Source organism: Okeania sp. SIO2F5, assembly GCF_010692685.1.
Taxonomy (GTDB): Bacteria; Cyanobacteriota; Cyanobacteriia; order Cyanobacteriales; family Microcoleaceae; genus Okeania; species Okeania hirsuta.
Map to the genome: position 1 here is coordinate 1 of NZ_JAAHGU010000047.1, position 44,759 is coordinate 44,759.

Here is a 44,759-nt window from a genome sequence, read left to right on the forward strand (position 1 = left end):
TATAACACTGAGTTTACCGTGAAAATTAACTATCTTAAGCATTTGCGATCACCTCCGGTTAAGCGTACGCTATCGCTTCCTAAAAGATAGTTATAGTAAGTGTTCGACTATTTCCGGAGATGTCTATTGATGATGAACCCTAAGACAGGAAAATTTTTCCTACTATTGTCTATTGCCTATTGCCTGTTCCCTGTTGTCTGTTCCCTACTATAGTATCATGTTAGGTTGAAACTTATAAATAACTTAGCGAGGAGTCAGTCCTCAGCAGTAGGGGGAGGAAAGAAGAAAAGTAAAGATAATTGGCGTCGGTAAATTACAGGATGAAATTTGTAGGGGCAATCCCCCAATGATTAACCGGGGTCGGTTACAGAGCGCTACCCCAAAATATAAATCATCCCATCAATTACCAACGCCAGATAATTTTAGTATTTATTCGGTACTGTCAGTTCTTAAATTTTATTTATAACTGATTATCCGAACATGATATAATATCAAAAATAATCATGTCTGATAGAAAAATAGTTACACTCTTAACTGATTTTGGATTAAAAGATGTTTATGTCGGTGTGATGAAAGGTGTAATTTATCAAATTAATCCGACAGTAACGCTAATAGACCTCACCCATGAAATTCCTGCTCAAAATTTATTTGCAGCAAGATTTTGTTTAAAAAATGCTTATCCCTATTTTCCCACAGGAACAGTTCACATAGCTGTTGTCGATCCAGGTGTAGGAAGTGCCAGAAGAGCGATCGCCATTCAATTATCAACAGGTTTTTTTGTCGGACCCGATAACGGTATTTTTAGTGGTGTGTTGGAAAACCTAGAAACACAAGAAATAAAAGTTGTGGAATTGACTAATTCTGACTATTGGCGCACAAATGCACCCAGTACAACTTTCCATGGTAGAGACATATTTGCTCCTGTTGGCGCTCATATTGCTAGAGGGGTTTCATTAGAAAATTTGGGAGAAAAAATTAACCCAGAAAGTTTAATAAAATTACCGTTAAATAAAATTACTCTCACAGAGTCAGGTATTGAAGGTTCAGTTCAATATATTGACTATTTTGGCAATATAATTACTAATATTCCCAGCAGTTATATTCAGGGTAAAACCTGGTTAGTTGTGATTCAAAAAAATGACAATCTTTCATCCTATAAAACTATAGTCAGTGGCAATACTTATAGTGACTGTCAACCAGGGGAAGTAATTGCAATTGTTGGTTCTCACGATTTTGTCGAAATCGCTGCTAATGCTAGTAGCGCTCAATCTCAGCTTAATTTGAAGTATGGAGATAAAGTTCAAATTACTCAACTCTAACTCAGCATTGTTTTTTCAGTAGACATCTCTAAGTAGGGTTTGCAGCAAAAAGTCTTATGGGTGAGGGTAGGAGTCAACCCACCCCTAACCCCTCCCAGGAGGGGAGGGGGAGGACCGAGTCAGGAGAAATGGGAATTATAGAGGAGGTAGGAGTAAGAATTGTCCCTTGATTTCTCTACCATAATCGTCCCAAAATACTAGCTTTTTGAGCTTTTTCCACCGAAAAGCTAACACTTTTTTAGACCTAAAAATGCTATAACCTTTATCTGTCAATGCTTTTAGATTTAATCAGCAAGCCCTAAGTAATAAAAAATAAAATCAATTATTGCACATAAATCATCAATTTTCCCCCCTCTACTGCCTACTCCCTACTGCCTACTCCCTACTCCCTCTTTTCAGTAACTAAAAACTTGTAGGGATAGAATACTCATGTTCCTAGTTTTGGCAAGTTAACCAAATACTCTGCACGAATATTCCATCCCTACAAAATTTAATCCCACTCAACAGAGGTGTTAGAGTAATAATCTTAAGTTATACCTTACGATAAGGTACCATACCAAGATTGATATTACCTAGATTAACTCGTGTTGATGTACCTTGAGCGTTTATACCCCGTGCTAAATCTAAATAAAGAGAAGGATTGCCTGCTGTAGGTTTCTTTTCTTGGGGAGTAAAGCGACGTAATTCATTTTGGTAAATTATTTGAGGGAAACCAAGAATACTCCGATAGTAGAAACCATAACGAGGTGTCTTTAGGTTAAAAGGAGTTTCTCCTCCATCTCTTTGGGGTATAACCCGACGACGCTGGTAAGGTACAGTATCAAAGCCAAAGTTGTCGAGGTATTCCTCGCTATTAACCAACTCATCAATGAAACCTTCGATACCTTTAGTCGCTACAACGATAGACCAAGCAATCTTTTCCTTTTCGCTGTAAACATCACGACCTAAAACACGTTGAACACATAACTCAACAAAGCGATAGTTGCTATTTGTATCGTAGTTGTTACGACGGAATGGATCGGAAATGACCAAACCACGAATAAAATCTCGAACTGTAAGTTGACCATTTTTGAGTTGAGATTCTAGGAAGATTTGGCGATCTCTCTTAAGAATCTGATGTTCGCTATAAATTTGACGATAAGCTGCCCAGATTAACTCATCCCATCCTGACCCAGAGGGCAAAGATTCGGCTGAATAAATCATTGGTTGGTCATCACCGGGGATTTCATAACCCGCAACTCGTGAGTTTTGACTGATAGGTTTGTATTCTAATAATGGAATCGCCACGTGAGAATCTCCTTAAAATTATTAAATTTGATTTATCAAGTGTGGCCAGAGCACACTAAACCTTGCTGCGATTCAAAAAATTGCATCAATAGCCAACCTTTAGATTAAGGGATTGAGGCAATCCAAGTCTCACTTTTATTAACTTACGCAACAATCTGTAACAATTTTGATAGCTATTTGCTAACTTTGGGCATATTGTTATCTATCTACCAGCCAAAAGCAGAATAAAACTGTGCAGTATTCTGTGACGTTTCTATTTCACAATCTGAGTTGTTTTCCTCTACTCGAACTTCTGTACAAAATGTAGAAGTATTAAATCCACCAAACCGCTTCACTGCACTGGTTCGCATTCTCAGATTAGGGCTAGGAAACCAGAATCTTTCAATAGAACTCATAGTTTCATATTCTGTAATTAGATTTAGTCCATCTTCATCATCCATCTCAAACAGTCCCACTACTGGGACAATTTCTGCATAGCCTCGTTCTCGCAACATTCTGCCTTTTCTAGGATTTTCTGGATCTGGAACAATCGCAAATACAGTTGAACCTTTGTGATTTTCATCATCTTTATCCCAGGCCATGGAACCATCCCAAGTAACAAAAGCGCCTCCAGCAGCCAAACTTGGGTCAATTTCGTGCATTTTACAGATTTCTACTACTTTCGGATCTCCAGCACCCAAGCTAGTTACTTGAATATCTGAACTACCCATTTCTGCTTGTCTAAAGGCCAGATGATGGGTTGTTCGTTGCGATCGCCATTTACCAGCACTCTTTTGAAAAAATTCCATTGCATCCATTTGCCCTTCTCCATCTTTAGAATTTTTAGGATATTAGTTCTAGCCTAATCATCATAATACTTCTAGCTTTTATTAATTTAATGTTAACTTTTGTCGAATAAATTAGTTTCAAAATGTACATTATGGACAGTATGTCAAGTAAATGTTACGATAATTTACATAAGAGTCAATAAATCAACTTAACTGTGGCCTTAATATATAGGCCAATATCTATTATCTAGATAAACAAGGAGTAAACTATGGAAATGTCTAACAGCTTAACTATGGAGCAACAGTTCAAATTACAAGTTCTACGGGAGCAAGTGAAAGGTTTAAGTCGGGAAGAAGCTCAAGAGTATTTAGTTGAAGTGTTGCGACAGACTATGGTTAAGGAGAATTTGTTTAAAAACTGGATGAAGGGCAAAATTTAACCGATGTTTCTCCATAAAGACAAGAATATATCGGTATTAAAAACTAACCCCACCCATCTACTAGATATGGGCGGGGTTTATACTTTTAATATCATGTTCGGTAGAACCGTTATAATATAGCGCTGTGCGCAGGCAACAGGCGACAGGGTGAATAAAAAACCTATAATATAAGACTTTTAGCTATTGGACAGTTATTGCAATTTGTTTGTAACCCACATTCCGCACTTCAATTTGTAACATGAAAATTAGTATAAAATCCGTAGCTTGCTTAAGTATTTATACTATATAAATTATCTTCATTTACCTTTATCAGGAGTCAAATTCTCAGTTAAATATTAAGCATAAATACTTACTGAATTGTTGATTTTTATTGACCACTATAATTTTCTTCTGACTTTTGACTTTTGACTTTTGACTTTTGACTTACCTTCTTCTACTGCATAATATTTTGCAAAGACTTTAACCCCTTCTTGATTCTTCGAGAAACAGTAACAGCACTAATCCCCATCCGCTCGGCGGTTTCCTTCTGAGTCAAATCACAGAGAAAAACAAACTCCAAAACCTTACGAGTACCCTCTTCTAGTTTGGCCAGCCCTTGCTGTAAACGAATTTGGTCTTCTTGAGCTAACTGAAAACTACGATACTGACTATCTGGAACTAATTCTCCTAAACAAGTGGTTCCATTTATTTCATCTTGAACTGGAGCATCCAAACTCAGAGGAGCACGGTTACGACAAGCTAATTGAATTTCCTGCCACTGTTCCAAAGAAATATCCAATGCAGAGGCCACCTCTAAATCTGTAGGTTTTCGTCTTAACTTCACTCGGAGGTCTTGTATAACTTTTGTGGCCTGCCGATCCATAGCTAGCCAATTTCTGGGAATTCGTACAGAAGGACTTTTATCTCTTAGATAATGCTGAATTTCACCCCGGATATAAGGAGTAGCAAAAGAACTAAAGGCTAGTCCCTTCGATATATCAAATCTCTCAATTGCTCTAATTAATCCAATACAGCCTACTTGGAGTAAATCATCGTAGGTTTCGGTACACCTATTCAACCAATGGTAAACTTCCTTTCTTACAAGTCCAACATTAAGTTGAACTAATTGGTTGCGGAGATTATGAGAAGGGGACTGTTGATATTGGCGTAACAGTTCCAGGTTTTCACTTTTTAGTTCTTGAGCGATAGTGGTAGACATAGGTACATTACGATTCCGATAGAAACCTACTGATGGTAAATCACATACGCACTATTTTTACACATCTTCTACTAATAATTGTACAAATATACAATAATGGGTGTGACTTTTGGAAGCTAGAACTGTGATATTAGACACAATTTATTAATGAGAGTTTGAGTTATAGTCTAAGTCTTTTTATCTACTATAGTTGTTTAAATATTTTTCTAAGAAAATCTAAATATAATCACAATAGAGGAGTTTTTAGCCCCTCTATGTATACTTTTTTTTATGGTCGCTACGCTCCGTTATGTGTTTAGTTTTAAGTTTTAGGTCTGAGGAAGCAGATTTTTTAACTGCACTGCACTATTGCAGAGCAAACATTGTTGAAAACTCTACTCTCATGTGTGGTGAAAAGAAGCTTGTCGGGGTTGAATTCCCAATAAGATTGAACCTAAAACCTAAAACCTACTACCTACCACCTACCACCTTCTTCAATAAAAAGGCAATTTTTAAGTTATAGGAAATGACCACTTATCTTCACAAACTTTCGATTTTAATAGGGTAGGGTCTTTAATCAAACAAATTGAACGAGCAATTTAATTTCAGACCCAATATTTAGCTTAAGAAGCTGTGTCTACCCTACCGTAAAAAGTACCACCAACTTTAACTTCTACAGCCTCTTTTGCACCTAAGTCTGTATCAGAAGGCTGAATTGCTTCAAAGATACCAGCAATTTCACCAGTTTCGCTGTCTACTTTAGAAATTCTCAGGGAAATTTCACCAGCTTTGAGACTGGTATCTGCAAACTTGACATTAGCTTTACTAAACTCTGTATCATCTGCACGATTTGGTAAAGCTACTGCATTATCATATCCTGAAGTAACACCACGACCCTTTGGATCTAGGAAGCTAGAACCTCGATAGGAAGGAACATTATAGATACCCTCAAAATCGATAGAGGTATTAATAGCAGAAACACCAGGCTGACTTTTAGCAATAAGTCCTTTGACTGTAAATAGAAAAGGTACTTCCTCACCACCTGGTAAGAGAACAGTTATAGGCTGAAAATCAATACCATACTGCTCTTTAAATGTCAATGCATTATCTTCCTCGAAGATCAGATCCCCTGTTACTTGGTCTAAGCTAGAAGTATATCGTGTCAATTTTCTTCCTTCTACAAATTCTGCTTTCTGGCGTTTGTTAGTAGGTTCTTCCTTGACAAAATATTCAGTTGGCTGTATACACAAATCTGTCAAAATATAAGAGCTATCGCGGTCAAGGGCAATGGAACCACGAGCTGTTTCTGGTAACTCAGGACAGTTGTTAGCCAAACCAGTATTGACAATGTCATCATAAGTAAGTGTTTGACTGCTATCTAGACCTTCTGAGCAAGCGGTCAAAAAACTCAAACACACAGCTAATAGTGCAGCAATTAAAGTGCGATACCTCATTGTTAACCTCAAGATTTAATATTCAACAATCAACATTGCTACTGCGTTTTGTGTTTACGCAGTATAAATAATCCGATTTTTGATTTTTTATTTTATCGGAAGAAAGTTAGGGCAATAGAGTCATAGTTGTACTTCACCTTCCCAAGTGGCTTTTGTCAGAGCAAATTTTCCATACTCTGTTAGCATTGATAGGTGTTTAAACTCATGTACATAAGTCTATTCCCTGAAAAAGGACTGTAATTCAAAGCTGATTTATCTTTGTATTTATCCAAAATAGTATTTTACATTGCTTGTTACTTTATTCCTAAGTCAGTTATATAAATTAAAATTACATAAGTAAATATACTTAAGCTAAGATATCGCTGTAACTAATTTCAATTAATTTAGTGGTGTTGCTGATTTAAGGTATAGCGCTGTGCGCAGCTCATCTGGCAACAGGCAACAGGCAACAGGGGGAATAAATTGCTGATCATATAAGACTTTTAGCTATTTGGCCCATCTTGCAATTTGTAAATATACCAGCGCTCATTGCTATATGATTTGTATTTTTTGGCGATTGCTAAACTATATTAATGAGAAATATTTGAGATTCTTCAGTTTTTATTTTCATACCTTGATTCAGCAACGCCAATTTAGTTTTAGTTGATTAAAAAGTTAGGATTAAGAGAAAAACATAAAATTAATATCTAGAACAGGCAATATACAGCAGATTCCATCAGGGGTGAGGTACGCCCATAGCAGGCAAGATCCCGCACTACAAACATTCCCTCGTTAATATCTGTATTTCATATACAACCGAATCTGCTATATTTTTGAATTATCCATACGAGGAAAAATTAATTTAGAGCCTGGTATTTATATGAATAGGTAAAAACTGATTAAAATAATTTTTTGATGTTAATTGATAATTATGGATACAAATACAGACAATCAGTCAACACAATTACACAATGATTTACAATCATTGACACATTTACTAAGAGCTTTAGCAAAAAATCATCACGACGATCCAATAGCAATGTTGGCTATGCTGCGAACTCTGGAAGGTTTACATCAAGAACTTAGAGAAGGCTTATTTCAACAAGCATTACCAGATAATCGTCAAGCACTCTACAATTTACTTAAAGATATTGAGGCAAAGGGAGGTTGGCCTTATATTCCCAGGTTAAGACTACGCTATATTTTAGAAAATTGGTCTGATGAAGATTTATAAAATTTCTTGCTCTGATGTAGACTCAGGTAAAGCTTGACTAATATCATCTACAAAGTCTTCTTCTGTAATTATTGAAGCTGGAACATTGACTAATACTGCTAATAATCTACCATTATCAATAGTAATTAATGTATCTCTGAAATTTAAACCAGTTCCCTGTTCAAAAGTTAAATCGCCAAAAGTTAAGTCACCATCTAAGGCGAAGAAATCTTCCAAAGGACTAAAATCATTAATCACATCAATATTACCTAATTCTCCAGGTAGGACAAATATATCGGAACCTTCGCCCCCGGTTAAGGTATCTTCTCCAGCATCTCCAAATAATATATCGTTGCCTCGATCGCCTAACAAGGAGTCATTACCATCACTACCTTGAAGTGTATCATCATCCTTTCCACCAAATAATGTATCGTCACCAATACCACCAATAACTAAATCATTATTCGCGTCACCAAAGAGGGAGTCGTTTTCTTGTTCTCCAAAAATTGTATCATTACCCTTTCCACCGCGAAGGTTGTCCAAATTGTCTCCACCAAAAATTCGATCATTACCTCTATTACCATTAATAAAATCACTGCCATTAATTCCAAATAGAGTATCATCACCTGCTTCTCCAAATAGAGTATCATCACCACTACCTCCATCTAGAGAGTCATTACCATCACCACCAAAAAGAGAATCATTACCTATACTGCCATTTCCAATATCATCTCCACTATCTCCAAATATTGCGTCATCGTCAATATTTCCAAAGAGACTATCATTACCTTGACTACCTCTTAATGTATCGTTACCATCTCCTCCAGTAACTAAATCAATTCCTTCATTACCAATTACGGAGTCATCTCCAGTCTGTCCAAATAACGAGTCGTTGCCTTCTTCTCCTGCTAAAAAATCATTTCCCGGACCACCTTCAATACTATCATCTCCAAGACCGCCTAATGCTGAGTCGCGGCCATCTTCTCCTTGTAATAAATCATTATCTTCACCACCAATTAAAGAGTCCGATCCAATGCCACCAATAACTTCATCTTCTCCTTCTCCACCATCTTGAGTATCATCTCCTGCTTCACCAAAAATGGTATCATTTCCACCAAACCCTTCCATTAGGTCAGGTTCTGGAGAACCTATTAAGAGGTTATCGTTGTTATCTCCTGATATATTGGCCATACTTTGGATACTCCTATGTTACTAATAATTTGATTGTTGAGTAAAGTCAGGTTTAAGTAGGTAGGTGGGAAATTTTACAAGTAGGTAATTGCGACTGGAACAGAGTGGAAGGAAGCAATTTCAATGGTTTTGACTTCGTTACATAATGAGGTTTATTCGTACCTACCTACTTATAGAACAACGCAAAAATGTTCTAAATTTTAGGATGGCATTTTTTTCATATTTTGCATTGAATTTTGGCAATGAATGTCCCCCTCTATCCTTACAAGTTACTTGTGACTGAAAACTCAACTATTTTGTTTCCTATTTCTGTCAGCATTCAGTATGTTTTGTGAATTCAAATCCACATTAGTTGAATAGTTAAAGTTGGCGAATATTTTCTAAGTTTGACTGTGAGTTGTAGTTCAAAGTATTAGTACTAATTCCTGCTTGACTTAGTTATAAATTTTAGGGATGATAGCCGAATACTTTCCTAACACTTAATTGTTAATTTTATAAGGTTATGGAATACAGAAATATTAGTTATGTAAACTTGTTCGGGGAAACTTTTAAAATTATTACTGCTATATATTTACCGAAAAATTGTGGTCTAAAGCCTCCCTTTTTAAGGGTATAAAAAGCGGTCTATCTTCGGAGTTTCCCTGAGAATGGGATGGCGAGGAAACCTGCGCCATATCAAATCGACCAAGAGAAAGATAATATTCCTTATATCAAGTCTCCTTATTGCAAGAGGTACTGAAGTCTGAAGTTCCGACCTTATGAGGTTAACTGAAGTCCGTAGCTTCAACCTTATGAGGCTAACTGATAACTGATAACTGAAATTACCTCTCTTGATTATAGATTTACCAAGAAATTGTGCTCTAAAACCTCCTGCCCTTTTAAACTGATAACTGATAACTGAAATTACCTCTCTTGATTATAGATTTACCAAGAAATTGTGCTCTAAAACCTCCTGCCCTTTTAAGGGGATAAAAAAAGAATATTCTTTATATCAAACCTCCTTATTGCAGAGGTACTGATAACTGATAACTGAAATGACCTACTTTTTTATTGGCAGTAATTATAAATTTTTTCTCAGAATCTAGCACAATAGATTATTGGCTAGATAGACTTCTGATAGTATTTGTTAATCCCTGGGTATTTGCAATTCGTTATTTTTATATTTGGCGATATCTGAAGGGAAATAAAATTACATTAATAGAAGCATTTACTAGAGGCATAAAAAAGTCGTTTCCTATATTAATTTTGCCCTTGCTTGTATTTGCTCCTATTACATTTAAGCCAATTAAATTAATGTCAAGTCAATATTTTTTAATCTTACTTCTTTTACCAATGATTTATCTTGGAATACGTCTTAGTTTTTATTGGCATACTGTTTAATTGACGGTGTTTCACCTGTAAATGGAATTAGGTATAGTTGGAAATTGACTAATGGGTATTTCTGGTTAATTACTCGAGTTAACTTGATTTTATTTGCCATTGGCTTTTTGATAATATTTCCATTAACAATTATCGCAGCTTATGTAATTAAATTAGAAATGGTAAAAGATCTACTAAGTCTTCTTATCCAATATGTTTTAATTCCGATATTTTGGAGTATTATTTCAGTTGTAATTTATGCATAATTAAAGAGAATAAAAGCCTGAATATTTACTATTCAGTAATTAGCAGTCAGCTTTTCGTGTGCAATGGTACTAAACAGTAATCAAACATTGAAGAAAGAAGAAGGAAGAAGGAAGAAGGAAGAAGGAAGAAGGAAGAAAAAATGGATGGGGACTCAAACCCCAACCAATTGTCAACACCGTGTAGACGGTGGGGTATTAAACCCAAAATAAAAAGATAAAAGTGAATCAAGAGTGTTGGAATAATTTATTGTTTTTTATCGGTTGTCCTGAATAGTAATTGTAAAGATACATATTTTTTAATTTCTTACCACACTCCCCTACTCCCCACACTATCTCTACTATTACTATGCACCACCACCTTTTTATCTAATACCCATAACCTCACTCTTTTCTTGCCGGACCTTGACTTTTTTGAGAGCGACTATTTAAACTAATGGCTAAATGTTTACCCTGAATATTTATAGCGTTTCTCAGACTAATGAGGTACACCTATCTTTTATCTTTACTTCTATTCTATTCTATTCCCTATTCCCTATTCGCTAAAACAAATCAATTTTGTACCTCACCAATATGGGAATTACTATATGAGATATTTAATAACAATTAAGAATAATCAAAATCCTTTTATATTTTGACTCTTGTAGGTCCCCTTACCGACTGCTTCCCTACCTGAGTCTTGATTACTACTAAAATCTTATATCATCTCCGGTTGAATAGTTATAATTAAAGCTCGTAGTAGGGCTAAAACCCTAAGTATAGATATAGATATTTTATGGGGTAGAGCAAAACTACAAACAAAAATTTTTAAACTTATATCAGTCATAATACTTGATGTTTTTCTACACTTTAACCCTAAGTTGAGCCAAACTATTAAATAATTTTTTGACTTTAACTAAATCTTTATCTCCAGGGGCTATTTCTACTCCACTAGATAAGTCTATACCACAGAATTTATGATTAGATTCAATGATTAATTGTTGAATTGGTACTGTGACATTTTCTGGTGTTAAACCACCTGCTAAAAACCAAGGAAAATTAGGGTAAAAATCTTTAAGAATTTTCCAATCTAAAGTTTGACCAGTGCCTCCTAATTTATCTGGATGATAAGCATCTAGGAGTAAAGTATCAACATAATTATCGTAACTATTTACTATTGTTAAATCTTGAAGAGATTTGATTCTAAATGCTTTAATTATTTCTATATTATCTGGTATTGATTGACGTAGCTGATGACAAAATTCTGGAGATTCGTCTCCATGTAGTTGTATGCTAGTCAATTGGGTCTGAATAATTATTTCCGATAAAAAATCAATTTCTGGGTTAACAAATACCCCGATTTTATCAATATTTTTTGGTAGTTGAACAACGATATTTCTGATTTTTTCTGCGGTAATATACCGAGGCGATGTTGGAACACAGATAAATCCTAAAGCTGTTGCTCCCATTTGAGCGATCGCTTGTCCTTGCTCTAGTTTTGTAATCCCACAAATTTTTACGCGCATTTATTTTACCTGCTAAGAGCTTAATTGTACATCTTTGTATTAAAACTTAAAGTTATTGTTAATTATTAAAACAAATTATAGCTTCTTACTAAAATTTATTGATAATTTGCAAAACATAAATTGATTCAATCAAACATTTAAGTCAAATAGCCAAATTTCTGTGATTTAAGGAGATAAAAACTTGATTTACTCTGGCTTAATTTTAGCAGCACAATCTCAACCCCTCTCTGCAGAGTGGTCTCCAAAAGTAGCAATTGTCATGATAACTTGCAACCTAGTGGCAATTGTAATTGGTTACTATGCTATTTCCAAGAACAATCGTGGACAAGGGCCTGATTTACCAGTATCATTACCAGCCATTTTTACTGGGTTTGGCATACCAGAATTGTTAGCTACTACTAGCTTTGGTCATATTTTGGGGGCAGGAATAATTTTAGGACTTGGTAGTGCTGGTATGCTATAGACATAACCTGATTTTAGTTACAAGTATAGGGGGTATTCTTTTCGCACAGAAGAGATACCCCCATCTTTGATTTTCTAATAAAAGAAGGAAGAAGGAAGAAGAAAGAAGAAAGAAGGACTGAAAGATCGAAAAAGTGGATGGAGATAGTCAAGCACTTGGTACTTCGTGTCTGATAACCTCAAGCAATTTTAAATACCATGTAGACGGCAGGGTATTATACTAATTTGATAAATATTTGCTACATTTTATTGAGTGGGGGAGTAGGGGAGTAGGGGAGAAGTAAAAACAAGAATAATTAACAATAACTAGCTAATAATTATCGAAAAAGTTATTCAGTCTGTGTTAATTACTTAATAAGTGAAGCACCACTTATACCATTTCTCAAAAACTTTTCTACATTTTATTGAGTGGGGTAGTAGGGGAGTAGGGGAGAAGTAAAAACAAGAATAATTAACAATAACTAGCTAATAATTATCAAAAAAGTTATTCAGTCTGTGTTAATTACTTAATAAGTGAAGTGCTGCCTAAGTATAGCAATAATGCATGAGAATTAGTATTAAATATATAGTAATTGCATTTGAGTTGCGTAAAAAAACCTGGTCGCTTTTAGGCAACAGTTCATTAATTGATAATGGATAATTGTAAGTATTCAGCTATTAGCAGTTAGCCAGCAGTCAGCTATCAGCAATTAGTAATGAATAATTACTTCTAAGGTGTAATAACAATTTGATAAATGTTTGTTACAAATGGTAGGGACGTTGCATGCAACGTCCCTACGAAAGAAGGAAGAGGGAATAACGAAGAAGGGATAAATATTTAAAAAAATGGAAAAACGACATAAATAAATATCTAAAATGAACTAGACTAGCTATTTTTAAGCATATCCGATACAGGTCTACCTTTTTTGTAACATTCTTTTTTCAAATTGGTATAATCAGGGTACTTTGGGGGTAACTTTTTATTCTTTCTCAATTTCAAAGGTTGCTTTTACGCGGACTCAAAATTAATAACTTAATAGCTGATAGCTAATAGCTGACGGCTGAATGCTTACGGATAATTACCTCTGGTTAAAACCGTTACGGATATTGAATATAAGGAAATATCCTAGCACTAGATAAATTATATATAGTAGAACAAGTCAAAGTTTAAATAAATAAATAAATAATCAAACAAAACTTCATGCAGGCAGATTTGCGAATTGGTAATTTATTTGGTATCCCTTTATTTTTGGATTCTTCGTGGTTCGTCATTTTACTGTGGATAACATATATTAATAGGCAAGACTATCAAGAGTGGGGATTATTTTTAGCTTTTGGAGCTGGATTAGTAATTGCTCTACTAATGTTTTTTTCTGTCTTATTACATGAATTAGCTCATAGTTTAGTTGCTATTTCTCAAGGGATGAAAGTTAATTATATCAGGTTATTTTTGTTTGGTGGAATTGCTGGAATAGATCGAGAATATCGAACTCCTGGAGAAGCTTTTCAAGTGGCTATCGCTGGACCTTTAGTGAGTTTAGTTTTGTTTTTTTTATTGGGTTTAACTAGCCTTTTTTTTTCCACATCAAGCTTGGTTGGTGAACTAATAAATCGGGTAGCAGAAATTAATTTAATTTTAGCTATTTTTAATCTGATGCCTGGTTTACCTTTAGATGGTGGACAAGTATTAAAAGCTGCTATTTGGAAAATAACTGGTAGTCGTTTTGTTGGGGTAAGATGGGCGGCTAAAAGTGGTCAAGGTTTAGGATGGTTCGGAATTGTTTTGGGGTCGATTTTAGTTTTAGTAACTCAGAGTTATGGTGGTTTTTTGCTGGCTTTAATTGGTTGGTTTGCTATGCGTAATGCCAAATTTTATCGCCGGATAATTGATTTAGAAGAAGCGTTAATTAAAATTAAATCTGTAGAAGCAATGACGCGAGATTTTCGTGTGGTAGATGCAAATTTGACTTTGAGTCAATTCTCAGATAAATATTTTTTGAAAAGTTCTAAATTTTCCATTTATTTTGCTGCTAGCGAGGGTCGTTATCTTGGTTTAGTTTCTTCTGATGCTATTAATTTTATTGAAAGGAGTTATTGGGATACTCAAACTTTAAGGATGATTATATGTCCGCTAAATCAGATAGTTACTGTTTCGGAGAAAGCTAGTTTAGTGGAAGTTATTAACTGTATGGAATTTCATCAGCAAAAACATATAACTGTTCTTTCTCCTGCTGGAGCAGTAGCAGGTATAATAGACCGGAGTGATATTGTCCGGGCAATCAATAGATACTTAAAATTGAATATTTCAGAGGCAGAAATTAAGCGTATTAAAACAGAAGGTTGTTATCCTCCAGGAATGAAATTAGTAGCGATCGCTAAAGCTACTTATTTATCAAATTTAAAGTAATTTTTAAGAAGGAGTCAGGAGTCAGGAGTTAGGAGTTAGGAGTTAGGAACTAGGAGGAATAGTTCTTCTGTATTTATTGAGCTGAAGCTTGGTTTTTAGTCAAATAAACATGATGTGCAAAGTCTTTCAATCACTCAAATAATTTGAAGAAGAAGTCAGGAGTCAGGAGTTAGGAATTAGAAACTAGGAGAAATAGTTCTTCTGTATTTATTGAGCTGAAGCTTAATTTTTAGTCAAATAAACATGATGTGCAAAGTCTTTCAATCACTCAAATAATTTGAAGAAGAAGTCAGGAGTCAGGAGTTAGGAATTAGAAACTAGGAGAAATAGTTCTTCTATATTTATTGAGCTGAAGCTTAATTTTTAGTCAAATAAACATGATGTACAAAGTCTTTCAATCACTCAAATAATTTGAAGAAGGAGTCAGGAGTCAGGAAGGTTTAATAGCAAGAAAAAAAACTTAAATTTCCTATATATATTCATGCTTGGGTTTACACAAACGCGCCCCAAGGGAAATGATATTATACCATTTTGAAAAAAGAATATAGCGTTTATCAAATTAGTGATATAAAGTTTTTTTTCTTTTTTTCTATCCCATGTTTCTCGAATTACTACTCCCTACTCCCTACTCCTTAATCCCTAAAACAAACGAATTTTGTACCTCACCAATATGAGAATTGCTATACTACTAATAATAAGGGCGATAAAAAGACTTTACAGAAGATGTTCCTGTGACAAAAAAAGAGAATTTCCCACCTCACTAAAAACTGGTGTTTAAGCCATTTATTCTAACTCCTGACTCCTGACTTCTGACTTCTAAAAATGTCCCTTGGGCAAAAAAAGAGAATTTCCCACCTCACTAAAAACTGGTGTTTAAGCCATTTATTCTAACTCCTGACTCCTGACTCGGTCCTCCTGACTCCTTCTTCAAAATTACTTTTTTCCTAATAACCAATAGGAGACCATTTTACCGATAAATTGTGGGTATGCGCCTCCCCTTTTAAGGGGAAAAAATAAAAAAAATTTTCCTTTTAGTAAATCCTCTCCTTGAAAAGAAGAGGTAATTATTAATTATTAATTATTAATTATTAATTAAAGTACAGTTATTTACTTTTGTTGTACTACTTAAGAGAGATCATAATCTAGATAGACTAAAAAATCAACTATTTGAGTTTACTAATTTATCTGGTAGTCCTGCATAGTAATGGTAAAGATATATATTTTTTAATTTCTCCTACACTCCCCACATTCCCCTCCTGGGAGGGGTTAGGCGTGGGTTCCCACACTCCCAAAACTCTCTCTAGCATTACTATACACCACCACCATTCATCTATGGAGTTTCCTTATTTTTCAAAGCCTTACCAATATACATAATTGACATATCATCATTAATATTAATTTGAAAAGAGCCAGTTTTTCGATATAACTGATAGTTAATAAAATTTGTTTTCCAGGCTTGAATTAACTTCCGAATAAATATTTGTAACGACTTATCAAACTTGAGATTTTTTCTTAAAATATTCAACTCTCCCAAGACAAAACCTATTTCTCCAAACAAATCAAAACCTTTCATTTCAATTTCAACAAAACCCAAAGATAACATCAACTCTTTCAACTCTTCTGGCAGAATAAATTTATCCCAATCATGAACCCCCTGGGGAATTAATCGTAATAAATTTTCCATCAACCAAATCATCATAAATCGAGATTGAAAATTACGATTTATCGTGTCATATAAAAAAATACCACCAGGTTTCAACACTCTATATATTTCTGAAACAACTTGACGATAATCAGAAACGTGTTCCAAAACATCCACACAAATAACAACATCAAAAGTATTATTTTCATAAGGCAAACTTTCAGCAATCCCAATTTTATAGTTAATATCCAGACTATTTTCACCGCTATGTTTTTGAGCAACTTCTATACATTTTGCCGACGAGTCAATACCATAAATTATTGCACCTCTCTTGGCCATAAATTCACAAGAAAAACCACCCCCACAACCCACATCCAAAACCTTTAATCCTTGCCAATGAGGAACATATCTATCGAAAAATTTAAACCTTGGTTGATTAAGATAATAAAGTGCATAAATTTTGGCATTTTTATCCCACCATTGATTAGCACTTAAGTCATAAAACTCTAGGTCATTTTTTTTCATTGTTATTAGGCATATTCAGAAAATAGGGATTAGGGGAAAATTTTTGATTTATATAGTGCGATAATTAATTTGATTTTTTATGATCGGAGATGTCTCTTATATTTATTCATTGGCGTTGCACAGTGACGAATGATTTGATATTTTTGATTGAATTGGATTGTGGATTAATCAATTGCTAGAATGATTAATTAATGGTTATTTTTAGTCAAAATCTAAACCAATTTTTGGCAATATCATTCCATAATGTGCAACCCCTATTCATTAATTTTCAGAAAGAATTAATAAAAATTAGGAAAGCGATCGCTACACCTCTTCATATCAATAATATATCTAACTTAACCTCGCCGTACATTCTAGAATTAACCTTTGATTTTCAATAGCATAAGGCTGAACTTCTAAAGCCTTTTTAAAAGCTAAAATAGCTTCTCGATATTTTCCCAATGCAGCATAACATAATCCTAAACCATGCAAAGCACCAAAATGAAAAGGAATAATTTTCACTACCATCTCACAATCTTTTATCGCCTTTCTATACTCTCCTAAAGTGTAATAAAGAACCGCTCTTCGATTCCAAGCTTCTGCAAAATCAGGTAAATCTTCAACTAATTTATTCAAAACTGCTTCTGCCTTAGCAACTTCTCCAACTTGCAGCAAATTTTCTGAGCTTCTAATTGCTTCTAAAGCAGCAACACCTTTTTGTTCAAACCAAATCCGCCATAACTCACCCGTAGCTTTATTTCTAATTAATTCATCAGGATTTTTCAAGTCTTCTAGTAATTCTCTAATTGATGATTTATCCATAATCTTAATAATCTTAATAATTGCTAATTGGCAAGGTTATCAAACAGTTTAATTCCTTGATGGAATAGCTATGAATGTAGAACTCGTATATGGAATTACTAATACCGTTTCACTAAAGTCAAAAGTCAAAAGCGAGTGCTAATTGGCGAGGTTTCCTCAGAATGTAAGACGCACTCAAGACAGTCAGAAGTCAAAAGTAAGATTTTAAGTACTTAAAATCTCTACTCTACAGTGATTTAAGCTGATTATTTGACTTCATCAGTTACCAACTATTTGTGACATTTTTTAAGTGAAATAGTATAACTACTAAATCTTATCATAATTTATATACTTGCTATAATCTGACTTTTGATTGTACTGTTAGTTTACTTGATGTAGGTATTTCACCTATTAGTGGTTAGCCTTCAGCTTTTTAATGGGCGTTGGATAATTGCGGGAAGGAAGTAATAGCTAACCACTAAATACTTACTACTTGTTCTATTATAGACAATTAAACGCCTTTTTCCTTCTTACTTCTTCCTTCTTACTTAATTTATGCTCAATATTTCTATCATTATTCCTACCTTTAATGAAGCAGCTTATTTATCTCGTACCCTCAATAATCTTTCTGTACTTACTCCTCCAGCAAAAGAAATATTAGTAGTAGATAGTTACAGCGAAGATGAGACAGTTTCTATTGCTCTCTCCTTTGGAGTTTCTGTCATTTATTCCCCTCAACGTGGACGTTCTATTCAAATGAATTTAGGTGCCCAAAAAGCAACAGGAGAAATTCTATGCTTTATTCACGCCGATACTATAGTACCAGATGACTTAATTTCTATAATTTACCAAACTTTGGCAAATCCAAATATTGTTTGTGGTGGATTTATTTCTATTATGTGTAATTCCAAAACTACTCGCTGGAGTATTGCCTTACATAATTATCTGAAAACTTTTTATGCTCCCCTAATTTTTCGCCCCTATTTATTCTTGAAAGGTTTGCGGATTTTGTTTGGAGACCAAGTAATTTTCTGTCGTCGTACAGATTTCTGGAAAGTTGATGGTTTTGATATTAATCAACCAATTATGGAAGATGCTGACTTATGTCTCAAGTTAGTTAAACATGGACGAATTTATTTAGTAAATCGCTTCGTATATACTAGCGATCGCCGTGTAGCTAAGTGGGGAATTTTCAAAGCAAATTTTATCTATTTATTTATTGGTTTTTTATGGGGTTTTGGTGTCTCACCAACTTTTCTGAAACGTTTCTATCAAGATATTCGTTAAGAGACTGTTTATCAAAAAATACCGACCACATTACTGCGATCGGCTCCTTTGACTCTTTATTCTTCTTTGGTATTTGCTTTTAATTCCGCCTTCATCAACTCCAAAGCTTCAATCTCTTTAGCACATTTGACTATTTGTTCGTTGTACCAAGTCAAACAATTTTCAGCTTCTCTTTTCCTATCTTCCCAGGAGTTGATTAGGCGATCGAGAATTTTCCCAATTGTTCCACAGAAGAAAAGTTTAATTGAATCTCCCCTCTTCCAATTTTCTCCAGTAGAGCTGACCGACTCAAGCCCAGTTTTTTCGCTTGTTCCATCAACCCCTGTGCTGCTTCCGGTGTCACGCTGACTGAAAGTCCCATCTTGTACTGTCCGTGTTCCTTATGTTTGCTTTTCGGCATTCTCGTTTTCCATGATTTTCTTTTCTATATAGAATAGGACGATCTATATAAAATATTCTATATTTAATCTTGACAAACTTATAATTTTCTATATAGAATACTCTTGCAAACAAAAAACTGGCTTATGTAGAATTTTTGACATAAAAAAATACCGACCACATTGCTGCGATCGGCTTCTTTGACTCTTTATTCTTCTTCGTTTGGGTCTTCCTCTTTGGCAGATTCGAGGAGATGAACCAACTCAACTTCTAAAGAGCGCATCTCCTCAAATACTTTAGATTTATGGGTATGATTTTCGATTAGCCGCTGTTCTAATCTTTTGCCATGTTCCTCTACATATTCTAGGTGTATAGACTGAAGAGTTCTTAAGCGGTCAAGAATTCCCCCAACAGTTGTTTTTGAGACCGTAATTCGGCCTCCTTTGTCCATAGCTCTATTAACTCGCTTTGACTGATTCCTAAAGCTGCTGATATTTGCTTCAAACGCTTCTTGGTTGTAGGGGTTACGGTTAAATGAATGCTGGCCTTCTTTTCCTGATGGATTGATTTTCTCGGCATTATATTTACTGCTTTTTTTCATTTTACATTCGTGAATAAATTTTACTCAAAACTCTTGACGTTTTTATTATACGAACGTATTATATAAATAATTAAGTAACGAACGTTATATTTTCAGGAGGTGAAGTCTAACTAAAGCAGTCCAAACAGTTAAAACCTAATGCTTAACTGACATAGCCTTTAAATTTCTCAGTGACTATCTAATGGATATCTTTTGGGGTGAGGCAATAATGCTGCATAACTTCACCCCTTTCTTAGTAAAAACACTTTTTCTTACTTTTTTATGATTGGAAACTTATACGACCACAAATTCGAGACTCCTTTCAATGACCAAGAACTTCCTAACTGGGCAGATGGATATCTAGATAAATTTTGCGATTTATTTTGGGACAACACCTGGAAAGAAGGCGATGAAGCGATCGCTTCTCTGGAAATAGATATGCTGGCCGACAGATATGCCTATATCAAAGAGGGCATGGCTTTGAGGGCTTTTCAAATTTATAAATTGTATAAAAATTTGGGGTATAAAACCTTCAAAGAGTATTGCCTTAAAGGCTTGAAAAAATCGGTCTATTACGTCAAACGAGTCATTAAAGCTGCTCAAATATCTTGGTCATTGATGCTGGAAGGATTTACCGAATTGCCAGACAACGTATCTCAAGCCCAAAAATTAGCCAGTTCTGCCAGTCAAGTTAGTGAGGAAGTTGATGAGACAGTGAGCTGTTGGCAAGAGGTTCTGGGTAAGGCAAAGCAAGAATCCAAACCCATTACAGCAAATTACATAGAAACTACTATTACTGGGGAAACTATACCGCCCCTCGCTACAGCAAAACTACCCAGAGACGTTTGGGATAAGTTAAAAGCTCAGGCCAAACAACAGGGAGTCAAGCCTGAAAAATTATTAGAAGATATTGTGGGGAATTATTTGGACCCAAAACAAGACTCTGACCCAGAGACTGAAGTAGAATCCGAGCCAGATTCTATAGACAAATCAAAAATCTCTATCTCTAAAACACCTAAGATTAAAGCCTGGGAAAAAGATTTACAGGATTTAGTCCAGGAAAAATATACTAACGAGGTTAACTACGACACAACCACAAACAGTTCCGCAATACCGGAAATTTTTCAATCAGATAGGGATATCTCCTCTGCCAGTAGAGGCCAAGTATGGCGACCTCCGACTTAAGGCCACTGGGAAAAAAACTTACTCTGATCATACTTATAAGAAATTGCCAATAATTCAGGCGTTCGCGGAGCGTGGCGTCAGCCATATTGCTCAATCGGAAAAGTCTCAACCAAAATCAAAACCACAGGCGATGGTTAATGTTGCTTCGGCCTTGGCCAAGTTAGAAAAAAGTTCCAGCACTTAAGACTTAATTTAGCGATCAGGTTATTTTCCCGGAGCGATCACCACATAATTAAAATTTAAGGATTAGTTAAACACAGAAAAAGCAAAAATAGCCAATAATCATGGAATTTCTTAACTTAGTAGAAGCAGAAAAACTAGCACCTTGGCGATCGCCCTTAGCCAGAGCTTTACATAGAAACCGAAGTCTAACTTATGCCCGTTATGTCCAATTAGCAACAGTCACTGCTGAAGGCCAACCCAAAAATCGTACCATCGTATTCCGAGGTTTTTTAGAAGAAACCAATCAGCTAAAATTCATCACTGACAGTCGTAGCAATAAAGTAGAACAAATCGAAAAAAATCCCTGGGCCGAAATCTGTTGGTACTTTCCCAAAACTAGAGAACAATTTCGCCTCACTGGGAAACTCTACCTAATCAAAGCAAATAATCCTGATCCTAAACTTGCTCAAGTCAGAGAAACAACATGGCAAGAAATTTCAGACAATGCTAGACAGCAATTTACTTGGCCTAATCCTGGAGAAAGTAAAGTAGAAATCGGTGCCTTTGAATTGTCCCCACCAAATCCTGCCTATCCCCTATCAAACTTTTATCTATTATTACTAAATCCAACAAAAGTCGAGCATCTAGAACTCAAAGGAGAGCCACAAAATCGTTGGCTTTATCAAATTGATAACTCTAAAACTTGGTCTACTCAAGATATAAATCCTTAAATTCCTTAGCCATAAAAAAATCTTGAATTGCTTAGTCTTGGGGATGACAGCTAGCATAATTAGCAGAAGATGCAGCGTCAGACTTAAGCACAATACACTGTGATAATTTACCTTGTAAATTTTCCACCTGTTGTTCAAGAGAATCAATTCGATCAACCAAAGCACGAATAACCTCAGCCTCAGAGTCAGGCAAACTACCATGCTCTAAAGGATTTACCTTAACTCCAGAACGATATACAACTCTCCCAGGCACTCCCACAACAGTACAGTCAGAAGGAACATCCCTAAGTACTACCGATCCTGCACCAATACGAACATTATTACCAATATTAATATTACCAAGAACCTTGGCACCCCCACCAATAACCACATTCTCACCTAAAGTAGGATGCCGTTTGCCAGTTTCTTTGCCAGTACCACCCAGAGTTACTCCTTGGTAAATTAGGCAATAGTTTCCGACAATAGCAGTCTCTCCAATAACTACACCCATACCATGGTCAATAAAAACTCCTTGGCCCACAACAGCTCCTGGATGAATTTCAATCCCAGTCAAAAAACGGCCTATGTGGGAAATTAAACGAGGCAGGAAAGGAATTTTCAGACTGTACAAACCATGAGCTAGGCGATGAAATATTAAAGCCTGAAGACCAGGGTAGCAAGTAAGAACTTCCAACCAGTTACGAGCTGCAGGGTCTCTATCAAAGATAATTCGGAAGTCAGTTAGAAGGGTATTAAACACGAGAATTTACCATCTTTGCTTGAGCAGATCATTTAACATTATACTTAAGGGTGAATCAAATAAGTTGTTCAATTTTTTTCGGAAAATACTATGTCGTTATTCTTGATAACTGTGGTATTGTTCTTCAGTTGGTTATTCACTTCTATCTTTGTCTTGGAACCAATGGACTTCATGCAATGGCTACATATTCCTCGATGGTTATTTCTGTCAATAATATTGTTAGTTGTTTCTTGGTGTTTAGGAGATTAATTATCGTTATTTATTGATGACTTTATTCTGATTATGGAATTGCATATTAGATATCAAGGATTTTCACTACATTTTGCTTTTGATGAAGCTCTAATATCCAGTCTCATTAATTAGATGTCATAAAAATGCTTTTCTCTATTCTCTTGATAATTTCTCAAAATTATTCCTATTTTTTACTCTGTTATCCATGCTCCGGTATCCCTAACAATTTTTTTATTTGTAGGTATTTAAAAAAGAGGCATGATATAGCAATTAGATTCAACTCTTCATATTTTTTCTGTTATTATACCTCTTCCAATTTTCAAACTAAAAATCAAATAAATGACAATATACTTCGTAAACATTCAGCTATTAGCAGTCAGTGCTTCCCTGCGGGATGCTACGCAAACAGCAATTAGTAATGAATAATTACTTCTCAGATTTAGGAAGGGGACTTTGGCAGTAACTTTGTATTCTTTCTGAATTTCAACGGTTGCTTTTACCTTCTCCAAAATTAATAGCTGATAACTAACGCAGTTCCAACCATAGGAGACTAGCTAATAGCTGACGGCTATTTGCGCAACATTCCACAGGAAATGCTTACTATACTTCTTAATAAAAGTCAAAATTTGCTTTTTTCATTAGACATATCCGAAAAAGAAAAAAATACCGAAAAAAGCCACAAAAAAAAGGGTGCATCTCATATTTGCAAAAATACTTTTTTTCCTATATATTCCCTATTCCCTATTCTATGTTGCCTGTTCCCTAAAAGCAATAAATTTTTGGCTTTATTCTTGCATTGAGATGCACCCAAAAAAAAGGAATTAATTTAAGAATAAAAGAAGAAAAATTCAAAATTAGCCAAAGATAGTAGTTGAACATCTAACAAGATTGTTAAAAGTTTTCAGAGTAGTTCAATAAAGATTCAGATTAAGAGGGAAAAAAATGAGCAAATAGTGAAGACAATATGTGGCTTAGTGAGACTGAACAAAGGAGGGTTAATCAGATAATCAAAAAAGTTGTAAACAAGAAATAAAAAAATCAAATATAAGGGGATACGCGACCCCTCCTAAAATTAAATGACAAGCTAGAAGTCCGAGATTTAAACCCAAGCTTTTAGCGCGCTGAAAACTGAGTGCTATTTGCAGAGCATTCCGGTACAAAAAATGCTGATAGCTAGTTAACTTTGATTACTTTGTTCTGCACTTTGAATTTTTATTTAAACTGCTGTAAAGTCTATCTAATTATCGTTTAACGACTAAAAGACAATTAATCTATTAGTCTATCTAATCATAAATCAATAAATCATGGTGCACGAATTTTCCTTTGCTTTTGGACTACGAAAAATAGAAGATAATAACCTCTCATCTCAAAAACATCAGTCACGCTCAATCTACCGAGCAATTGTGTTAATGCTATTAACCACAACCATAGTCGGTTTACAAGTTAGTCGTCTGGTTCAACTACAATTAATTCAAGGTCAACAGAATAGAGACCGAGCAGAAAACAACCGCATTAGGCCAATTTCCGTCCCATCCAATCGAGGACTAATCCTAGACCGTAATGACAAAGTCTTTGCATCTAATCGTCCCATCCGTTCCATCTATTTATGGCCAAAAGAACAATCCAAAGAGCAATGGAAAATTACTGCAGCAAAACTCAGCACCATAATTGATATACCCGCCGAAAAAATCATTCAAAAAGTAGAGCAGGCTATAAATTCAGGAGAAAAGAATGTAAATATTAGCCATGAAGTGAATCGTGATACTTTTGTAACCTTACAGGAAAGAGCTGCGGAATTTTCCGGTGTAGAAGTGAGGTCGGAATCAACTCGTTATTATCCTCATGGACAATTAGCATCTCATATAATTGGATACCTTGGCGAAGCTACATCAGAAGAACTAAAAGCTAACCCAGAATATCAAATGAGAATGATGGTTGGTAGATTAGGGGTTGAAGCAAGTGCTAATAATTTACTTGGAGGAAAATGGGGTAAGCGTTTGATAGAAGTCAATGCCCAAAATCAGGAAATAGGTAGTCTCGGAGAAATTAAACCTCAAGCAGGAAAGACAGTAAATTTAACTCTTGATATAGACCTTCAGAAAAAAGCAGAAAAAGCTCTAGGTTTTCGTAAGGGAGCAGTAGTTGCTCTAGATGTGAATACGGGGGAAATTTTAGCAATGGCCAGTTATCCCAGATTTAACCCCAATGTGTTTACGAAACCTATGTCTCAAGCCAAATGGCAAAATATTCATAGTCAGGAGCAATCATTTTTAAATCGGTCTCTCCAAGGTTATCCTCCAGGCAGTACTTTTAAAATAGTGACTTCTTCAGCGGCCATGGGGTCTGGAAAATTTTCACCATATTCTCTTGTTTATACCTCTGACTCAATTTATGTTGGAGGTATTAGTTTTAATGAACATAGTGGAGGATATGGTTCAATTGGTTTTAGAAGCGCATTAGCCTATAGTAGTAATACCTTCTTTTATAGAATAGGTATGGCTATTGGACCTCAAGAAATAATTAAATGGGCACATCAGCTTGGTTTGGGTGGTGAAAATTTAAACCTTTTGGGCATACCCGCAACATACAATGGTTTAATTCCTACTGAAGAAGATAAACGTAGGATTTATAATGATGATTGGTATTTGGGTGATACAGTAACTATGGCAATTGGCCAGGGTCTGGTTTTGGTGACACCATTAGAGTTGGCAGTAGCAGTAGCAGCGATCGCTAATGGTGGTAAACAGATTAAGCCTCACTTGTTAGCAAATGAAACGAATAGTCCAAAAATGAAGCCTACTCCCACAGGGTTGAAACCTGAACAGATAAAGATTATTAGAGAAGGGATGATTGATGCAGTTTATTATGGTACAGCACAATCTCTTAATGACGGTACTATTCCTCTGACAGGAGGGAAAACGGGAACCTCAGAAGTAATTGGACAAAGGTCTCACTCTTTATATGTTGGTTTTGGGCCAGCTTATCAGTCAAAAATTGCGATCGCTGTCATTGTGGAGAATGGAGGTTATGGTTCTGTTTCTGCTGCTCCTGTTGCCAAACAGGTTTTTCAAACTTATTTCAGCAAGTATAATGAAGATCAATCAAACTAGATTGTAACTTGGGATTTTATATTTTTGATTGAAGGAAGAAGAAAGAAGAAAGAAGAAAGAAGAAAGAAGAAAGAAGAAAGAAGAAAGAAGGAAGAAGCAAAAATCTTACGTTGTCTGAACAAGAAGTGTTCCTTTGACAAAAAAGAGAATTAATGACTTAAAAACTGGTATTGAAGTCATTAATTATGACTCCTGACTTCTAATACCATGTCCGGTAGCATCGGTATTGTAAGCGTGAAGGTAAGGAAGACCGAAGTTGGAAGAGGGAAGAAGACTTAAAAGCTTGAAAAAACTTAAGTTTCCTGTAGATATTCGCCCTTGATTTTACACAAACGATACCAGCGCACATAACATAATACCATATCCGGTTTACACAGGAGGTTGATTAAAAGGGTAAAGCAGCTATGCTGATGCACTACCCTAATTTGGAAAAAGAATGTTACGAACATAGGACTTACGCACCTCAAGGTATCTTCGTCATTGCGACCCATAGGGAAGAATCTCAACTCGTAGTTTTTCGTACCTCATGCGTAAGTCCTAGAATAAATAATCAGGGCAGTTAAAAGACACCTACAGCAAATGTCACTTGAAATAAAAATATAAATTCTGACCTAATAAATGGTATCAAAGCTTATTCATTCTGACTCCTAAGAAATAACCTAGTTATTTGTACCAAACATTTATCAATTTGGTATAATCCTTTTGTTTGATTTATTGGCGTTGGTGACATCCTCTCCGGCCTGAAGGCGCGGAGATTCCTACTGAACCGTAGCTCTTCGGTGGGTTGACGTTTTGCTGGCGCAAAGCTCCGCTAACACAGGCTGCTGCTAGCTTGACGCTAGTCTTATGCTTGCCTCCACGTCCGTTTAATGTCTCGGACTGCCTGCCCGCGACTAATATATTTATTGCTGTATTCTCGTCTCTGTCGTGTTTGGCACCACAATTAAGGGATTCCCATTCTCGCACTTGAAGGTCTAATTTGCCTCTACGAAAACCACAACATGAACATTTTTGAGTCGTCGCCTCCCAACGACTAATTATTCTCAAATCACGACCATACTTTTCTGCTTTTCCTTCTAAGAAAGTTCTAAATTGTCGCCAACCTAAATCAGATATAGCTCTGGATAATTTGCGGTTTTTTACCATGCCATAAACATTCAAATCCTCTAAAACAACTGTTTGGTTTTCACGAATTATTTTAGTAGATAATTTATGCAGAAAATCTGTCCTTGTATCTTTTAATTTACTATGAAACTTAGCTACTCTAGCCCGTGCTTTTTCATACCTTTTAGACCCTTTAGTTTTATTAGATAATGACTTACTTAACTTTCGATACTTCTTAATCCATTTTTTCAACGGTTTTGGTGCATCAATCTTTGTACCATTGCTGAATGTTGCAAAGGTTTTAATACCTAAATCTATGCCTACTGAATTATCAGTTTTTGGTAAAGCTTCTGGTTGTATTTCTACGACAAAACTAAGAAAGTATCTATTAGCTGAATCTTTAATAACTGTTACTGAGCTAGGCTCACTGGGTAGTTTTCTTGACCAGGCTACTTTCAGCTTTCCAATCTTGGCTAAATAAACTTTATCTTGGTGTACTTTAAACCCCTTCAAGGTAAACCTGGCAGTCTGTTTTGATTTTCTGCTTTTAAATTTGGGAGGTTTTATGGCTTGGCCTTTTTTCTGACCTTTTGTAGAACTAAAAAAGTTTTGATAAGCTTGGTTTAAATCATTCAATGATTGCTGTAATGGCACAACTGAAACCTCTGATAACCATTCTCTATCCTCCACCTTTTTAGCTTTAGTAATAAACTGTTTTTGTAGTTCAGAGTTAGCAGGTTTCTTCTCTCCTAATTTGTATTTTTCTTGACAGCAAGCTAGACTATCATTCCAGACAACGCGGACGCAACCAAATAGCTTTGATAATCGGTATTTTTCTCCCGGTGTTGGATATATACGGTACTTAAATCTAGCTTTCATAGTATGACTTTAAACTAACAATATGATAACATAGTTGTTGAAGAAAAACCAATTTAAAAGTCGCCCTTCTAGGGCGAGGCTTCAAACCCCATTTTTCGGTGAAAAGAGGTATGATCTCATGTCTGGATAAGAGCGTGATAAAACTCTGTGACCTTTATGCCACCAAAAAACTTTCTCCTTCTACTCGGGGTTTCTGATTATTTCTTCCCTCCTAACTCAGTCCTCCTGACTTCCCCTTCTGGGAGGGACGCGTGGGTGGGTTGACTCCTAAAGAATTAAGATAAATATCATACACGCGCTTTACCAACGCTGATTTATTTGAGGAATCAAATAAAAACTATTTAGCTTAACTAGAACTACGGTGATTTATCCTGTTCCTGAAAAGCATTAATTATCTCAACCGAATCTTCCCCTAATCGAACAGTAAAATCAGAACCAATTTCACCAATAGAAGCAGGCTCAATATTACCAAAACCCAAAGCATTTTTCACAACTTCAGCAGACTCCAAATAACCCCCTTGAACAATAATTTGAGTCAAAGGTTCTTTGTCAGGCCAATCAGAAACTACATAAACATTGTAGAATCCTTGATCCCTCAAATATTGAGCAAAATTTGTCGCTGCTTGAGAATTACTAGAGGCATTTTGAACAGCTATTTTAGCCTCTAAAGACAAAGTTTCATTAACTTTTATCGGATAAAATAGATCGTTATAATTAAAATCTTCTAACTTGAAATTAAAATATTGTTCAAGGATTCGGTCTCGACCAGGTTGATCTATAATCCAATAGCTAGTCAAATACTCATCACTAGAACTAGCTCTTCCTGGCAACATTACCATTCTCAAATCATCTCGTTCTAAATCAAGACTAAAACTTACCAAAGCTAACATTTCAGGAAAACTTAAATTAGTATCAACATACTTCAGCATTACCTGAATAATATGAGGCAACCGAGGTAAAACTGCCACATTAGTAACGCGGTTTCGGAGCGCCTTGAGCAAAACTTGTTGTCGTTGAATACGACCAATATCTCCATGAACTTCTTCTCGGAAACGAGCAAATTGTTCTGCTTGTTCACCATTGAGAGTTTGCCAACCAGACTTTAAATCTATTTTTAGCTGCTGAGTATTATCAGTATAAGACATAGGTTGAGGAACAAAAATTTCTATCCCACCAAGTTGTTCCACTAATTCTCGAAACGCTCCCTTACTAACTCGCACATATCGGTGAATCTCAAAACCACTTAAAGTACTCTCTAAAACACTTTCTACGAGTTTTGGCCCACCATAAACATTAGCTTCATTAATTTTAGCAATACCAATTTTGGGAATTAGGACTTGAGTATCTCGTGGTACTGAAAGTAAACTGACAGTCTGAGTAGTGGGATTAGCTTGTACTAATAGTAAAGTATCGCTACGACCCTCAAACACATCTGGAGAATTTTCTGCCACCCCTGAGACTTGGTCAATTCCCATAACCAGAATATTCATCGGTTGTGAGAGTTGGTAAGGCAGACCCTTACGCCATAGGACATCTGAAGTAAATTTCTGGAGTAGTTGGCTGAAAAACTGTGGTTCAACCGGAGCAAATAGAGCAGTTATTGCCCCAAAAGAAGTAGTTGTAGTTCCACTCAACACTAATACAAGTATCCAGAACCACAATTTGTGCCAAATAGACCGGGACTTAGTAGAAGAAGTATTATTCATAATAAAAGTTAAAAGTTAAAAGTAAGATTATTGGTGTAACTATAGCCGTTTGTGTCCAAGTTAATGGCTATAAATGGAATAAATAGGGCTTGCTGATAAGCTATCAAAGTATTGAAATATAAAGGTTTCAGCCTTATTATGTTTAAAAAAAGTCCCAGCTTTTCGGTCAAGAAAGCTCAAAAAACTAGCATTTTGTGCAGACAAGGACAGAAAAATTAAGGGACAATTCTTCCAACTACATCCTCTGTAATTCCCATTTATCCTGACTCGGTCCTCTCCCTCCTGGGAGGGGGAGGGGCGAGGGGTGGGTTGACTCCTACCCTCACCCATAAGACTTTTTCAGCAAACCCTAAATAAAGATATAGACCACTTCTGAATTGGTAATAATTAATAACTGAGTCTAAATGCCAACTACTCAATTCCCTACTTCCTAAAAACTGAGAATTTTGTATTTCACAAACTATTAAACCGCTATAATATTGAAAGTTTTAGAATCTCCTCAAAAAATCAGCAAATGCCATAATTGGGTAATATCATGTCCGGTTGAACAGTTATAAAATAAATAACGACGGAGGAAGACCGACTCAAGAGGACTGAGTCAGGAGGGAAGAAAGAAAAAGGAAGAGGAAGAACAGCAGAAGAAAGAGAAAGTTTTTTGATCACGCTCTTATCCGGACATAATATAACTTGGGAAAAACTGGCAATGAGAATTTAAGATTGAATAGTCTAATCTATTAATTAATCTAAAATCTGATGATACCTGTAATTCTTGCTGGTGGTAAAGGAGAACGTTTTTGGCCCTTAAGTCGAAAGCATCGACCCAAACAGTTTCTTTCTCTGGATGGCAGTGGTAAAAGTTTATTACAAACAACAGCAGAGAGATTACTCTCATTATCTAACAATTGGGATGGTTTATGGGTTGTAACATCCGCAATGTTGGCCGAAGGTGTAGCACAACAGTTACCCCAGATGCCAAAGGAAAATATATTGGCAGAACCAGAAGGAAGGGATACAGCTCCTGCTGTTGCTTGGACAGCTATAGAGACTGCACGTCGTTATGGGGAAGATGCAGTAGTGGGGTTTTTCCCTGCTGACCATTGGATCGGGGAACCGGAAGTATTCCAGAAGACCTTGGAGGCAGCAGCTGAGTTGGCAATGAATCAGGAGGCTATTGTTACCCTAGGTGTGAAACCCTCTTTCCCTTCTACAGGTTATGGATACATTGAACAGGGAAAAGAAGCAGGAAATTTTGGTGGGTTTGATGCTTATAGGGTGGCGCGGTTTACGGAAAAGCCTAACCGAGAGAAGGCTGAGGAGTTTTTAGCAACGGGTCGTTTTAGTTGGAATGGCGGTATTTTTGTGTTCCGGGTGGGGGTCATGTTGGCTGAGTTACGAAAATATGCGCCGACGATGATGACTGTTTTGGAGGCGATGGGTGCTGAGGGTTATTCTCAGTTGGAGAAGAAGAGTATTGATTATGCGGTGATGGAGAAGACTGATAAGGCTTTTGTGTTACCTGTGGCTTTTGGTTGGGATGATTTGGGTGACTGGAATGCTTTGGAACGTTTGGTTAAGGGTGATGGAGTGAATGTGGAGTTGGCTAATCATTTGGGGTTAGATACGGAGGGGTCGATTTTTTATGCCACGAGTGATGATGATGCTATTGTGACTATTGGTTTGGAGGATGTGGTTGTTGTTAGGGATGGGAATGTGACTTTGATTGTGAAAAAGGAGCGATCGCAAGATATTAAGCAAGTTTTGAAGAGTTTGGCTAATCATCCTAAGTTTAAGGATTTATTATAGTAGGAAGGAAGGAAGTAAGGAAGAAGGACTTACACACGGACGCTACCTGTAGGGGCAATTTATGAATTGCCACTACAAAAAACACGGCCTTGATTCAGCAAGGGATGAATCTAGAGCGGATAGAAAGTCTCAAAAATTAAGATATTGAATCAAAGTCTAATCAGCGATTTTGTTACTCTAATATCAAATCCGGTTGAATACTTATTATATAGTTGGCACAGATGGGGAGATGGGGAGATGGGGAGGTAGTCCGATTTAATATTGAAGTGTGGTATAGAATTATAAACATATACTGTATAACCGGATTCTATATAACTCTATATTCTTCGTAATTCCTGTTAGCTTTGGCGCAATTTAAAGCAGCTAAAGCAAAATCAACATTTGTCTTAGCTTGTAGATAATTTAATTGAGCGATCACTAACCTTGCCTCTTCGTGAAGAATTGCATCTCCATCAATTCCAGAAGACTGTAGAGAAAATATTAATTTCTTCTGTTTGGAAACTGTAGCGCTTTGTAGGTTGGGTAGAACGAAGTGTTAACAGAGCTTATCCGTTAGGATAAACCCAACAACAAGCTTGTGTATGTTGGGTTGCGCTATCACTTAACCCAACCTACAGTATTATAACTGCTTACTTCATGGATAGAGAGTTCAAGGGTTTTTTTCTTTTCTAGTAGCGTTCGCGGAGCGTTGCCTCAGCAGTATCGCCTCTCCCCAACTCTGTCGCTTAAAATTTCTCCAGCTTGCGTCTGCCTCGACTTTATCTTTAAGTCATCGAGGTTGCTGAGAGTTAAGTTGATTTTCAAGCATCTGGGAATGTCACTGCTTTTTTTCTCTAAAGGTTGACTCTCTACTTTTGGTATTGATACAGCAGAAGGAACTGGAATTGGAATTAGTTTGTTTGTAATTGCAGTACAGGCGGTGATTGAGGTAGAGAAAATCTCTTCAAAACCACCAATAAAACACCATAATAAACCTTAATTCATTTCCCATTACTTGAGGTATGAGATTTTGGGCAATATTTTCTATTCTTAATAATTCCCTGATACCCAAAAATTTTTGATGTCATTACTAAGGTAAAATTTGCTCTGGGAGAAAGCCATTATCTAACAAAATACTCTCTAAATTTGCACCATTAAAACAAGTTTTGGTTAAATTTTCTAACCCTAAATTATCTCGTTTAGCTAATATTTCTGATTCTTGCGGTTCACAATTTAATAAGTCTGCCATATCCCGCAAACTTCGACGATAAAATAGGGTATAACAAGCATGATAATTAATAATATCTGGATGATAAACTTCTGTAAAAGCAGCAACATAAGAATAACGAGCAATTGCTTCTGGTTTCAATAAATTATGAGCGTGTTGGTCAATGGCAGAAATATCCCAAAGTTCCATATTTCTTTGTCCCAAAATTATCTTTTACGATAGCGCTATGCGCAACTGAGAAGTCAAAAGTAATCTCTGGCTAATTTTTCCCTGTAGTTGAATATTCAAGTTGACAAACTGTCCCTAAAATTAGCAAACTTATCCAAAATTCTCAGATACTAGATTTATCACCAATAGTTTTAGGAAGCAGATAATGACATCTATACAATCTCCCACCTCCTGGCAAATGAGCGATCGCGAACGTGCCAATCTCAAGCAAGTAACAATCTACGATTCAGTTCAATCTCTCTCAGAAATATGGCCACTGGCTGCCAAACATTATAATCAGACCATCGCCCTCCATGACCCCCATGCCAAACCAGAAGTCAAATTTACTTATGCAGAATTAAACCAACAGATTCAAAAATTTGCTGCTGGTTTACAATCATTGGGGGTTGTCCCTACGGAAAATGAAGCGTCAATACCTCCGAGAGTGGCCTTATTTGCTGACAATAGCCCTCGGTGGATGATTGCCGACCAAGGTATTATTGCTGCAGGGGCAGCAGATGTGGTGAGAAGTGGGACTGCAGATATCGAAGAATTGGCTTATATTCTTCAACATAGTGGCAGTGTGAGTTTAGTCGTGGAAAATTTGGCCTTGTTGAAAAAATTGAGCGATCGCCTGCAAGACTTACCTATACATTTAATTATTCTGCTATCCGATGAAGAGCCAAACCCTGACGAAAACCTACCTGTAGTCAAATTTTCTCAAGTCATTGCTACAGGAGAAGACCGCCCCCTGAAACCCACTAAGCAAAACCTGGAAACTCTTGCTACTTTGCTCTACACTTCTGGCACAACTGGCAAACCCAAAGGTGTAATGCTGACTCATGGCAACCTGCTCTATCAAATTAATGTTCTCGGGGCACTTATTCAACCCAATCCAGGAGAATATACCCTAAATATCCTACCGACTTGGCATACGTTTGGTAGAACAGGGGAATATTTTTTACTCTCCCAAGGTTGTACCCAAGTTTATACTAATAAACGTTCTCTGAAAAAAGACTTCCAAGAATATAAACCCCACTATGTGACCAGTGTGCCTAGAGTTTGGGAATTAATTTATGAAGGAGTACAAAAACAACTCAGAGAACAACCAGCCAATAAACAAAAATTAGCTCAATTTTTCCTGGGCATAAGTCAACGTTACATTGAAGCTAGGCGTATTAGTCAAGGATTAGTTTTGCAACTTGACCCACCATCTCAGTCTCAGAAATTGCTGGCTACTTTGCAAAGTTGGGTATTATTACCTCTTCATAGTCTGGGAGAAAAAATCATTTATAAAAAAATCCGCCAAGCTACTGGGGGTCGCCTGAAATTTGCCATAAGTGGGGGTGGTTCTCTAGCGATGCACTTAGAAAATTTCTTTGAAATAGTTGGTATAGGCTTATTGGTAGGATATGGTTTAACCGAAACTTCTCCAGTTTTGACTGTTCGACACTATTGGAACAATCTCCGGGGGTCTGCTGGTAAACCCATTCCAGCTACTGAGATTAAAGTAGTAGATCCAGAAACGAACAAAACTCTGACAGTTGGTAATAAAGGTGTGGTTTGGGCACGGGGGCCACAAATTATGGCTGGTTATTATCAAAATCCCGAAGCTACTGAGAAAGTTATTGACTCCGAAGGTTGGTTTAATACTGGCGATATTGGTTGGATAACTCCAGATAATGATTTGGTATTAACTGGTCGGGCAAAAGATACAATTGTTCTGACTAATGGGGAAAATATTGAACCTCAGCCCATTGAAGATGCTTGTGCCCGCAGTCAATATATTGACCAAATTATGCTGGTGGGGCAAGACCAGAAATTTTTGGGTGCTTTAGTCGTGCCTAATATTGAAGCAGTGGAACAATGGGCTATTCAACTTAATCCTTCAGAATCTCAACCACAGATTGATTGGGAAAGTCAGACGATTCAAGAATTGTTCCGCCAGGAATTGAATCGGGAGGTAAAAAATCGCCCCGGATATCGGCCTGATGACCGTATTGGACCATTTCGCTTGATTCTGGAACCGTTTACGGTAGAAAATGGCATGACAACCCAAACGATGAAGATCAAACGTCCCACTGTCACGGACCATTACCGCGATATGATTAACAAAATGTTTGATTAATGACTTTGGAGATTTTAGATTTTGGATTGAGTATCATCTAGATGTTCTGAAATCTTAAAGTCTAAAATCAATATTCTCGTCCTTATGTGCAAACAAAAATAAACTGACAAGAACAATTTTTATGGAGTATTCTCAAACACAATTACTTTTAAAGCGAGCGATTAACGTTAGAGTAGTCGTTACCCCACGCTGGAAAGAAGAAGCCCAACAACAACTACAAACCCAAATTAATAATTTAGATAGCCAATTACAACAGATTGAAATACAAGGGCAAAAGGCAATTGCTGAAATTAGAAAGCAAAGTGTACAACCTCCAGGCCCTCAAGTACAACAGCAGATTAATAATATACAAGCACAGATCGGCCAAAAGAAAAATGAATTTGTAGAGCAGAAAAATCAAGCTTTACAACAATTACAACAAGTACAAACTTTGGAATTAGAGCAAGAAGTTAGTCAAGGTCAAATTGAAAGTGTATTTACTGCAGATGTAGGAGATAATTTGATCAAGAAAATGCAAGTAGAAGTTCTCCTGCGTGATGGGGTAATTGAAGAAGTGCGAGGTGAGGTTTAGAGGGAAAAAAGAAGGTGATAGGTGTTAGGTGAAAAAAGTTTACTGTCCTATCCAAGACCTATAATCGGGAGGTGGCAGGTTCTAAGTGAGAAAAACGTAGGAATGAGGACTCAATAAAGTCCAGATTTTTTTTGAATAACTCACATAATTTTGAATTTGGATAATTTAACTTGTGTAGATAATAAAATCCTTATTCCTGACTGCGCTACCTACAACCTAAAACCTTCTTACTTAACACCCCAATCATATTGTGGACAACCCTCATGATGATCGGGTTTGACACAAGGGTTGCTCCAAACATTGTTATAGCAGGGAACAGGGAAAAGCGGTGCGAACCCGTGTCGGCGACAGATGTAACAGAAACTGCACCAAGAGAAGGAAAAATGAAAAAAACATTTCCCCGTGTTTGATTCATAATCACTCTATGTCCTAACCAACTCGTTCTTTGCTATAGGTAAAATCTTGTTACCTACAATCTACAATCTACGACCTACGACCTTCCACCTTCTACTTGAAAAAGGTGTTAGGTACTAGATGTTAGGTAAAATCTTGTTACCTACAACCTACCACCTTGCTTGAGAGCGTAGCGACAATTATTTATCAATAAAAAAACAACGGAAAACTAACATGATTAACGAAGTATTCATGCCTGCCCTTAGTTCGACTATGACCGAGGGTAAAATTGTTTCTTGGCAAAAATCCACTGGTGATTGGGTGGAAAAAGGAGAAACAGTAGTAGTAGTTGAATCAGACAAAGCAGATATGGATGTAGAATCCTTTTTCTCTGGATATCTGGCCAATATAATTGTAGAAGCTGGTGATGTAGCAGCCGTAGGGTCTACAATCGCTTTATTGGCTGAAACAGAGGCAGAAATTGAAACAGCCAAACAGCAAGGAGGTGCTACAACCAAGCAAGAAACTGCTCCCGCTGCTTCTACTGCTGCAACTGCCGTTGCTACAGCCCCCTCTTCTGTCACAACAGAAACAAAAGAGAACAACGGTCGCCGTAATGGACGGATTATTGCTTCCCCTCGTGCCCGGAAGTTGGCCAAAAAATTGAAGGTAGATTTAAGTACTCTCAAAGGTACTGGCCCTCATGGTCGAATTGTGGCAGAAGATGTAGAAATGGCAACAGGTAGTACTCCAACTTCAGTTGCTGCATCTGCGAAGACCGCGACTCCCGTTATTCCTACTCAACCATCTATTCCTACTGCCCCACCTCCACCATCTGCACCTCCAACTCCGATAACTCCTGGACAAGTTGTCAAGATGAATACTCTGCAAAATGCAGTGGTGCGAAATATGATGGTCAGTTTATCTGTGCCTACTTTCCATGTTGGTTACACGATCGCTACAGATAACTTAGATGGGTTGTATAAACAGATTAAGTCTAAGGGTGTGACGATGACTGCGATGTTAGCAAAAGCCATAGCAATGACTTTGCAACAACATCCTTTATTAAATGCTGCTTATGTGGAAGGAGGTATTCAGTATCCTTCTGGGATTAATATTGCAGTGGCAGTGGCAATGCCTGATGGCGGTTTGATTACACCAGTATTGCAAAATGCTGACAAAATGGATATTTATTCTTTATCTCGCACTTGGAAAGGTTTAGTAGAAAAGGCGCGGGCAAAGCAGTTGCAACCGGATGAATATAGCACTGGTACGTTTACTCTTTCTAACTTAGGAATGTTTGGAGTAAATCAGTTTGATGCAATTTTACCACCTGGTCAGGGTTCAATTTTAGCGATCGGTGCATCTCAACCCCAGGTAGTAGCAACTGCTGATGGGATGATTGGAGTTAAGCGACAAATGCAGGTAAATATTACTTGCGACCATAGAATTATTTATGGTGCTGACGCTGCTGCTTTCTTACAAGATTTAGCAAAATTGATTGAAACTAACCCCCAGTCTTTGACTATGTAGGTGAGTAACGAGACACTGGTGGCATTGAGTTTTATGCCATCAGTGATAGCGCTGTGCGTAGGCAACAGCTCATCTGGCAACAGGGGGAATGAAAAACCGATTATATCAGACTTTTAGCTATTGGATACCTCCTGTAATTTGTAAATATCCCAGCGCACATTGCTGTACTCCCCATCTCCCTACACTTCCCCATCTCCCCACACTCCCCACACTTAGGGTGGTGCTTTGGGGCTGAGAATAACAACATATTCCCCGCGATCGCTCTGCTGAATAAAGACAACGGGAGGATGAGCATTTGGTGGAGCATTTTTTGGCAAAGAGGGGAATATGTAATATTGACCATCTCTATCGATTAGCAGTCGCCACTGGCAACAAAACAATCAACAATTACAAGCTCTCTATGCCAAAATAGAAGATGAATGGAGTACCCAACTTTCCGAACAAATTAACCAGTTACAAGCAGAAACCAACCAACTCGCTACCGACATTACCAATAAATACCCAGAAGTTGCCGAGCTTTTTGAATTCAAACCCGAAGATATTGACAAACTCAAAGCCAATATTGCACCGGATACCGTTGTTATTCAACCTGCTCTTTTAACTGGTATTGCAAATGTTCCCGATAGCATCGCCATATTCCTTGTGATCAGAGACAAACCCACCATAGTCAAAAAAGTACCCATCGATGCCGAAGAATTCGATCACCTTCTCACCGAATATCGCGCCCAACTAGAAAACCCCAACGATGACTACCATGACCTTAACCAAGAAAAACTCTACGACTATCTCATTCGTCCCATGGAAACAGAAATAACAGCTTATTCTCCCAAACAACTCGCCATTATTGCCACGGGAAAACTCCGCTATATTCCCTTTGAAACCCTCTACGACAAAGAATCAGTCAAAGATTGAAATCCATGGCTTGGCTGTATCTTGCCTGTTGCCTGTTGCCTGTTGCCTAAAACCTAGAATTTTGTACCTCACACTTTTTGGGAATTCCTATACCAGGTCTAATTAATTAGAGATCATAAAAATGCTCTTCATCAATTATCTTGAAAATCTATCAAATTTCCCCTGACTCTGTAGGGACGTTGCATGCAACGTCCCTACCTTCCTACTCCCTGTTTCCTATAGACAAAATATAAAAATTAATGTAAACTTAATGTTTTTACCAACAGAGTTTAAATCAGCGGAAAATCAATCATGAAAGCAGTTGTCATGACATCACCAGGAGCGCCGGAAGTTTTACAAGTGCAACAAGTTACTGACCCTGTAATTGAAAATGACCGAGAAATATTAGTACGTTTAAAAGCTGCCGGAGTAAATCCTATTGATACAAAATTACGCACTCGTGGCACTTTTTTCCCAGATCAAAAACCAGCTATTTTAGGATGTGATGGTGCCGGTATTATAGCAGAAGTTGGTAAAAATGTAGAAAATTTTCAAGTGGGAGATGAGGTTTATTTTTGTCATAGTGGCATCGGAGCAACTCCTGGAAATTATGCTGAATTGACTGTTGTTGATGAAAGATTTGTGGCTAAAAAACCAACTTCTTTAACCTTTGTTGAAGCTGCTGCTGCACCTTTAGTTTTAATTACTGCTTGGGAATCTTTGTATGACAGAGGAAAATTAGAAGCTGGCAGAAAAGTGTTAATTCATGGTGGTGCAGGTGGGGTTGGTCATGTGGCTATACAGTTAGCAAAATTACAAGGCACTGAGGTTGCTACTACTATTAGTTCAGAAGAAAAAGCAGATTTTGTCAAAAGTTTAGGTGCAGATTTAGCGATTTTTAAGAATACAGATTTTGTGCAGGCCGTGTTAGATTGGACGAATGGGGAAGGGGTAGATTTAGCTTTTGATACTGTTGGTGGAAAAGTTTTTTATGACACTATTCCAGCAGTGAAAGTTTATGGCGATATAGTGACAATTTTAGAACCGGATACTAACTTAGGAAATTTGAAGATTGCTAGGCAAAGAAATCTGCGAATAGGGTTGGAATTAATGTTAACTCCAATGATGAAAGGTTTGATGGAAGCTCAAGTAGACCAAGCTAACATTTTGCAACAGTGTGAGCGGTTATTTGACCAAGGAAAATTAAATATTCATGTGAATAAAACTTTTGCTTTAGATGATGCAATAGAAGCACATCGAATGTTGGAAGCAGGGTCGATGGTTGGTAAAATTGTTTTGACTATTTAGCCACTACGCGGAAGTCAAAAGTCAAAAGTCAAAAGTAGGGAATAGGGGACAATTTAATAGGTTCTCAAGATAATTGATAAGAGCATTAATATTTACGTTTAATTAATTAGACTTGATATTAAATTTAGGATAAACAAAGACAAGATATCTGCTCCTAAAACTGTCTGAATATTATCTAAATTTTCGAGTTATTTTTGATTTGATTGAGAAGAATTTTAATTATTAAATGGCAAGTTTTATTGGAAATTAAAAGGCGTAATTTCAGTTATCAGTTATCAGTTAACAGTAGCTTCTGGAATAGGGAAGCTTGAAAATACGGAATTTTCTTTTCTTTATCCCCTTGAAAAGGGAGGCTTGAAACCTAATTTTCTGGTCAATAGTTAAGGCTGACTCAAAAATAGCTAAATATAACCAATACTAATTTATCTGATTGTTTTTCATAATAGTACAGCCAAAAAAATTTAGCTTGATCATGGCATATTTGCATAATTCTCCATCATTAACTAATTTATAGGTCAATTCAGAATTTAAAAGTTATAGCAAATGCCATTACTATTAGAACTTATAGAATATTTCAAACAAGGCAAGATTGACCTTCTTCTTTCTTAGTTATCCCTTCTCCTTTTTTCTTTCTTGCTTATACCCTATATCTTCTTCCCTCTTCCCTCTTCCTTCTTCCTTCTTCCTTCTTTAAACGTCGCTAGACTAGAAAAATATTGTTGGTAAATAGCGTATAATACTACAAGTTAACTTGAGGAGAAATTCCAAACATGACACGAGCTATCATGGAAACTGAAAAGGGAATCATTAATCTAGAATTATTTGATAATGATGCTCCTAATACTGTGAAAAATTTTGTTGAACTAAGTGAAAAAGGATTTTATGATGGCTTAAATTTTCATCGTGTTATTCCTAATTTTATGATTCAAGGTGGTTGTCCTAACGGTACAGGAACAGGTGGCCCTGGTTATAAAATTAAATGTGAAATTAATAATAATAAACATTTGGCCGGAACTTTATCAATGGCTCATGCTGGTCGCGATACAGGCGGTAGTCAATTCTTTATTTGTCACTCTCCCCAACGTCATTTAGATGGTGTTCATACAACTTTTGGCAAAACAGAGGATATGGATGTTGTAAATGCTATTAGACAAGGTGACAAAATTCTTTCTGTGAAGATTGAAAAGTAGTTTTTCTCTGTTGATAAATTGAAGAAAATAGGGAGTGGGGTAGAGAAAGAAAATACATTTCAAAACCTTTCCTAATTAGACCAGTTTGATCTAGTTGTAGCTCTTTATTTATTATTATTAGACTAGGGATGTTTTGTGGAATGTCCCTACTTTTTTATCTCAGGACGGAATGCTGTGCAAACAGGCAGAGGTACTGATAACTGATAACTGATAACTGATAACTGATAACTGAAATGACTCCTTACTCCTTAAAATAACCAAGAATCAAAGTAATTAGCAGGTGAAGCAGTATCCTGGAGAATTGAAACTTGGTCTAAATTTAAATTTGATAATTCATCAATCATTTTTATCTCATTTGCTCTGTCAACTAAGGGAAAAGAAAATTGATGATAATCTTGAATAAATTGAGCTTTTTCTCTAATTTCTGCTTTATTCACAGGATAACTGCGAGTACCAATAATAATTGTATTTTTGCCGCTCGTATGACAGATATAAATGGAAGGAAAGACAGTTTTAATAGTTTTTATATACTCTGCTTCAAAGTCATTACTTTTTAAGGTATTTACGACTATAACCCCAGACTTTGATAGATGGCGATCGCACAGCTCATAAAATTCTTTAGTAGCTAAATTATAAGACATATAGCCATTACCAAAAGCTACATCAATCATCATAATATCATACAGATTATCCCGGTCTTGTTGTTCTAAATATTCTCTACCATCCTGAATTTTTACCTTTAATCTGTCATTTAATTCTACCCCAAAAAATTTCTGAGCTATTGACAATATACTCGCATCAACCTCTGCACATTCAATTATTGTATCTGGAAAATAATGGTGAAAAACTTGAGGAATACTACCCCCTCCAAAACCTGCTATATAAATTTTTTGTGGTTGACTATTCCAGACCAAAGCTAACATCATTGCTTGAGTATAAGGAAAAATTAAATATGTGGGATTATCCAAATTAAGTATAGATTGAACCCAATTCATTTTTAAAGTTACTTGTTCTACTAATACCAATTGAATGATAAATTTGATTTTTTTTATAGTTAAAAAATGTATGCCAGAAGGTTGAGAAAAAATTATTCCATCTGGTTGTTCGTATACCCAAGAAATTCTTTGCTTAATCGCTTCTAAATTTTTAGTTTGCCAATATTTTTGATTATTCATTGTAATGGTCGTACATTGTCATTATATTTGTTACCAGAACAGTGGGAGCATCTAGCTCCCGTGCCAGGTATTCCTTTTTACTATTTACCATTACTATGCAGGACTACCCAATATTTTTATACCTAATTAAACAGATTTAATATAATACAGGAGATTCCACTTAAGTAAGGTACACCCATCGCGGGCAAGATGCCCGCACTTGCATTCATTCAATTGTTAATCTCTGTACTTCTTATACGAGGAATTTGCTATATAATTTCTCAAAAGTCGTGCATTGAGTTTACTCCAACTTCTTCTTTAATATTAGAAATTTCTAATTCCTAATATCATGTCCGGATAAGAGCGTGATCAAAAAAACTTTCTCCTTTTCCTCCTCTTATTCTTGCTTCTTGCTTCTTTCTTCCCTCCTGACTCCTGACTCCTGACTCCTGATCCTAATTTACTTAATACAATTCATATTTCAATAAAGTACAAGGAATTGCTCCATTATAAACAGGAATTCTCCGAGAAGTTCTTAACCCTACTTGTTTAGATAATTGTTTATTTCCTGTCAAAATAAATGCCGTCCATCCAGTAAAACGTTGTTTAAAAATATCCCCCAACATTTTATAAAGTTCACCCAACTCTTCCACTTCTCCTAAACGTTCGCCATAAGGAGGATTACAAATAATAATCCCTCGATCTGCGGGAGGTTTTAATTTAGATAAATCCGTTTTAATAAACTTAATTTTATTTGCAACTCCACATCTTTCAGCATTAGTTCGAGCTTGAAAAAGCACTTCAGGATTTCGATCACTACCGACAATTATGGATTTTAATTCAGTTAATTGACTATTTTTAGCCTCTGTTAATAAATCTTGCCAAAGAGACTTGTCAAAATCACGCCAGTTCATCAAAGAAAATTTATTTCTCAAAAGTCCCGGTGCAATATTTAATGCTTTTAAACTTGCCTCCAAAGGTAAAGTTCCAGAACCACATAAAGGGTCTAAAAAAGGTATATCTGGAGAATATTCTGCCATTTCTAAAATCGCTGCTGCTAAAGTTTCTTTCAGAGGAGCAAACCCCATTGCTAGACGATAGCCACGCTGATGTAAACTACTACCAGAACTATCTAAACTGAGGATACAACTATTATTTTGAATATGAGCATTAATCAATATATCAGGATTTTTAGTATCGATATTTGACCTGTAGCGAAACTTTTCTATTTGTTGTTCAGTAATTGCATCTTTAATTTGCAGAGCCGTATAATGAGTATGCTTTAGTTTTTCATTAGTTCCCGTACAACTAACTGCTAATGTATTTTTAGGAGATAAATATCGCTGCCAAGAAATTTTTTTTACCTCTTTATAAAGTACTTCTCGGTTAACACATCGAACTTCAGCAATAGGAAATAAAACTCTAAAAATAGTCCTTGACCAGAGATTAACTCGATAAAGTAAAGTCTTATCCCCTGTAAAACTTACCCCAGTAAATTCTGGAGAGACATTTTTAGCTCCTAAACTTTTTAATTCTTGGGCAGCAATAGCTTCTAACCCTTTGGCCACCTTGGCATAGTATTGATTCATTAGATTTTTGATAAAAATATAGCAATGTGCGCTAGCATATTTACAAATTACAAGAGGTGTCCAATAGCTAAAAGTCTTATTATCAGATTTTTATTCCCCCTTCCGGAGCTGTTGCCTGCGCACAGCGCTATAACTCAAAAGCGCCGAGACCCAGCACCGACGTTTTACACTTCGCAGAGTAAAGAAATTTTAATGTAGTCGAAACCATTGAGATTGCTTCCTTCCACTACATTCCAGTTGCAATGACATAGTTTTCAACAATTAATAATTAATAATTAATTATTAATTATTACCTCTCCTTGAAAAGAAGAGGATTAACGCAGTAGGGAAAATTTTTTCTTTTCTCTTGGTGGATGGTCGGCCAGCGAGGAGACCCGAACAGTGACAGAGCCGCTTCGCTTTACATGTTGCGGAGCAAAACGCCATCCCACCCTACGGGAAGTTCCACTAACGACCGCTTTTCTCCTTTAAGGGAGAGGCTTTAAACCTTAATTATTCAGCAAATTTTCCAGCTTACTTACTTAGTTTATTTTACTTCCATTTTTGTAAGAGTGTTATTACTTTTTACATAAGTAATCATATTTATCTTTTTTTCCTTCTTCCTTCTTGAATATTTTTTATATTTACAGGACTTCCTACTGCCCATGAGGTAGATATTTAGTAGGGAAGATACCCACACCATAAGAGTTTTACTATTCACACCTTGTACATCATTTTTCCGAAATATGGTGTATATCTTTTTCTCCGTTTTTCCCTTTTCCTTCCTTAACATTGCGTTGCGTTGGTAATTTGAGGTATGATATCATGTCCGGATAAGAGCGCTATAGAACCCCTAACCGTATCTTCATATAAATATCAAGTTTTTTTGACTAGGAGACAGCTATACTGGAGACAGGAGACAGAAGGTAAGAGAGAAAAGGTTAAGAGGGAAGATTTGGGGAGAG

At 36.3% G+C, this 44,759-nt stretch carries 39 protein-coding genes; 19 read left to right on the plus strand and 20 right to left on the minus strand.

What is annotated here, in order from left to right; genetic code table 11:
• Nucleotides 1–503 precede the first annotated feature (503 nt).
• The gene (locus F6K27_RS16375) at nt 504–1,319 is read left to right on the plus strand and encodes an S-adenosyl-l-methionine hydroxide adenosyltransferase family protein (RefSeq protein WP_287277524.1); all 816 of its coding nucleotides are present in this window, start codon (nt 504–506) and stop codon (nt 1,317–1,319) included.
• A gap of 531 nt (nt 1,320–1,850) precedes the next feature.
• Here the strand turns inward: F6K27_RS16375 and F6K27_RS16380 are convergent.
• Both F6K27_RS16380 and F6K27_RS16385 read right to left on the minus strand, forming a co-directional pair.
• Nucleotides 1,851–2,606 (minus strand): phycobilisome rod-core linker polypeptide, encoded by a 756-nt coding sequence (locus tag F6K27_RS16380; protein ID WP_287277525.1) that lies wholly within the window; start codon nt 2,604–2,606, stop codon nt 1,851–1,853.
• Nucleotides 2,607–2,812: 206 nt separating this feature from the next.
• Nucleotides 2,813–3,403: a phycobiliprotein lyase gene (locus tag F6K27_RS16385; protein WP_124147680.1), complete on the minus strand. Its 591-nt coding sequence runs from the start codon at nt 3,401–3,403 to the stop codon at nt 2,813–2,815.
• 239 nt (nt 3,404–3,642) lie between these two features.
• On the opposite strand from F6K27_RS16385, the gene F6K27_RS16390 reads away from it, so the two are divergent.
• Nucleotides 3,643–3,813: an NblA/ycf18 family protein gene (locus F6K27_RS16390; RefSeq protein WP_124147679.1), complete on the plus strand. Its 171-nt coding sequence runs from the start codon at nt 3,643–3,645 to the stop codon at nt 3,811–3,813.
• 433 nt (nt 3,814–4,246) lie between these two features.
• Here F6K27_RS16390 and F6K27_RS16395 read toward each other — a convergent pair whose 3' ends face one another.
• Both F6K27_RS16395 and F6K27_RS16400 read right to left on the minus strand, forming a co-directional pair.
• Nucleotides 4,247–5,011: an RNA polymerase sigma factor SigF gene (locus tag F6K27_RS16395; protein ID WP_287277527.1), complete on the minus strand. Its 765-nt coding sequence runs from the start codon at nt 5,009–5,011 to the stop codon at nt 4,247–4,249.
• Between the two features lie 602 nt (nt 5,012–5,613).
• Nucleotides 5,614–6,444, minus strand: a complete 831-nt coding sequence (locus tag F6K27_RS16400; RefSeq protein ID WP_287277528.1) for a photosystem II manganese-stabilizing polypeptide — start codon at nt 6,442–6,444, stop codon at nt 5,614–5,616.
• A gap of 910 nt (nt 6,445–7,354) precedes the next feature.
• Here F6K27_RS16400 and F6K27_RS16405 point away from each other — a divergent pair.
• The gene (locus F6K27_RS16405; RefSeq protein WP_287277529.1) at nt 7,355–7,657 is read left to right on the plus strand and encodes a hypothetical protein; all 303 of its coding nucleotides are present in this window, start codon (nt 7,355–7,357) and stop codon (nt 7,655–7,657) included.
• Here the strand turns inward: F6K27_RS16405 and F6K27_RS16410 are convergent.
• A complete protein-coding gene (locus tag F6K27_RS16410) occupies nt 7,652–8,827 on the minus strand; it encodes a calcium-binding protein (RefSeq protein WP_287277530.1) in 1,176 nt (391 codons plus the stop codon). The two genes, F6K27_RS16405 and F6K27_RS16410, sit on opposite strands and share 6 nt — an antisense overlap.
• Before the next feature lie 1,688 nt (nt 8,828–10,515).
• On the opposite strand from F6K27_RS16410, the gene F6K27_RS16415 reads away from it, so the two are divergent.
• Nucleotides 10,516–10,662, plus strand: coding sequence for a hypothetical protein (locus F6K27_RS16415; protein WP_161564748.1), 147 nt, complete (start codon nt 10,516–10,518; stop codon nt 10,660–10,662).
• A 629-nt stretch (nt 10,663–11,291) separates the two neighbouring features.
• On the opposite strand, the gene F6K27_RS16420 is transcribed toward F6K27_RS16415, so the two are convergent.
• Entirely contained in the window at nt 11,292–11,954 is a 663-nt protein-coding gene (locus F6K27_RS16420; RefSeq protein ID WP_287277533.1) for a phosphoribosylanthranilate isomerase, read from the minus strand.
• 181 nt (nt 11,955–12,135) lie between these two features.
• Between F6K27_RS16420 and psaK the strand changes: the two genes are divergently transcribed.
• Together psaK and F6K27_RS16430 are read left to right on the plus strand one after the other, a co-directional pair.
• Nucleotides 12,136–12,417 (plus strand): photosystem I reaction center subunit PsaK, encoded by a 282-nt coding sequence (gene psaK / locus F6K27_RS16425; RefSeq protein ID WP_124147671.1) that lies wholly within the window; start codon nt 12,136–12,138, stop codon nt 12,415–12,417.
• A 1,179-nt stretch (nt 12,418–13,596) separates the two neighbouring features.
• On the plus strand, nt 13,597–14,802 hold the full coding sequence (locus F6K27_RS16430; RefSeq protein ID WP_287277535.1) for a site-2 protease family protein: 1,206 nt from the start codon (nt 13,597–13,599) through the stop codon (nt 14,800–14,802).
• Between the two features lie 1,181 nt (nt 14,803–15,983).
• Here F6K27_RS16430 and F6K27_RS16435 read toward each other — a convergent pair.
• The 3 genes from F6K27_RS16435 to F6K27_RS16445 all read right to left on the minus strand — a co-directional run bounded on the left by F6K27_RS16435 (nt 15,984) and on the right by F6K27_RS16445 (nt 17,770).
• Entirely contained in the window at nt 15,984–16,109 is a 126-nt protein-coding gene (locus F6K27_RS16435) for a hypothetical protein (RefSeq protein ID WP_287287167.1), read from the minus strand.
• A gap of 23 nt (nt 16,110–16,132) precedes the next feature.
• Complete coding sequence (gene ubiG / locus F6K27_RS16440; RefSeq protein ID WP_287277537.1) at nt 16,133–16,969, minus strand: bifunctional 2-polyprenyl-6-hydroxyphenol methylase/3-demethylubiquinol 3-O-methyltransferase UbiG; 837 nt, start codon at nt 16,967–16,969, stop codon at nt 16,133–16,135.
• 330 nt (nt 16,970–17,299) lie between these two features.
• Nucleotides 17,300–17,770, minus strand: coding sequence for a tetratricopeptide repeat protein (locus F6K27_RS16445; protein ID WP_287277538.1), 471 nt, complete (start codon nt 17,768–17,770; stop codon nt 17,300–17,302).
• Nucleotides 17,771–18,304: 534 nt separating this feature from the next.
• On the opposite strand from F6K27_RS16445, the gene F6K27_RS16450 reads away from it, so the two are divergent.
• Nucleotides 18,305–19,036: a TIGR04283 family arsenosugar biosynthesis glycosyltransferase gene (locus F6K27_RS16450; protein WP_287277539.1), complete on the plus strand. Its 732-nt coding sequence runs from the start codon at nt 18,305–18,307 to the stop codon at nt 19,034–19,036.
• Nucleotides 19,037–19,232: 196 nt separating this feature from the next.
• On the opposite strand, the gene F6K27_RS16455 is transcribed toward F6K27_RS16450, so the two are convergent.
• The 3 genes from F6K27_RS16455 to F6K27_RS33690 all read right to left on the minus strand — a co-directional run bounded on the left by F6K27_RS16455 (nt 19,233) and on the right by F6K27_RS33690 (nt 19,993).
• Entirely contained in the window at nt 19,233–19,397 is a 165-nt protein-coding gene (locus F6K27_RS16455) for a hypothetical protein (RefSeq protein ID WP_161564747.1), read from the minus strand.
• A 225-nt stretch (nt 19,398–19,622) separates the two neighbouring features.
• On the minus strand, nt 19,623–19,865 hold the full coding sequence (locus F6K27_RS33685; RefSeq protein WP_124147666.1) for a hypothetical protein: 243 nt from the start codon (nt 19,863–19,865) through the stop codon (nt 19,623–19,625).
• Nucleotides 19,802–19,993, minus strand: a complete 192-nt coding sequence (locus F6K27_RS33690) for a ribbon-helix-helix domain-containing protein (protein ID WP_124147665.1) — start codon at nt 19,991–19,993, stop codon at nt 19,802–19,804. Before F6K27_RS33690 ends, F6K27_RS33685 begins: the two co-directional genes overlap by 64 nt.
• Before the next feature lie 283 nt (nt 19,994–20,276).
• Between F6K27_RS33690 and F6K27_RS16465 the strand changes: the two genes are divergently transcribed.
• Together F6K27_RS16465 and F6K27_RS16470 are read left to right on the plus strand one after the other, a co-directional pair.
• A complete protein-coding gene (locus tag F6K27_RS16465; protein WP_287277541.1) occupies nt 20,277–21,179 on the plus strand; it encodes a hypothetical protein in 903 nt (300 codons plus the stop codon).
• Nucleotides 21,180–21,463: 284 nt separating this feature from the next.
• On the plus strand, nt 21,464–22,072 hold the full coding sequence (locus tag F6K27_RS16470) for an Npun_F5749 family FMN-dependent PPOX-type flavoprotein (RefSeq protein WP_124147663.1): 609 nt from the start codon (nt 21,464–21,466) through the stop codon (nt 22,070–22,072).
• A gap of 31 nt (nt 22,073–22,103) precedes the next feature.
• Here F6K27_RS16470 and cysE read toward each other — a convergent pair whose 3' ends face one another.
• Nucleotides 22,104–22,811: a serine O-acetyltransferase gene (gene cysE, locus F6K27_RS16475; protein WP_287277542.1), complete on the minus strand. Its 708-nt coding sequence runs from the start codon at nt 22,809–22,811 to the stop codon at nt 22,104–22,106.
• A gap of 90 nt (nt 22,812–22,901) precedes the next feature.
• Between cysE and F6K27_RS16480 the strand changes: the two genes are divergently transcribed.
• Both F6K27_RS16480 and mrdA read left to right on the plus strand, forming a co-directional pair.
• Nucleotides 22,902–23,060 carry a hypothetical protein gene (locus tag F6K27_RS16480; RefSeq protein WP_161564746.1) on the plus strand — a complete coding sequence of 53 codons (159 nt, stop codon included), beginning with the start codon at nt 22,902–22,904 and terminating at the stop codon, nt 23,058–23,060.
• 1,286 nt (nt 23,061–24,346) lie between these two features.
• The gene (gene mrdA / locus F6K27_RS16485; RefSeq protein ID WP_287277544.1) at nt 24,347–26,152 is read left to right on the plus strand and encodes a penicillin-binding protein 2; all 1,806 of its coding nucleotides are present in this window, start codon (nt 24,347–24,349) and stop codon (nt 26,150–26,152) included.
• Between the two features lie 711 nt (nt 26,153–26,863).
• Here mrdA and F6K27_RS16490 read toward each other — a convergent pair.
• A complete protein-coding gene (locus F6K27_RS16490; protein ID WP_287277547.1) occupies nt 26,864–28,135 on the minus strand; it encodes an RNA-guided endonuclease TnpB family protein in 1,272 nt (423 codons plus the stop codon).
• Between the two features lie 356 nt (nt 28,136–28,491).
• Nucleotides 28,492–29,841: an LCP family protein gene (locus F6K27_RS16495; RefSeq protein ID WP_287277549.1), complete on the minus strand. Its 1,350-nt coding sequence runs from the start codon at nt 29,839–29,841 to the stop codon at nt 28,492–28,494.
• Nucleotides 29,842–30,594: 753 nt separating this feature from the next.
• Here F6K27_RS16495 and F6K27_RS16500 point away from each other — a divergent pair.
• A complete protein-coding gene (locus F6K27_RS16500) occupies nt 30,595–31,644 on the plus strand; it encodes a mannose-1-phosphate guanylyltransferase (RefSeq protein ID WP_287241068.1) in 1,050 nt (349 codons plus the stop codon).
• A 1,069-nt stretch (nt 31,645–32,713) separates the two neighbouring features.
• On the opposite strand, the gene F6K27_RS16505 is transcribed toward F6K27_RS16500, so the two are convergent.
• A complete protein-coding gene (locus F6K27_RS16505) occupies nt 32,714–33,040 on the minus strand; it encodes a hypothetical protein (protein WP_192901051.1) in 327 nt (108 codons plus the stop codon).
• 184 nt (nt 33,041–33,224) lie between these two features.
• On the opposite strand from F6K27_RS16505, the gene F6K27_RS16510 reads away from it, so the two are divergent.
• From F6K27_RS16510 to F6K27_RS16525, 4 genes are all read left to right on the plus strand, one after another.
• Complete coding sequence (locus F6K27_RS16510; RefSeq protein ID WP_287277550.1) at nt 33,225–35,186, plus strand: long-chain fatty acid--CoA ligase; 1,962 nt, start codon at nt 33,225–33,227, stop codon at nt 35,184–35,186.
• Nucleotides 35,187–35,307: 121 nt separating this feature from the next.
• Nucleotides 35,308–35,757, plus strand: a complete 450-nt coding sequence (locus F6K27_RS16515; protein ID WP_124143642.1) for a YlqD family protein — start codon at nt 35,308–35,310, stop codon at nt 35,755–35,757.
• 248 nt (nt 35,758–36,005) lie between these two features.
• On the plus strand, nt 36,006–36,167 hold the full coding sequence (locus tag F6K27_RS16520; RefSeq protein WP_287277552.1) for a hypothetical protein: 162 nt from the start codon (nt 36,006–36,008) through the stop codon (nt 36,165–36,167).
• A 217-nt stretch (nt 36,168–36,384) separates the two neighbouring features.
• On the plus strand, nt 36,385–37,683 hold the full coding sequence (locus tag F6K27_RS16525) for a dihydrolipoamide acetyltransferase family protein (RefSeq protein ID WP_287277554.1): 1,299 nt from the start codon (nt 36,385–36,387) through the stop codon (nt 37,681–37,683).
• Nucleotides 37,684–37,895: 212 nt separating this feature from the next.
• Here F6K27_RS16525 and F6K27_RS16530 read toward each other — a convergent pair whose 3' ends face one another.
• Together F6K27_RS16530 and F6K27_RS16535 are read right to left on the minus strand one after the other, a co-directional pair.
• Nucleotides 37,896–38,063, minus strand: a complete 168-nt coding sequence (locus F6K27_RS16530; RefSeq protein WP_287277556.1) for a hypothetical protein — start codon at nt 38,061–38,063, stop codon at nt 37,896–37,898.
• Between the two features lie 18 nt (nt 38,064–38,081).
• Nucleotides 38,082–38,213, minus strand: coding sequence for a hypothetical protein (locus tag F6K27_RS16535; RefSeq protein WP_275670298.1), 132 nt, complete (start codon nt 38,211–38,213; stop codon nt 38,082–38,084).
• A 112-nt stretch (nt 38,214–38,325) separates the two neighbouring features.
• On the opposite strand from F6K27_RS16535, the gene F6K27_RS16540 reads away from it, so the two are divergent.
• The 3 genes from F6K27_RS16540 to F6K27_RS16550 all read left to right on the plus strand — a co-directional run bounded on the left by F6K27_RS16540 (nt 38,326) and on the right by F6K27_RS16550 (nt 41,072).
• Complete coding sequence (locus F6K27_RS16540; RefSeq protein WP_287277557.1) at nt 38,326–38,595, plus strand: hypothetical protein; 270 nt, start codon at nt 38,326–38,328, stop codon at nt 38,593–38,595.
• A gap of 291 nt (nt 38,596–38,886) precedes the next feature.
• Nucleotides 38,887–39,882, plus strand: coding sequence for a zinc-dependent alcohol dehydrogenase family protein (locus F6K27_RS16545; protein ID WP_287277559.1), 996 nt, complete (start codon nt 38,887–38,889; stop codon nt 39,880–39,882).
• Nucleotides 39,883–40,652: 770 nt separating this feature from the next.
• Nucleotides 40,653–41,072 carry a peptidylprolyl isomerase gene (locus tag F6K27_RS16550; RefSeq protein ID WP_124143645.1) on the plus strand — a complete coding sequence of 140 codons (420 nt, stop codon included), beginning with the start codon at nt 40,653–40,655 and terminating at the stop codon, nt 41,070–41,072.
• A gap of 248 nt (nt 41,073–41,320) precedes the next feature.
• Here the strand turns inward: F6K27_RS16550 and F6K27_RS16555 are convergent, their stop codons facing one another.
• Nucleotides 41,321–42,247 (minus strand): spermidine synthase, encoded by a 927-nt coding sequence (locus F6K27_RS16555; RefSeq protein ID WP_287277562.1) that lies wholly within the window; start codon nt 42,245–42,247, stop codon nt 41,321–41,323.
• A 443-nt stretch (nt 42,248–42,690) separates the two neighbouring features.
• Nucleotides 42,691–43,815, minus strand: coding sequence for a class I SAM-dependent RNA methyltransferase (locus F6K27_RS16560; protein WP_287277563.1), 1,125 nt, complete (start codon nt 43,813–43,815; stop codon nt 42,691–42,693).
• Between the last annotated feature and the right edge of the window lie 944 nt (nt 43,816–44,759).

Coding starts and splice junctions, on each gene's coding strand:
- F6K27_RS16430 (WP_287277535.1), top strand. CDS start 13,597: ATGCAGGCAGATTTGCGAATTGGTAATTTATTTGGTATCCCTTTATTT.
- F6K27_RS16445 (WP_287277538.1), bottom strand. CDS start 17,770: ATGGATAAATCATCAATTAGAGAATTACTAGAAGACTTGAAAAATCCT.
- F6K27_RS16500 (WP_287241068.1), top strand. CDS start 30,595: ATGATACCTGTAATTCTTGCTGGTGGTAAAGGAGAACGTTTTTGGCCC.
- F6K27_RS16545 (WP_287277559.1), top strand. CDS start 38,887: ATGAAAGCAGTTGTCATGACATCACCAGGAGCGCCGGAAGTTTTACAA.
- F6K27_RS16555 (WP_287277562.1), bottom strand. CDS start 42,247: ATGAATAATCAAAAATATTGGCAAACTAAAAATTTAGAAGCGATTAAG.
- F6K27_RS16510 (WP_287277550.1), top strand. CDS start 33,225: ATGACATCTATACAATCTCCCACCTCCTGGCAAATGAGCGATCGCGAA.
- F6K27_RS16390 (WP_124147679.1), top strand. CDS start 3,643: ATGGAAATGTCTAACAGCTTAACTATGGAGCAACAGTTCAAATTACAA.
- F6K27_RS16505 (WP_192901051.1), bottom strand. CDS start 33,040: ATGGAACTTTGGGATATTTCTGCCATTGACCAACACGCTCATAATTTA.
- F6K27_RS16490 (WP_287277547.1), bottom strand. CDS start 28,135: ATGAAAGCTAGATTTAAGTACCGTATATATCCAACACCGGGAGAAAAA.
- F6K27_RS16415 (WP_161564748.1), top strand. CDS start 10,516: ATGGTACTAAACAGTAATCAAACATTGAAGAAAGAAGAAGGAAGAAGG.
- F6K27_RS16455 (WP_161564747.1), bottom strand. CDS start 19,397: ATGGGACTTTCAGTCAGCGTGACACCGGAAGCAGCACAGGGGTTGATG.
- F6K27_RS16470 (WP_124147663.1), top strand. CDS start 21,464: ATGGAATTTCTTAACTTAGTAGAAGCAGAAAAACTAGCACCTTGGCGA.
- F6K27_RS33685 (WP_124147666.1), bottom strand. CDS start 19,865: ATGGACAAAGGAGGCCGAATTACGGTCTCAAAAACAACTGTTGGGGGA.
- mrdA (WP_287277544.1), top strand. CDS start 24,347: ATGGTGCACGAATTTTCCTTTGCTTTTGGACTACGAAAAATAGAAGAT.
- F6K27_RS16420 (WP_287277533.1), bottom strand. CDS start 11,954: ATGCGCGTAAAAATTTGTGGGATTACAAAACTAGAGCAAGGACAAGCG.
- F6K27_RS33690 (WP_124147665.1), bottom strand. CDS start 19,993: ATGCCGAGAAAATCAATCCATCAGGAAAAGAAGGCCAGCATTCATTTA.
- F6K27_RS16550 (WP_124143645.1), top strand. CDS start 40,653: ATGACACGAGCTATCATGGAAACTGAAAAGGGAATCATTAATCTAGAA.
- F6K27_RS16465 (WP_287277541.1), top strand. CDS start 20,277: ATGATTGGAAACTTATACGACCACAAATTCGAGACTCCTTTCAATGAC.
- F6K27_RS16515 (WP_124143642.1), top strand. CDS start 35,308: ATGGAGTATTCTCAAACACAATTACTTTTAAAGCGAGCGATTAACGTT.
- F6K27_RS16375 (WP_287277524.1), top strand. CDS start 504: ATGTCTGATAGAAAAATAGTTACACTCTTAACTGATTTTGGATTAAAA.
- F6K27_RS16525 (WP_287277554.1), top strand. CDS start 36,385: ATGATTAACGAAGTATTCATGCCTGCCCTTAGTTCGACTATGACCGAG.
- F6K27_RS16560 (WP_287277563.1), bottom strand. CDS start 43,815: ATGAATCAATACTATGCCAAGGTGGCCAAAGGGTTAGAAGCTATTGCT.
- F6K27_RS16385 (WP_124147680.1), bottom strand. CDS start 3,403: ATGGATGCAATGGAATTTTTTCAAAAGAGTGCTGGTAAATGGCGATCG.
- ubiG (WP_287277537.1), bottom strand. CDS start 16,969: ATGAAAAAAAATGACCTAGAGTTTTATGACTTAAGTGCTAATCAATGG.
- F6K27_RS16400 (WP_287277528.1), bottom strand. CDS start 6,444: ATGAGGTATCGCACTTTAATTGCTGCACTATTAGCTGTGTGTTTGAGT.
- F6K27_RS16405 (WP_287277529.1), top strand. CDS start 7,355: ATGGATACAAATACAGACAATCAGTCAACACAATTACACAATGATTTA.
- F6K27_RS16410 (WP_287277530.1), bottom strand. CDS start 8,827: ATGGCCAATATATCAGGAGATAACAACGATAACCTCTTAATAGGTTCT.
- F6K27_RS16495 (WP_287277549.1), bottom strand. CDS start 29,841: ATGAATAATACTTCTTCTACTAAGTCCCGGTCTATTTGGCACAAATTG.
- F6K27_RS16450 (WP_287277539.1), top strand. CDS start 18,305: ATGCTCAATATTTCTATCATTATTCCTACCTTTAATGAAGCAGCTTAT.
- F6K27_RS16395 (WP_287277527.1), bottom strand. CDS start 5,011: ATGTCTACCACTATCGCTCAAGAACTAAAAAGTGAAAACCTGGAACTG.
- F6K27_RS16480 (WP_161564746.1), top strand. CDS start 22,902: ATGTCGTTATTCTTGATAACTGTGGTATTGTTCTTCAGTTGGTTATTC.
- F6K27_RS16435 (WP_287287167.1), bottom strand. CDS start 16,109: ATGCTAGAGAGAGTTTTGGGAGTGTGGGAACCCACGCCTAACCCCTCC.